Genomic DNA, 57,671 nt, shown 5'->3' with positions numbered 1-57,671 from the left:
TACCAGAAGTAATGAAGACTGGAGATAAGTTTTCTTTCAAGATTAAGTGGTGGTACAATATTAATAATCATGTTACCGAAGGTGGCCGATCTGGCTTTGAGTATTTCGCGGAGAATGATAACCGTATTTATGTTATCGCTCAGTTTTACCCAAGAATGGCAGTCTATAATGATGTAGAAGGATGGCAAAACTCACAGTTCTGGGGACGTGATGAGTTTGCATTACCATTTGGTGATTTTGATGTAAATATTACAGTACCTGCTGACCATATCTTAGATGGGACAGGATATTTGACAAATAGAGAAGAGGTCTTCACAAAGGAAATGATGAAGCGTTACGAACAGGCTAAAAAGTCGTATGACAAGCCTGTATTGATTGTTAATCAAGAAGAGGCTACTAAGACTGAAAAGACAAAAAGTAAGGACAAAAAGACGTGGAAATTATCCGCTCAGATGGTTCGTGATTTTGGTTTTGCAACGTCACGTAAGTTTATCTGGGATATGATGGCTGTTAAGATTGGCGATAAAGATGTTATGGCAGTGTCTATGTATTCTAAAGAAGGAAACCCACTTTGGGAGCAATGGTCAACCAATGCTGTAGCGAGTACTTTAAAGTCTTACTCTCGCATGACGTTCGATTATCCTTACCATAAGGCCATTTCAGTACATGCGCCAATGGGTATGGAGTATCCAATGATATGCTTCAACTTTGGGCGTCCAGATGCAGAAGGTAATTATTCGGACAGAACAAAATTCGGAATGATAAGCGTTATTATACACGAAGTGGGTCATAATTTCTTTCCAATGATCGTAAATAGTGATGAGCGTCAATGGACTTGGATGGACGAGGGTCTTAATACGTTTGTACAATATGTTGCTGAGCAAGATTTTGGTGAATGGTACCCTGCAGCCTTGTCAGAAGGGCAAACAGCATATCCGTCCCGTCGTGGGCCAGCAAAAAACATTGTGCGTTACATGGGTGGTAATCAAGATTTCATTGCACCTATTATGACTAAAGGACTAAATACGTATCAGTTTGGTAGCAACGCCTATGCTAAGCCAGCTACAGGACTAAATATTCTTCGAGAAACAATAATGGGACGTGATTTATTTGACTATGCATTTAGAGAATATGCACAGCGTTGGATGTTTAAACACCCGACACCAGAAGATTTTTTCAGAACTATGGAAGATGCATCAGCTGTTGATTTAGATTGGTTTTGGAGAGGTTGGTTCTACACTACGGATTATACTGATATAGGTATAGAATCGGTTAAGAAATTTGCTGTTACGACGAAACCAAACGAAAGAGGTAAGCAATTGGCAGACCGTTTTAATATTGATCCAGAGACATTAGTGTATTTTGTTGAAGAAGATTCAGATGAGTATGATGCCTCTAGTTCGGTAGAAAATTTAGAAGATTTGCCTACTGTTAAAGAATACATTATGGATAACTTTACGCCAGAAGAGCGTCAGAAGTTAAAATCACCTAAGTATTTTTATGAGGTAACTTTTAATAAACCAGGTGGGCTGGTAATGCCTTTAATTGTAAAATACACCTATTCTGATGGCACTTCAGAAAAAATCACTTATCCGGCTCAGGTTTGGAGGTTAAATGATGAGCAAGTCAGTAAGGCAATTGCAAGTGACAAGGAAATCGTAAGTATTGTTGTTGATCCAGATCTTGAAACAGCAGACGTGGACACAACAAATAACTCTTGGCCAAAAGAAGTTCAAGAGAGTGATTTTGATAAGTTTAAGAATCAAGTTAAAAACTAAGAATTAAATTATTTAAAAAAAGCCGACTTTAACGAGTCGGCTTTTTTTATTCCTAAAACTCAAGTTATATTTGTAGCGTGATACAACTAGCAACATTTTTATTTATTGGTGGACCCGAGATTATTTTCATACTATTTATAGTGGTGATGGTTTTTGGTGCTGATAAAATTCCTGAAATAGCTAGAGGCCTTGGTAAAGGTATGCGTCAACTTAAGGATGCCACTAATGATATAAAGCACGAAGTCACTAAAAGTGCAAAAGAGCATAGTGATGTCGGTTCTGACGTGACTAAAAACATCAATGAAGAACTCAATAAAGTAAAGGACGATATAGAAGACTTTACAGGTTCTATTAAACGCAAATTGTAATTCTGCATATTTTATCGGTAAAGTGTAAAGCGCTTTACGGTTTATCCTAAATTATTTTATATACGTCGAAAAGTGCCTGTTTTTTGTCGATAATAGATTAAAAAACAAGGCTTTATAAAAAAGGATTTTTACTTTAGTCTTCCCAAATCTAAATAAACTATGAAAAAAACTCTACTATATGTATGCGTTTTTGTCGTTACTTTTTTATCCTTTTCGCAAGACGAAAGACGCATTATTCAAACCATCGATGAGTTAAATATTCAGTCACAGAAAGATTACTGTGATGATAAAATCGATCTGGCTTTTCAGAACTTAAGCAAAGCCTTAATACTTTCGGATTCTATTGCTGACACTTATGGTAAAATTTCAGCCTATACCACTTTAGAAGATATCTATTTAGAGGTAGGCGATTATGAAAATGCTATAACTATAGCCGAGCAAAAATTAGAAGCTTCTGTATCTTTAAAAGATAATCACATTATGGCTCAAGCTTATGCCGATTTGGGCACTGCTATTAAGTTAAGTAGAGGTGATTCTCAAAAAGCTATAGGATTATATAATAAAGCATTAACCTATGCTGAATCCATAAAAATTTCAGATCACGAGGGATATAAGGAAAAACCTGCTTTATTGAATACAATTTTGGTATCGCTAGGAGAGTTGCATATTAATGAAAAGAATAAGGATAAAGCTCTAGCGTATCTTTTTAGAGCTAAAACCAATTCTGATAACATTACTTTAAAGCCTGAAGAGAAAGCAAAAATTTATTACGCTTTAGGACAATACCATGATTTTTCAGATAACACTTTTAATGCTATTGAGAATTATAATTTAGCATTAGAACTTATTCTTAATGACACTGTCGATTCATTCACTAAAAATAATTTAGCTCATAATATATACAAGGATTATGCAAGCATTTTGTCATCAATGGATGAAAAAGACGAAGCTTTTAATATGTTAGCTGTTGCAGGTGAATATGGGGATTTGGTTTTTAATGAAAAGAAAATTAGGCAGGTTAATTATGCCAAGTCCAAGTTTAATATTGAAGAATATAAGCGCAATGCCGAGTATGCCAACCAACAAAAACGATTACAATCTCAAATCACAGAAAAAACACAACGCGTTAATCAATTAATGATAATCGTTGCGATTATTTTAAGTATAACTTTAGTCGTAGTAATTGTCAGTCAACTCAAGTACAGAAAACTAGCTAAAAAGCTAAAATTACAAAATGATGAGTTGGAGATGGCGAAGGATATTGCAGAACATTCTTCTAAGCAAAAATCCCAGTTTATTTCTAATATAAGTCACGAACTAAGAACTCCATTATATGGAGTTGTAGGGTTGACAAGCCTTTTAATGGACAGCAAAAACCTAGATAGTGATGAAAAGAGCTTTATTAAATCATTAAAATTTTCTGGAGATTATCTGTTGCACCTTATAAATGACGTATTACAATTCGGAAAAATTGAGTCTAACAAAATAGAACTTAACAGCTCCTCTTTTAAACCTGAAAAATTGGCAAAGAATATCATGAATTCTTTTGCATATCAGTTAGAAGGAAGTAAAAATAAGTTGCATTTAGATTTTGATGAGACTATTCCTCAGTTTTTAATGGGAGATACTATTCGTGTGTCTCAAGTCCTAATTAACCTAATAGGAAATGGCTTAAAGTTTACTAAGGAAGGTAATGTTTGGTTAAGACTAAAACAGACCAAAAGTTCGGAAAGTACTTCAACAATTAGATTTGTTATTGAAGATGACGGACCTGGTATACCGAAGGACAAGCAGCAACAAATTTTTGAAAAGTTCTCGCAATTAGACCGCAATTATAATCACGAATATCAGGGGACTGGTCTTGGATTATCAATTACGAAAAACCTCCTCAACATTTTTGGAAGTGAAATTGAATTAGAAAGTGAGGAAGATAAAGGATCTAAATTCTCATTCGAAATTACTTTCGACATAGATACTGAGAAGCAAGAAGAATTTGATGTCACAAACATTAACCAGATTGTTGATTTGCAAGAAGGAAGACGAATTTTAATTGCAGAGGATAATAAAATTAATCAGATTGTAACTAAGAATATTTTAACCAAAGAAGGCTATCAATGCCATATTGTTGAAAATGGTCAGATGGCTATTGATGCGGTTAAAACAGAGAAATTCGACTTGGTCTTGATGGACTTAAACATGCCTGTAATGAATGGTGATGAGGCTACGGTTGAAATCCGAAAGTTTGATACTGAAATTCCTATTGTTGCACTAACGGCTTCGGTAATGGAAGAGGTTGAAGAAAAATTAATAGCTTCGGGTATGTCCGATATCATTATTAAGCCTTATGATAACTATGATTTCTTTCAAATTATCTCAAAGCATTTATACCAGCGGTATTGCCCAGAAGCAGTATAGCAGCCTATACTTTTCTACTGATGGTTAGACCATCACGGATTGGTAAAACGACACTCTCAACTCGTGAGTCATCTTTAAGAAGTGCATTATAATCGAGGACTGCTTTTGTGGAAACGTCTTTTTCTTTTAAGGGCTCAACGACCTTACCGTGCCACAATACGTTATCTGATAATATAATACCTCCAGTGTTTAATTTATCAATTATTAAATGAAAATAATTGACATAGTTGGTCTTATCTGCATCAATAAAGACCAAGTCAAAATTTGAGTTTAAAGTTGGGATAATATCTAATGCATTACCAACATGCTGTTGTATTTGCTTCTGGTATTTCGATTTATTAAAATACTTGGATTGTATAGGTTCTAACTCTTCATTGATATCAATAGTATGAATAATACCATTTTCGGTTAACCCTTCAGCCAAGCACAACGTAGAATATCCTGTAAACGTTCCCAGTTCTAAAATATAGGTAGGATTAACCAATTTTGAAATCATGCTCAGCACACGACCCTGATAAGGCCCGCTAAGCATAATTGGTTGTAATACTTTTTGATACGTTTCTCTTGTAAGCTTCTTTAGTAACTGGGGCTCTTCTTGTGAGTGAGAAACGATATACTTATCTAGTTTTTCTGGTAGAAAATGCATTAGCCTAAAATTCTGTTCACAAGCTTTTCTTTCGCCTTATCGTCATCACCACATAACCATTGGATGACATTATCTTCCCAAATGGCATCACGTTCATTTTCATTAATAATTTGTTGGTCTATTGCTAGATCTAAAATCTTACCAGGGTAAGAGGATTGTTTTTCACTTTCCATTTCACCAAGTGGATATGGATCATCAAGCCCCATCAAAACTTGTTTGTAGCCCTGATTTTTAATCAGAAGATGTAAGCCACCAGTATCATGTACTAAGGTGTCGAAGAAAATATTTTTATGGCCAACGGCTTTCCGTGGATGACTTTTGCCTTCAAATAAATCTGGTCTGCCATCAAACCCTTGTATTCTTCGTCCAATATTGATCTGAGCTAATTGTCCTCCATGAGCAAAACAAGTACGCATATTTGGATATTTATCCTGATAACCGTTCAATGTCAAAAAATGATAGGCATCAGCACACTGTGCCAACATCCAAATAAGGTGAAACCGCCAAGAGGTATTTTCGAGCTTAATAAATTTTTCACCATCATAAGGGTGAATCTCTATAGCGAGATTGTATTTGTTGGCCAACTCAAAAATAGGCTCGTTCTCTTCATCAAAAATACAGCGCCAAGTACCAATGGTGTCCATATAATGCGTTGGTAAACATAATAATTGCATGCCCAATTCCTCAACACAGCGTTCAATTTCCCAGCACGCGCCCCTTACAAATCCAGGATGCACCACAAATCCACAAGTGAATTTGCTAGGGTTTTCTTTTTGAATCTTTGCATTAAAATCATTTTGAAATCGTAAAGCTTGCTTCATCTCCTCAACACGTAATCCATTACCATACAATTGAGAAAGGTTAAGAACAACGGCATGGTCAATTTTATACCGTTCCATCCATGCCAATTTTTCGTTTAAAAAGAAGCTAGAGTCTGTAATAGGTCGGTTCCAATCTTTTTGAAGCATAAATTTTCGGTCCTTATCTACCCAAAAAATACCTTTATCCTTCATAAATTGAGGAATTTCTTCTGGATAGGGAAGGAGATGCGAATGACCGTTTATTCTGAGTTTTCTTTTTTGTTTCATGCTGTCATTCCTGCGAAGGCAGGAATCTTTTTAATGTTAATATTCTTTCTGAGATTCCTGCCTTCGCAGGAATGACAAATTAATTTTCTATCTGTACCTTTTTGGGTGGCTCCATAACCTCACCACAATTTGGACATTTACGCTTATCGTTATCGGTATAATAATTATCGAAAATCTTTGGCATGTCCGTTTCTATATTATCCAAGGTGAAATCTTCTTCATAAAGCTTGGTCGTGCAGTTTTCACAAAACCATAATAAGGCATCTTTAACACCTTCTTCTCTCGGATATTCAATAACTAAACCAACGGTATTGGCACCGCGCTGTGGTGAATGTGGGATTTTAGGCGGCAGTAGAAAGATATCCCCTTCTTTAATATGAATGTCTTTTGGTTCACCATCATCAATAACCTTTAAGACGATATCGCCTTCAACCTGATAGAAAAACTCTGGTGTTTCATTATAATGATAATCTTTTCTACTGTTAGGTCCACCAACGACCATAACGATGAAGTCCCCATCTTTCCATACCACTTTGTTGCCTACAGGGGGTTTTAATAAATGTCTATTGTCTTCAATCCATTGCTTGAAGTTTACAGGTGGATGTAATTTGCTCATGATAAAAGCCCTTCCTAGCCTTCCTACTTCGACTGCGCTCAGCACAGGCTCGGGAAGGAACTCTTACTCGGGTGGATAAGAGTATTTCGTTATAAAACAATTTAAGCTTAAAGATAATAATATTAGAGTAACTTTTCCTTTCCTTTGGAAGGGATGGGCTTTAAAGACTTTTTGTCCGCCCGCCATCGACCGGAAGATTAATTCCATTGATGTAGGAAGCTCTTGCACTTGCTAAAAATGTGATGGCATCAGCAAGCTCCTCTGGTTTAGCAAAACGTTTGGCTGGTACGGCATTTTTCATAGCGTCGGCAGATTCTTCCTCTGTTTTGCCAGTTTTAGCTGATTTATTTTTAATGATTTCTGCTAAGCGTTCCGTGCCTGTGGCTCCTGGTAAAACGTTGTTGACTGTAATATTGAATTGCCCTAATTCATTAGCTAAAGTCTTACTCCAACTGGCCACAGCACCTCTAATGGTATTGCTAACACCAAGCCCATCAAGTGGTTGCTTTACTGATGTCGAAATCACATTGATAATACGTCCAAACCCTTCTTGTTTCATAAAAGGTACAAGTGTTTGAGCTAGAATATGGTTACATTTTAAATGCTGAGTAAAGGCATTTTCAAACTCTTCGAGCTTAGCTGAAAAAACAGGCCCTCCAGCTGGTCCACCCGTATTATTCACTAAAATATGAAAACCATGATTTTTAGAAATGTATTCTGAAACTTTAGTTTTTAGTGCATCAGGGTTAGAAAAATCAGCTACAATATAATCGTGTTGCCGTTGCTGAGGTAATTCTGATAGAACAGCTTTTAACTTTTCTTCATTTCTGGCAATTAGTGTGACAATTGTTCCCTCGGCAGCTAAAGCCATTGCAGTGGCTTTTCCAATGCCTGCGGTACTTCCGCATACCAGTGCGTATTTGTTGTTTAGTTCTAGATTCATAAGCCCATCCCAACCTTCCCAAAGGGAAGGAGTTTTATTATTAGTTCTATTTTGATATTTTTTTCAATTATAAATTCTAATCCCTAGCTAGTTTCTTCCCCTTGGGAAGACGGAAGAAGGGCTTTAATATTTTATACATACATTCTTAGCCTCTGTAAAAAAGCGTAAGGCTTCAAAACCACCTTCACGACCGACACCGCTTTCTTTCACCCCTCCAAAAGGTGTTCTAAGGTCGCGTAACATCCAGGTGTTTACCCAAACGATACCGGCTTCTAGCTCATTCGTCATGCGCATTGTGCGTTTTAAATCGTTGGTCCAAAGTGTTGCCGATAGTCCGTATTTTACTTCGTTTGCCATTTTTAAGACATCTTCCTCAGATTTAAAAGGCATTATGGTAACTACTGGTCCAAAGATTTCTTCCTGATTTACTCTGCAGTCGTCATTCTGCACCTCAATAACCGTTGGCTCTAAATAATAGCCATTTTCATAGCCTTCAACCTTGACTTCATTACCACCGCATAATATTTTTCCTCCTTCTTGTTTACCAATATTGATGTACTCCATTACTTTTTCAAAATGTGATTTTGATACTAATGCACCAATATTTGTATCTAAGTCTGAAGGATGGCCAACTTTAAGCTGCTTTACTTTTGCTACAAAGTCAGTTTTAAACGTATTATACATAGTTTCTTCAACAAAAATGCGACTACCACACAAACAAATCTGCCCTTGATTAGCAAAAGACGATCTTACTGTTGTATTGAGCATGTCTTCATAATCACAGTCTGCAAAAATGATGTTAGGGTTTTTTCCGCCGAGTTCTAGAGATAATTTTTTAAACATAGGTGCGGCTACTTTTGCAATGTGAGCACCTGTGGCTGTACCTCCTGTAAAACTAATAGCTTTAATATCTGGATGCTCAATAATAGATTGTCCTGTTGTAGTCCCTAAACCATGGACAATATTCAAAACCCCTTTTGGTAAGCCTGCTTCATTGCAAATTTCACCAAGTAAATAAGCTGTCATCGGTGTGACTTCACTTGGTTTAGCGACGACACAATTCCCTGCAGCGATGGCAGGTGCAATTTTCCAGGTAAATAAGTAGAGTGGTAAATTCCAAGGGCTGATACAGCCTACAACTCCAATAGGTTGACGTAAGGTGTAATTGATGGCATTTTGCCCAATACTTTCATGACTTTCACTCGCAAATTGGGTGATGGCATTGCCGAAAAATCTAAAGTTGCTTGCTGCTCTTGGAATATCAATAGCTTTTGCTAAGCTAATTGGTTTGCCGTTGTCTTTACTTTCTGCTTCGGTAAAACGGTCTAAATTTTTTTCTAATAATTCTGAAATCTTGATGAGAATACGACTGCGATCTTCTAATGTGGTTTTTGACCACTGTTTAAAAGCAGACTTTGCAGAAAGGTATCCATCCTCTACATCTTCTTTTGAAGAGTTTGGAATTTGCCCATAAATCTCTCCGTTTGAAGGATTGTAGTTGTCTATCCAACCATTGTTTTTCGGGTTTTGGAAGTTACCGTTTATGTAGTTTTTGATATTCACCTTAATTTTTTTTCTAAAGTTAATTCAATATTTTGTTTTAGTGTTTTAGCACTTTCTATTGATTCTACAGTCATAGTATCAAAGCCATTATAAACAGTTGCATAGATTTTTATGGACTCTATAAATCCACGATTATCTTTTAATTTTTCGAAATCAATCGGAATCATAATATTTCGATTGTATGTCTTATTGTAATGGCCTCCCTTGAACAAAAAGCGTGAATAATCTAAAATATAATGGTAAAAATCGTCCCGAAGTTCATTATATGCGCGATCTAAGTCTGGCAATTTAGATGTATAATACATACCTATTTCTGAACGTAGTTGGTTCTCAGAAATTAGATCCATTCCAATAGATGTTAAAGATTCATAACCACTAGTTTTTATATCAGGGTCTGGATAACCAAGTATTGATGTAAAGTGAATAATTAAAGAGTCGTGATATTGTTTGTTATTTTCTAGAACGTCAATTATAACTTTCAGTGATTTTTTTGATGAATTTAAGCCATTTATCTCGCGTGTTTTTATATCTGTCAGGTTTTTTATGTTGTTCTCTAAATCAGAAATTATTTCGTTTAGAGCATGTTCTTCCTTTTCTTTTGTTTTTTTGACTTCATTCCAATTATTAATCTGTAAAGCTATGAGAATACCAATAACCACAAGAACAATTTCGCCTATAGCGTATTTAAAGTACCTACCTGTTTTGTTTCTCATGAGTAATGATTTACGGATATGACGAAAGAATTTAATCACTTTGCGTTTATATAATTTTGGATGTTTATCAACACCTATTTTATTCAGTTTCCTTTAATATTGAATCTATTAATTTTTCAATTTCATTCACTCTACCTAAAGCTGAATTGACCCTATATAAATAATCATCTGTAATATTTTCAAATTCAATATCGTTAAAAATCTTGTATTTATCTATTGCCAATGATGAGCTTTCTTTCCAATTTAATGACCCATATTGATCAATATCCTTTAAGGCATAGTTTTTAGAGATATAGGGTATTAATCCATCATCAATCTTTAACTCTACCCTTTTAAAACTTACATCTAAACTTTTGAGTTCAGTTTGCCATTGGTATAGAAGAACTTTAAGGTTTTTGTTCTGAAGTAATTTTAATCGTCCTGATTGAATGAGATCATTTATAGTATTCTCACTTGGCCTAAATTCACCAGCTTCTAGCATCATAAATAAGAGGCTGTCAACATTACGTTGTCTAATAATGATTTCCGATTTATCAAAAAGATCCATTATAAGAAAACCTGCTTCTTTAGCTCCAATTGTTTCAAATCGTGTCACTTTGAGTAATTTCTTATTTTCAGAGAACTCATCATGTAGATTTTGAATGATGGAACCTTCTTCTAATTTGTCTTTTCGACTTTCATTCCAAGTATTGATTTGAAGCGCAATAAGAATACCAATCACTACAAGGATTATTTCTCCAATAGCATATTTAAAGTACCTGCCCGCCTTCGCTGAAGCTTCAGCGGACGAGCCTGTTTTGTTTTTCATGAGTAATGATTTACGGATATGGCGAAAGAATTTAATCATTCTATAAAGGCTTATAGGCCATCACCTTTATCTCAACAACCAAATCGGGATGCGGCAACTGGTGCACAGCGACAGTTGTTCTCGTTGGTCCAGTTTCCTTATCAAAAAATTCTGCATAGGCTCTGTTGTAATCTGCAAAGTCATTCATGTTTACCAAAAAGGAAGTGACATCTACGACGTCTTTTAAGGTAGCTCCTTCTTTAGCAAGGTTACGCTCAATGTTTTTTAGAACCTCTTGAGTTTGAGTATAGGCATTTAGCTTTTTTGTTCCCATTTCGTCAATAATGTCAACTCCAGCAATGGTATTATCTGTGCGTCTAGAACTTGTACCAGACACAAAAATAAAATCTCCTACACGTTTTGTGTGTGGGTATGCTCCTCTTGGTGTTACGTCCATAATAAAAAGCCCCTTTTAATTTCCCCAGAGGGGAAAAACTCAAAGCGGGAATTTGAGTTAAAATTATTAGTTTTATTTATTCCTTCCCTCAGGGAAGGTTAGGATGGGCTCTTTTATTTCATTCTAGCAACCCTATCATCTTCCAAAATCGCTTCAGTTTCTGTTTTAACTTTTTCTAAAATGTCTTTTATGTCATCTGATGTTGAAATAAGTCCATCTGCCAGCATATTCAAAATGGCCTTGTCCTGCGCTCTTCCTCTTAACATGGCTTCACGATATCCAATATGCTCATTAAAGGTAACCAAACTGTATTTGGATGAATATGCATCAGGAAAGTTTTTTTCTAAAGCCATTTCTATCTTTCGTTTCTCTTGGAAAATAGCCTGCCCTACATGGTCTTTCATTTCATGAAAGTTATCAATCGCTAGATCTGCAATAGCGTCTGTATCTTTTTTTCGTCGTTGTTCATAGGTTTTGAAAATGGTTTCCCAATCATTAAAGCCTTCATCTAAAACTTCATCAAATACCACTACGTCTTCAAAGGATGCATTCATTCCTTGTCCGTAGAAGGGTACAATGGCGTGGGCGGAATCACCCATTAATAAGGTGTTTCCTTTGTAATGCCAAGGGGAACATTTTACAGTTCCTAAAGGCGCAGTAGGATTTTCAAAAAAGTCATCAATGAGATTAGGCATCAGTTCCAAAGCATCTGGAAATTCTTTTTTAAAGAATTCCGTCACTCTTTCTGGAGTGGTTAGATTATTGAAATTATACTCACCTTCGTCATAACTTAAAAATAGTGTTACCGTAAAACTACCGTCTAAGTTTGGCAATGCAATAATCATAAAGTCACCACGAGGCCAAATGTGCAAAGCGTTTTTAAAGGTTTTATAGCCGCCATCTTTAGCTGGTAGAATACTCAGTTCTTTGTAACCATGGGTGAGGTAGTCTTGAGAAAAACTGAATAAAAATTTGCGCTCTAGATAGTAACTTCGTCTTAATGCGGATCCTGCGCCATCTGTAGCTATAATAGTATCTGCATCTTCTACAAATTCAGTTTTAGTGTCGTAATCCTTAAATAGGGCAGTGGTCTTTTCAAAATCGACACTCTGGCACGATTTGTTAAAATGTATTTTAACATTAGGGTGTTTTTCTGCCTCAGTAAGCAATAATGCATTAAGGTCTCCTCGAGAAATAGAATTGATAAATTCATGTTCTCGTCCACTGTAGTTAGACAGGACAGTATTGCCCTTTTTGTCGTGTAACATTCTACCATGCATTGGTATGCAGAGTGCTTTAACTTTATCTTCTATGCCCACCAATTTCATGCCCTTATTACCACGATCTGAAAAAGCTAAATTAATAGAGCGACCTGCTGAAATATCTGTTTTACGAAGGTCTGGTCGCATTTCGTAAACATTAACGTTATAGCCTCTTTGTCCTAGCCTGAGTGCGAGTAAGCTTCCGCAGAGTCCAGCTCCGATGATTAGTATGTTTTGTTTTTGTTCTTTCATTTATTTGTCATCCTGAACTTGATTCAGGATCTCACTTTTAATTGAGATTTAGCATCTTCCCTCTGAGAAGGCTAGGATGGGCTTTTAAGTATTGCTTTCAACTTTTCTACTATGTTATAAACATCTTGAAATGAATTATACAATGGTACTGGTGCACAGCGTATAACATCTGGTTCCCGCCAATCACTAATCACACCTACTTCCGTTAATTTTTCATGCAATCGTCTATCTGCATTTTTTACTTGGATAGATAATTGACAACCTCGCTCATTTGGATTTGTTGGGGTGATAATATGTATGCTATCATTATTCAATTCATTGATTAAAAACTCAAAATAGCCTGTGAGCTTTTTGGATTTTGCAATTAGAGTATCCATACCAGCTTCAGCAAACATATCTAAAGATGCTTTAATCGCGGCCATTGATAATATAGGAGGATTACTTAATTGCCATCCTTCAGCTCCTGGTAACATGTCAAAATCATCACGCATTTTAAAACGTGTTTCTTTATTGTGACTCCACCACCCAGTAAATCGGTTAAGCTCTTTATTGTAGGCATGTCTTTCGTGTACAAAAACACCACTTAAACTGCCTGGACCTGAATTCAAATATTTATAACTACACCATAAGGCAAAATCCGCACCTGAGTTATGGAGGTCTAAGTTGACATTCCCTGCACCATGGGCGCAATCAAAGCCAACGACACATCCGTGTTTATGACCTAATTCTGTAATGCGTTTTAAATCGAAAAATTGCCCGGTGTAATAATTGACACCACCAATCATTATTAGTGCAATCTCATCGCCATGCGCTTTTAAAATCGCTTCTAAATCTTCGTATCGTGCCAATTCTTCCTCTTCTCTAGAATTCCAGAGAATTAAACCTTCATTTTCATCGTAGCCATGATGCCGTAATTGTGATTCCACGGCATATTTGTCCGAAGGAAAAGCATCTCCTTCAATGACAATTTTATATCGTGAAGATGTTGGTTTGTAAAACGAAACCATCATCAGATGCAGATTAGTCGTGAGGGTATTCATTACCACAACTTCAATGGGTTTTGCACCAACAATATTGGCCATGTTTTCGGTCAACAATTCATGATAAGACAACCACGGATTTTTACCATGAACATGACCTTCGACACCCAATTCTGCCCAATCCTTTAGTTCTTGAGCTATATAAGCACTGGTTGATTTTGGTTGTAGGCCCAATGAATTGCCACATAAATAGACCACATCACTGCCGTCGGTATGCTTTGGAATATGAAATCGCTCTCTAAAGTGCGCTAAAGGGTCGTTTTGATCTTGTTCTTTGGCAAAATCGAGATCTGTTCTAAAGGTGGTCAATGAGTGAATGTGTTTCGGTTGCTAACAAAAATAAGAATTAAAGGTGAGGGGTTAAAGTTGTTTTTGCTGAAAGTGGATTCGTTTAATTTTATTTATCTTTAAAGAAAAGCATTTAAAAATGGGAAAAGCAAAAGAGTATAGTAATGGTGAAGTCACTGTGGTTTGGGAAGCTGAAAAGTGTATTCATTCCGGAATTTGTGTAAAGGGTTTGCCAGATGTTTTTCAGCCTAAAGAACGTCCTTGGATAAATATTGATGCTGCGTCAACTGATACTTTGGTTGGTCAAGTAAAGGAATGCCCAAGTGGCGCGCTAAGTTATTATATGAATTCTGAAAAAGACAAATCTCAACAATCTATGGAAACAAAAGTTGAAGTGACCGAAAATGGTCCATTATTGGTTTATGGGACTTTAAAGGTCGTAGATAAAGACGGAAACGAAGAAAAGAAGAATAGAACAACAGCCTTTTGTCGTTGTGGTTCATCACAAAACAAACCCTACTGTGACGGTGCGCATGTTAAAGAAGAGTTTAGAGGATAAAAAAAGCGCCTTTTAATAAAGACGCTCTAGGATATATATAGACGCAAATGCGGAAATTTTATAGATATACGCATTGAGTCGTTTATTTGGATGTTACCCTTACAATTTTCCTATTTAAATGTCACATTAACGTTAGTAAAATTTAAGTTCCAACCAGCAGCTTCAGCCATTTTATGTTCTAATGCAAGTATCACCCCATTATAATCTCTGTAGCTTTCAAAAGTTGTACTCATGGTAGGTTCTTTTGAATTTCCTCGTCTAAACGTCCATTCTCTTATCACAAAACTGTCATCATAAAAAACATCATAGGCATCACCAGGTGTATAGCCACCACTGTCACTTGGATAGGTTAAGGTGATTTTATTCATAGAATTTTTGCTAACTGGAGCTTCCGCCTTAGACGGTTCAGAAATTGTAGCTGAGGAGTCCCAAACCAATTGAAAAGGAACCATTAACCAGTATTTATCGTTGATAAACGCTCTGTCAATAGTCATCGTTGTGCTGTCCACATCACTTCTTAAATAACTTATGGTTTCGTCTTCTTTAAAACGGGTAACTTCATTTGTGTTGGGATTCCATTTCCATATACGCTCGTTACCTTCTTTACTTTCCGTGTCAACTTGAAAGGTAAAATCAATAGATTTTACGTTTTCCCAGTGTTCAAAACCGTGTGCATTGGCAATTTTTTGGGCTATTGATACTTCTTCGGTGTCTTGTTCAATATCTTGAATCTCAACTTCCTCTTTAGTTGTGTCATCTTTACAAGAGGTTATAAGAAAAAGTGCTAGTAATACAATTGGTAAGGCTTTCATGATTAAAAGTTGATTATTTTAGTAACAAATTTAAGGAACAATGAGTGATTTGAATCAATATTTTAAGGTTAATAAAGAGACTTGGAATAAGAAGGTGGCTATACATGCTAAAAGTGATATGTATAATATGGATGCTTTTACATCGGGTCAGTCCTCATTAATGCCTTATGAATTGAAGGCCCTTAATGATGTTATAGAAAAATCACTACTGCATTTACAATGTCATTTTGGGCAAGATACCTTAAGTTGGAGTAGGATGGGAGCCAAATGCACAGGTGTAGATATTAGCGATGAAGCGATTACTCTTGCAAGACAGTTAAATGATGACTTAAAGGAAGATGCCACATTTGTGTGTTGTAATGTTTTGGATACCTCTAAACATGTTTCGGAAACATTTGATATTGTTTTTACAAGCTACGGAACTATTGGATGGTTGCCAGATTTAAAGCCTTGGGCGAAAATGATTTTTGAACGTTTAAAACCCGGTGGTATATTTTACATTGTCGAATTTCATCCTATTTTGTGGATGTTCGATTATACCGATAATAAAGCAGAATTAAAATACCATTATAACCAGAGCGAAGTCATTTATGAAGAATATGAAGGGACTTATGCCGACACGTCTTCAAAGATGATTAGTAAAGAATATGGTTGGAACCATGGGTTGGCAGATGTCATCAATGCTTTAATTGAAGCGGGATTAAAAATTGAATATATTAATGAATATGATGAAAGTCCTTATGATGTGTTTCCAGATTTAATAAAATCTGATACTGGCATGTATGTAATGAAAGATCAATTGTTTCCTATGATTTTTGAAATTAAGGCTACTAAATAAAAGTAAAGACCTACAAGGTTTTTAAAACCTTGTAGGTCAATATAATTTAATGTTTTTCTCCTTCTTTTAAGAGTTCCGGAAACTTAGCCTTAAACCGATTTAATCTTGGTACGGACACATTCCTTATATAACCTTGATTAGGATTACGTTTTTCATAATTTTGATGATAACCTTCGGCAACCCAGAATTTTTGGAATGGATAAACTTCAGCAGCAATGTCCTCATTCAGTTTTTTGGTTAAGTCAGATTTCTTTTGCTCAATAATCTTCTTTTGCTCATCATTCTGATAAAAAATAATGGATCTATACTGTGGACCTCTATCTGGGCCTTGACCATTGACTTGCGTGGGATTTTGCGATCCAAAATAGACGTCCACTAATTCAGAAAAACTAATCATATTAGGGTTGTAAATAACTTCTACTGCCTCCGCGTGTCCGGTTCTACCTGTGTTACTAGATTCATAAGTTGGGCTTTTGGTAAAGCCTCCGGAATAGCCGCTGATAACTTCGTCAACTCCTTTGACGCTCTCATAAATAGCTTCAACACACCAAAAACAACCAGACGCAAAATACGCTTTTGCTAAGCCATTTTCCATTGGTACTTCAATCGGATCGGCATTTATAACAGCCTGTTGTTTAGGGTTTATATTTTGTGCGGTGTTATTGCAACTGAAGAGTAGTGCAATAGTTAGTAGTGTCAATATTTTTTTCATCTTATCTTGATTTTTCTTTTTTCTATAGTCGTATAAAACTACAATTCCTTAACACCAATTATTTTAAAGTTTTACTAAATAAAAAAGCCCTTACAACTTGTAAGGGCTTTAAAAATCTATATTTTCAGTGTTATTGCAACTTTGCAAATAACTTATCCATTTTAGCTTTTTCTTCTTCGGCTAATTGGGCATCGACTAAGATACGTCCACTATGTTCATCGGTAATTACTTTTTTGCGTGATGCAATTTCTACCTGTACTTGTGGTGGAATGGTGAAGAAAGATCCTCCAGATGCACCTCTTTCAATCGGCACAACAGCTAAACCGTTTTTCACGTTATTTCTAATACGCATATAGGCTTTTACCAAACGCTCTTCAATTTTCTTTTGAAATTCTTCTGACTTATCAATTAAGGCTTTTTCTTCCTTTTCAGTCTCTTTTAAGATTTCGTTCAGTTCGCCTTTTTTATGCTTTAGATGTGCGTTTTTGTCTTTTAAACGCTCTTTAGTTTCAGAAATAACTTCTTTCTTTTGCTCAATTTGAGCCTTAAATTCCTTAATGTGCTTTTCAGCCAATTGAATCTCTAATTCCTGAAACTCAACCTCTTTAGTTAAAGAGTTATATTCTCTGTTATTTCTAACATTTTTTTGTTGTTCAGAATATTTTCCGATCAGTGCTTTAGACTCTTCGATTAAGTTCTTTTTAGACTTAATTTCTTCATCAATCATATCGAGACTATCATTCAGCTTTTCTAAACGCTTAGTTAAGCCTTCAACTTCGTCTTCTAAATCTCTTACTTCTAGTGGAAGCTCACCTCTGACATTTCTTATTTCGTCTACTCTTGAGTCAATTAATTGTAAATCGTATAATGCTCTTAACCGCTCTTCAACAGAAACTTCAGCTTTTTTTGCCATAATTATAAATACTTTACCGGATTTGTATTTGTGTTTGATAAAATGACTGCAAAATTAGTAATTTTTTTTGAGAGATAGTCTACTAAAAACGATTTTGTGAACTGTTCACTTTCATAATGTCCAATGTCCGCTACAATGATATCATTTTCGGCTGAAAAAAACTCGTGGTATTTTAGGTCTGCCGTGATGAGAATATCTGCCCCAGCTGCTTTTGCAGCTCCGATAGCAAATGCTCCAGAACCACCAAGAACAGCCACCTTTTTAATAGAATCTTTTACTAAAGTTGAATGTCTTATAATTGAAGCATTCATTTTAGACTTCGCACCTTCGAGAAAAGTTTTAGTATCTATGGACTCTGGTAATTCTCCATACATGCCCAAGCCAATATGTTGATTTTTGTTGTTTAATGTCGTTATTTCATAAGCAACCTCTTCGTAGGGATGATTTTCGAACAAGGTTTTCAGCAATTTTGACTCGAGATGTTTTTGAAACGTAATGCCTATTTTAATTTCGTTTTCTTCTTGGAGTTCACCCTTATTGCCAATGACAGGATTTGAATCCTCGTTTCCTTTGAATGTACCGATACCCTCGACATTAAAGCTACAGTTACTGTAGTTGCCAATATTGCCACCACCAGCTTCAAATAATACAATTCTTAATTTTTCAGCATGAGTTTTGGGTACAAAAGTGGTCAGTTTTTTTATGGTGCTTTCCTGAGGTATAAGAATACGCTTATTTTTTAGCCCAAGCTTATCACAAATGATAGAGTTTACACCAGTGAAGGCGTTATCCAAAGCGGTATGAATTGCATAAATACTGATATCATTCTGAATGGCTTTAATTACAACACGTTCAACATAGGTTTTGCCAGTCAATTTTTTTAAACCCTTAAAAATAATTGGATGAAAGCTGACAATGAGATTGCAATTTTTTTCAATAGCTTCATCCACAACTGCTTCGATAGTATCTAAGGTTATCAATATACCTGAAACCTCCTGATTTTTATTGCCAACCAAAAGCCCCACATTGTCAAAATCCTCAGCATAGCTTAATGGAGCTAGATCTTGTAAATGCTCAATAACGTCTTGTACAACCATAAATTCTGTGTTTGTTCCAAAGATATATATTACTTTCGTTATTGTGAAAGTTGTAAGAATCCTTTTGTTTCCTATCGTGCCAATCTACTTTGTGGTAACATGGTTGCGTAATAAGTTGTATGACTATGGGCTTAAATCTTCTAAGTCCTACGATTTCCCTGTGGTATGTGTTGGTAATTTAAGTACCGGAGGTACAGGAAAAACCCCGATGATAGAATATTTAATAGGTTTATTAAAATCAGAATGTAAGATGGCAACCTTAAGTAGGGGCTATAAAAGAAGTACTACTGGTTTTGTATTGGCGGATGAAAATGCATCAGCCCAAAGTATTGGAGATGAACCTTTTCAGTTTTATAAAAAATTTCCTCAAGTTACTGTAGCTGTTGATGAAAACCGGCAACATGGTATTCAATGCCTGATTGATAACACACCAAAGCCTGATGTCATTTTGTTGGACGATGCTTTTCAACATAGAAAAGTAAAAGCAGGATTAAACATTTTACTAACGGCATATAATAACTTATATACAAGTGATTTTGTATTGCCAACGGGTAATTTAAGGGAACCAAGATCTGGCGCTAAACGTGCGGATATCATTGTTGTAACAAAATGTCCTGGTAACCTTAAAGATGATGAAAAAAACCGTTTAAAAAATAGTATTAAACCAAAGGGATACCAATCTTTATTTTTTAGCAGTATAGTGTATTCGGATATTATATTTTCTAACTCTTCTCAATTAGAATTAAGGTTGGTGGGATATTTTACGTTAGTTACAGGGGTTGCTAATCCAAAACCATTAGTAGAGTATCTTAAATCCATGAATTTAGATTTTGAACATATTAAGTACGATGACCATTATCAGTTTGAGGATTCGGATATAGAAGAATTAGAATCGAAGGAGTTGATTATAACAACAGAAAAGGACTATGTCCGTTTGGAAAACAAAGAGGGGCTTAAAAACAAGCTGTATTATTTGCCAATTAAATTTTCAATAGACAGGGAAGAAGAATTTAGAAAATTAATTTTTTCAAGAATTAATAGGTAATACGGTTGCTGAATTCTCACCAGACAGAGCTTCATATAATTTTTTCTCAAAGTCTTCTTGTTTAAAAGGTTTTGAGATTATATCATCAAAGCCAGCTTCGTCGAATTCGTGCATCTTATCTTCAAGTGTCACAGCAGTCAAAGCAAAAATGGTTATTTCCTTGTCAAAAGCTCTAATACGTTTAGTTGCCTCTAATCCACTAATACCAGGCATGTGAATATCCATTAAAATAACACTGTATTCTGTGTTTTTAACTTTTTCAACGGCATCTTCACCATTATCTACAACATCACAGTGTAATCCCATTTTGTTGAGAATCTTTTTGGTAATCATCTGATTGATTTTGTTGTCCTCTACAACTAAAATCTTAATACTACTTAAATCCAATTTCTTAAAGTTTTTAGTGTGTTCGCTAACTACTGGTTTTTCAACCTTTGGTTCTGAGTAGGTCAGTGGTAACTCAAAATAGAACGTGGTTCCTTGTCCAAGTTCACTTTTAAGTCCAACTTCTCCTTTTAGTATCTGAATTAGCCCTTTAACAATTGAAAGACCTAACCCTGTACCACCGTATTTACGATTTATTTGAACAGAGCCTTGAGAAAAACTGTCGAACATGTTCTCTTGCTTTTCTTTTGAAATTCCGATTCCGTTATCTTCAATTTCAAATTTAATACGGTATTTATCTCCTTTTTGTGAGATTTTAAATACGCGTATCCAGATGTCTCCGTCTTTAGTAAATTTAATAGCATTACCTAAAAGGTTAATTAAGATTTGGGAAATTTTTAATTGATCCCCAAGGTAGGTTTCGGGGATTGATTTATCATAATCTGTATGAATTTTTGTATTGTTATCTGCGGCTGAGTTGCTAAGAGCAGCAACAACATTATCTATTTTATTCTTTAAATTGAATTGCTCTGGGTCTAGCTCTACTTTATTTGCTTCAATTTTATTGATTTGAAGGATGTCATTTATAAATGTCAACAAATAATCACCCGAAAACTTTAAAGATTTTAAATGTGGAATTTGATTCTCCTTTGGCTTTTCCTCTAAAAGCATATTCGTTAACCCAGTAACTGCATATAGCGGTGTTCTTAGCTCATGGGTAACTGTAGACAAGAAATTTGCTTTTGTTTTTGAAGCTAATTCTGCTTTTTCCTTTGCTACAATAAGTTCATCGTTCTTTTTTTGAAGCATATTATTAGTGCGCAGACGAATGTTATTGTTCTTGTACAATGAAAGTGTCAGTAAAGACAGAATTGTAATTAACGAAATACTTAATATCGTAGTAATCCTTGCTAAATTACTATCAGCATCAGCTTCATCAATTTGTTGTTTCAAATCTTTATTTTCTGCATTTTTGTAGGCGTATAAATGCTGATTTTGTGCCCGCATTTCGGGTGTTAAATTTTCTCTCTGAATGTTAAGTAAAGAATCTGATAGTTGAATGTGCTTGTTCAAATATAAATTGGCTTCTTTGAAATTTTCCTGTTTTTGATAGATGGAGCTAAGTGTTAGATACGCATCATTTACAGCTTCTTGATTATCTATGGAAATTGCTATGCCTAAACCTTCTTGGGCCTGAGTTAACCCTAAGTCCGTGTTGTTCAGTTCAGCAGAAACTCTTGCATTTAAGATCAGAGCATTACTCAAAATTCGTTTTTGATCATATTTTTTTGATATGACTATTGCTCTTTCTAATTTCTCCTTAGAAGCGGTGTAGTTATTCTGTTTACAATAGACGCGAGCTTCATTTAGAGCCACTTCAGAGATGTATTGTTCCAAGTCATTTTCTTCAAAATGCGTTGTTGCAGATTTAAAATAATCTAAAGCTGTAACATATTCACCACGACTGCTGTGTAAATACCCTTGAATATTATGAGTAAGAGCTAAATTTGCATAATCTTTAATATCTCTTTGTATCTGTGCAGCTCTAGTTAATGATAACAGTGCATTATCTGGTTCATCAATAAAAAAATGGAGTTTGGCTAATTTGGTATAAATTAAGCCTTCATTTTTACGGTCATCAATGGATTTAGCTATATCTTTTGCTGTTTCGAGATGATCCTTTGCATTGTAGTAATCACCGCGATCACTTTCAATCTTAGCAAGTTCCATAAGATTTGAAAGCTCAAAAGCAAGCTCCTCTTTATCCTGATTGGTACTGTTTTGTGCCATGGATAAAGAGCTAAGAAGTATTAAAACAGCATATATGCAGCGTTTGATTGGGGACATCTAAGCGTAATTTATAAAAACAAATATAATTATTTATTCGATAAAAAGCTGTTTTTATCCGATAAATTGCAAATTAAATCTAAAATTCTACTGGAATAGCCCGTTTCATTATCGTACCAACCAATGATTTTCACCATGTTTCCAATAACGGATGTCATTTGTGAATCAAAGATGCAAGAATGTGGATTTCCTACAATATCAATAGAAACGATCGGGTCTTCGGTATATTGAAGTATACCTTTTAAATAGGTTTCTGAAGCTTTTCTGAAAATTGAATTGACTTCCTCAATAGTAGTGGTTTTCTTAACATTAAAGGTAATATCTGTTAAAGATCCATTGGCTACAGGTACTCTAATGCCACAACCGCCAATTACGTTAGATAAATGAGGGAAAATTTTAGTCAGCGCCTTTGCGGCTCCAGTAGTTGTTGGCACAATCGATTGCCCAGCAGCTCTAGCCCTTCTAAGATCCCGATGTGGTTGATCGTGAAGGCTTTGATCAGAAGTGTAGGAATGTACCGTGGTAATATAAGCTTGTTCAACCCCAAAATGTTTGTCCATAATGGCAATCATTGGAGCAGCGTTATTTGTGGTGCAAGAGGCATTGGAAATTATAGTTTCTGTACCACTTAAAGTTAATTCGTTTACTCCTAGTACAACTGTTTCTATATCATCTTCTATTGGTGGAACGGACAGAACAACACGCTTAGCCCCATTTTTGATATGATATTCTATTTCTCCATGAGTTTTGAATTTCCCTGTCGCTTCAACCACAAAGTCTGGTTGATATTGTTCCCAGTCAATTTTAGTAATATCCTTTTCGTTAAGAAGTGGAAAAGTATCAGAATTAATGATAATTGCACTTTCAGAGTGACTTACATCCTGGGAAAGAACACCATGAATACTATCGTATTTTAAGAGATGACTCAGGGTTTTTGCATCTGCAGTGTCATTTATAGCTACAATCTTAATATTAGGATGTTTAAGAGCTAGTCTAAATACTCGTCTACCAATACGGCCAAACCCATTGATGGCAACCCTAATCATTAGTTAATGTGCTTTTGAGCTTTGTAAGAAGATCTTACTAGGGCACTACTTTCTACATGTCTAAACCCAAGGTCCAAACCAATTTCTTTATACTCTTCAAATTGATCTGGAGTGATAAACTGTTTTACCGGAAGGTGTTTTTTACTTGGTTGAAGATACTGGCCAATAGTTACAACATCCACATCCTGAGCTCTTAAATCATGTAAGGTTTCAATAACTTCTTCCCGTTGTTCACCCAAACCAAGCATAATTCCTGATTTTGTTCGTCTTTGCCCTTGATCCTTTAGATATTTTAAAACGCCCATACTTCTATCGTATTTAGCCTGTATGCGTACCTCTCTAGTTAATCGTCTAACTGTTTCGATGTTATGAGATACAACTTCTGGAGCTACATCTATAACGCGGTCAATGTGCTTTTCGACACCTTGAAAATCTGGAATCAAGGTTTCAAGGGTTGTAGTCGGGTTCATACGACGTACGGCTTTAACCGTCTCAGCCCACATAATGCTTCCCATATCCTTTAGGTCATCTCTATCAACACTCGTTAAAACGGCATGCTTAATCTGCATTATTTTAATGGATCGCGCTACTTTTTCAGGTTCATCCCAATCTACAGTTTCTGGTCTTCCAGTTTTTACCCCACAGAATCCACAAGATCTGGTACAGATGTTTCCTAGAATCATAAAAGTAGCAGTACCTTCTCCCCAACATTCACCCATATTAGGGCAGCTTCCTGACGTACATATAGTATTAAGATTGTACTTATCAACAAGCCCTCTAAGTTCTGTGTACTTCTTGCCGGTAGGCAGTTTTACACGTAGCCATTTTGGTTTGCGTTCTGGTAAAGTATTTGAAGCTGTTGCTGTTTCCATTAATTAGAAATTTCGGCTACAAAGATAGGAACTTAATAATTAATAGGGTGTTAAAGAATGGTAAGATACCATAGGCTAAAACCTATAAGAAATATAATGCCTAACCAGCATAAAAGGTGTAAAAATTGACTTGGCTGCCACTCTTTAGGGATTCTTTTTGAAGACATTAGTCTATAATTTATAATGGCATAGAACGGAGCTGTTAAGAATGATAGAACGGTTGCAAACTTTACTAAGCTTCCTAATTCTGCACTTAAAAAGAAAAAGATTAGCATAGATCCAAAAAACAGAGTAAATAGCCAGAATAAATAGCTCTTTTTCTTTTTCGTCTTAAAAAGTAATGTTGTGGTGCGTTCCATAACTCTTGGTGAGCCGTCAAGAGTTGTAAGGGTAGTGCTGAACATGGTCGTAAAAGCTGCTGCGCCTATGACAACATAAGACCATTCACCCAAACTATTAGTGTACATGCTAATGAGCTGCGCTGAAAATTCACTCGCATTAGTGCTTAATGTTTCGCCAGAATTATACATAACAAGTGCTCCAAGGGATAAAAAACCGATACCTAAAAAAATGGTTGTTATGTATCCGATATTAAAATCGAACAATGAGGATTTTGTTTTAAACTCTTTTTTGTTCTTGCTTTTTTCCAAAGCCCAAAGAGAATGCCATATCGATATATCCAAGGGAGCTGGCATCCAGCCCATAAAAGCAATTAAAAACACCCAACTATTTTCTTCAGGAAAAATTTGAAGCATTGATATGGGATTCTGATTCTCGCTGAAAGAGGTGATAACTGCAACAATAGTGCTTATGGTTAGCGTTATAATGATGATTTTCATTAAAACGTCCAATACCTTATATTTTCCGATGATAAGAATCGTTGAGCAAATCGCTAGAATGAGGAGTGTCCATAATTGAATACTAGAAACTGTTAAACCCCCAATTGTAAGAGGACTAATTTCTCCGATAAGGTTATTGGCTAAACTTGCTGTAACAATAGTCACAGCAGTCTGAATGGTAAACATTGTGGCAAATGTTAGGATAAAATAGGCAATCAATACCCATTTACCCATTCTTTGGTAACCATCTACCAAGCTTTCTCCAGTAGCCATCGCATATCGTGGGCCAAACTGAAAAAAAGGATACTTAAAGAGATTAACTAACAGCAGTGCCCAAAGCAATCCAAACCCGAACCCAGCACCAGCTCTAGTTGATTGTACAAGATGAGATACACCAATCGCAGCACCTGCAAAAATCAACCCAGGGCCTATTTTTTTAAGCATTGTGATCATTGCTTTTTAGAATAATACCAGATAATAGTTTTTTTGCTCGTAACAGTTTCACTTTTACATTGTTTATTGGCTCCTTAAGTTTTTCGGATATTTCCTTATAACTCATTTCTTGAAAATACCTTAACTGAATAACTTCTTGATAATGAGGTTTCAGTTTTTTAATATCCTTTAAGAGCTTAGCAAGGTTTTGTTCAGTGATGATATTGTCTTCTGGAGAAGGGGATTCATCGGCTATGTCATAAATTTCCTCATCGACATCCCAGGTTTTACTTTGAATGGAGGATTTATGCTTCCTGATTAAATCAACATGTAAGTTTTTTGAAATGGTAATCAGCCAAGTTTTGAATGTGTATTTTTCATCATAGGTTTCTATTTTATCAAAAGCCCTAGAAAATGTTTGAATGGTAATATCCTCAGCATCATTTTCATTTTCTGTGCGTTTTAATTGAAAGCCATAAACATCGTTCCAAAAGGTATCTAATAGAAAATTAAATGCTATTTGATTATTTTGTTTGGCAAGGCGTATAGCTTCTATTACTTCCAATGTTTGGGTTTTGAAATCTGATTAGCTATAAATATATACAATTGCGTAAGAATTAGAAAGATTTCTAAGAAGGGTGATAAAAAAATGAGCCCTTTTTCTTTAAAAGTCTTTGTAGCGGAATGGATTGTAGTAAAATAGATTGAAAACCTAATTAAAATAAGCCCTAAGACTATTTGCCACATAAAGAGTTGTGATAATAAATAGGCTGAAAATACCCAAAACCCTATCTGGGTAAAATAAAATGTAGCTAATAGAGCTTTGTGTTTTAGTTTATAGAATTTAGATGTACTGATGTGTCTTCTCTTTTGAAGAATCCAATCCTTAAGTGTCTCTTTTGGGTCTGATACTGTAAAACTCTCTGAATTGAAACAAACGGATGTGTTTTTGCCATTAGCAACTTCGTTAATAAAAAGATCGTCATCACCAGACATAATGTCTAAGTGGTTCATAAATCCAGAGTTGTTTAAAAAAAGAGATTTTCTATAGGCCAAGTTACGGCCAACTCCCATATACGGATTGCCTAGTTTAGCATAAGAGAGGTATTGTACTGCCGTTAGAAGTGTTTCATAACGGATAAGTTTATTGAGAAAAGACGGTTTTTCTTCATAACCACTATAACCAAGAACAATAGATTTTTGGGTTGAGAAATGGTTAGTCATCTCAGTTATCCAATTTAAGGAGTTGGGTTTACAGTCCGCATCGGTAAAAAGAAGAATGTTATTCTTGGCAGCTTTTATGCCAAGGGTCAATGCATACTTCTTATTTCCCCAAAACTTTTCTATCGGCTTCACATCTACGATTGTTACATTTTTATGTTTTAATTTAATAGATTTAATGACATCCAAAGTAGTGTCGGAAGAGTTGTCATTGATTAGAACAACTTCGAAATTAGGATGATTTTGATTGAGGATGTAGCTTATGTTCTTTTTTAAATTCTCTGCTTCATTTTTGGCACAGATAATTACAGAAACGGAAGTATTTTTTTTAGGCTTGGCAGTATTTGTTCGGTTATTAAAGGCCACAAAAAAAGTCACATAATAAGCGACTTGTAGGGCTACTATGACTATAAAGCCATAGAAAATAAATGTTAACAATAACATTTAGAATTATGAGTGTTGAGGTTCTGCACAGTCTTCAAATTGGTCAGGAGTTTTTCCGCAAAACCCACAAGCTTCACCCTCCTTATTGAGCATAGGATTTTGACTGGCGCAAGTGCCCGCGAATTCACCATCTTTTTTTGCCCATATTTTAATTGCAATACCCGCAAAGGCTAATACTAAAAGTCCGAGTGTGAGTAATAAAAGTTTCATTTATATGTTTTGAAATTTTATACAAAGATAATAGTTTTAATAGACTTAAATGAATTATGTCCAAGCACAAAAAAAGCCACTTTCTAAGTGGCTTTTCAATTATAGTATAAGTGTTGTAATTATTTATTCTTAAGTAATATTTCTGCAACTTCATTATCCATACCAGGTACATTTCCATTTCTATTCTCAATTGTAATACTGAGGGCTAATGCATCTTCCATGTATGGTATTGGTCTTAGCCTTCGCTCAGTTTCATCTAAAATACCAAGGTTAATCATTTTGTCCTGAAATTCAGCCCATATTTGGTAATATTGCTCTTCTGGCAACTTAGGTAGTGTCACAACATCTATCATAGACGTTTTTTCAACAGGATTAATGTATGCTACAGTTTTTAGATCTTTAGCACGCTCATTACCCTTAAAAACATATTTTTGGGCATCAGGGTTGTTAAGTTTTTGTAGCTGTAGAGCCAAATCGTTTAATTGTGAGTTGTTCTTCTCAATATCACTTCTCAAATCGAACAATTCATCAACAACAACATCATTTTCAGAATGTAATTCTTTATTTTCTTGATAGAGTGTAAAGCTGTAAAATCCAAAGGCAAAAGCAGCGACACTAGCCGCAATGCTATACCAAGGAGTCTTATTTGGCTTCTTTAATGCAACGACTTTGGTTTCTTCCTCTGTGGCTTTAAGTATTTTATCCAATGAACCATAAGGGGCTTCAACAGCATTCACCTTAGCTACTATCTCTAAATTATTTTGCAATTTCTCATAAGCGGCATTGACCTCAGGGTAGCTGTCAATGTAATGTTCAACTTCTACAGACTCTGTAATAGAAGTGTCGCCCACAAGATACTTTTCCAGTAGACCGGATTGTAAAAATGTATGTAATTTTTCTTCCATAACTATGCGTTTAAAGGATCGTAGACTTTTTTAAGTTCTCGTAATCCAATTTTTAATCTTGATTTAATTGTTCCTAAAGGAATCTCCAGTTCATCACTTGCTTCTTGTTGTGTCATACCTTCAAAAAATAATGCCTTTAACACAATCTGGTATTTTTCCTCTAGCCGTCCTAAGTGCTCCTTAATGTCTAAGACATCTTGGTTTAAACTTTTGACTGGTAATATATATACGTTGGATTTGTCGATTTGGACTTCCTTATGGAAACGATTATTGAAACTTCTTAATTTATCTATTGCAGTGTTACGTGCTATACGGTATAACCACGTAAATAGTTTAGCCTTTTTTGAATCATATTTTTTGGCGTTTTTCCAAACCTTTATGAACGTTTCCTGTAGCGCATCCTCAGCAACCTCTTCGTTTCTGGTAACTTTTAGGATTACACCGTAAAGACTGTGACTGTAATTTTCATACAGAAGATTTAGAGCGCGCTTGTCGCTCTTCTGTAATAAGTTTATTATTTGTTGTTCTGTCGTAAGGCTCAAAATTTAGTAGGGATTTTGTACGGCTTTATTACGCGGTTGTTATTTTTAGTTGCTAAAAATACGAATTAAGTGTATGATTTGGATGTTTCAGAGGATATTAACTTCAGTTTCAATCTCAATATTAAAAAGTCGAAAAACCGTTTTTTTAATCAATTTCGCTAAATTATAAATATCCTGACCATCAGCACCGCCATAATTAACCAATACAAGCGCTTGCTTTTTATGTACCCCGTAATTACCAAAAGTTTTTCCTTTAAAACCTGCTGTTTCAATAAGCCAACCTGCAGGAACCTTAACTTCTTGGTCAGAGATTTTATAACTTGGTATGTTAGGAAAATTGGACTTTAATTGATTAAATTTCTCAACCGATACAACAGGGTTTTTGAAAAAGCTTCCACTATTTCCAATCTCTTTCGGATCGGGTAGTTTACTTTGTCTAATAGCAATAACTGCGTTAGATATATCCTTAATAGTAGGGTTATTTACATTCATTTTTGAGAGTTCATCTCTTATAGCACCATAATCAACATTAAGTTTGTGGTCTTTTTTTGTTAACCTAAACCGAACACTTGTTAGAATGTATTTTGATTTTAGTTGCCGCTTAAAAACAGACTCACGGTACCCGAAATTACAATCCTCTTTATTGAATGTTTTTTCCTCAAGAGAGGCAATATCTAATGCTTTGCAACTCTCAAAGACATCCTTTAGCTCAACACCATAGGCGCCAATATTTTGCATTGGTGCAGTGCCAACATTTCCTGGTATTAAGGAAAGATTTTCAACTCCACCATAATTATTGTCTATGCAAAACAAAACAAACTCATGCCAATTTTCTCCTGCACTTACTTCTACAGTGATGGTATTTTCAGTTTCTGAAATAATTGTAATGCCTTTGATATTAATGTGAAGCACCAAGGCATTAACATCTCTAGTCAGTAAAATGTTGCTTCCACCGCCTAGTATAAAAAGCTCATCTTTCGGATGTGTAGAAATGACTTCCTTAAGTTCCTCAACAGTGGAAATACTACAAAATTGTTTTGAGGATACATCAATACCAAAGGTATTATAGGGTTTTAGCGAAACATTTTTGGTAGCATTCATTAATCTTGATAGACTTTAAGAGCTTCTTCAAGAATTTTGACTGCTCTGAGTAAGCTTTCTTCCTTTAGAACATAGGCTATTCGTATCTGGTTTAATCCAACACCAGGAGTTGAATAAAAGCCTGCTGCTGGTGCAACCATTACTGTTTGATTGTTGTAATCAAAGCTTTCTAATAGCCACTTAGCAAAATCATCCGAATTTTTTATCGGTAACTCTGCTATACAATAAAATGCTCCGTTAGGTTTGGCCACTTTTACACCCTCAATTTTTTCAAGTGCTTTAATCAAAGCATCTCTACGTTGCACATATTCGGTATTAACCTCTTCAAAATAACTTTTAGGGGTAGCTAAGGCGGCTTCACTTGCTATTTGAGCTAAAGTTGGTGGGCTTAATCGTGCCTGCGCAAATTTTAGTGCTGTTGCTATGACGGTTTTGTTTTTTGAAACGAGGTAGCCTATCCGAGCTCCACACATACTGTATCTTTTCGAAACTGAATCGATAACTATGGCATAGTCGTCTAATCGAGGTTCTTGAAGAATTGAATAGTGCTGTATGCCATCATAAACAAACTCCCTATATACTTCATCAGCAATTAAAAATAAATCGTGCTTAATGACGAGATCAGCCAATTTTTGAATTTCTTCCTTTGAATATAAATAACCAGTCGGGTTTCCTGGGTTACAGATAAGAATCGCTTTTGTCTTATCGGTAATCAACTTTTCAAATTCTTCTATTGGAGGTAGCGCAAAATTATCATCTATTTTTGAAATAACAGGCACTATATTTACTCCAGATGCTCTAGAAAATCCGTTATAGTTGGCGTAAAAAGGTTCAGGGATAATAATTTCGTCATCATCATCCATAATACTACCAAAGGCAAAAAGTAATGCTTCACTACCGCCTGTTGTAACAATAATATTATCATGAGAAACATTAATGTCATTTTCGGAATAATAATCAGCAATTTTAATTCTGTAATTTTCAGAACCTTCTGAACGTGTATATGCCAAGATGTCTAAGGAATGAACTTTAACAGCATCCATGGCTATAGTTGGGGTTTTTATGTCTGGCTGCCCTATGTTTAAATAAAACACATCCTTTCCATCTTTATGGGCCTGCTCTGCATATGGCACCAATTTACGAATCGGGGATTCGGGCATTAATCGTCCTTTCTCAGATATTTTGGGCATTTTGTTTTTTGTTTAGGGGGCTAAGTTCTAAAAATTCTTAAAGTTTATTTAAAAAATTGACTTAAAATTATAGTGTCACTTAAAGATTTGTACATTACTTTGTTGATGTTATAGAATGAAAATACACCTAAACTGTATAATACTACTAAGTTTTCTCATATTTGCTCAAAGTTCCTTTGGTCAAAACTCCTTTAATTTATCTGACAAAAAAACCAGAAGAATTAAATTTAAGCTCGTTAATAATTTAATGATAATCCCATTAGAACTCAATGGAGTTCAACTTTCGTTTGTTCTAGATACCGGGGTAAGTAAACCAATTCTTTTTAATATTGTTAATACGGACTCATTAAAGATTAAGAATGTACAGACCATTTATCTTCAAGGGTTAGGCGGTGATGGAACAATAGAAGCTCTCCGTTCAAGAAAGAACACACTAAAAGTAGGTAGAGCAATAACTGTTAATCAAGACGTGTATGTGGTTTTCGATAGTTCAATAAATTTCACACCAAGATTGGGAGTGCCAGTTCATGGAATTATAGGTTACGACATTTTTAAAGATTTTATTGTAGAGGTTAATTATCAAGCTAAGTTTATAAGGTTGCATAAACCACAATATTTTAAACCAAAGAAATCCAAAAAATGGGTGACAATGCCTATTAACCTTTATAAAAGCAAACCATATTTAGATGCTCAAGTTCAAATACGTGATTCGTTACGTCCAGTGAAATTATTAATAGACACAGGTGGTAGTGATTCTGTTTGGTTGTTTGAAGATAAAGCTCAAGGCATAATTTATGAACAAAATCAATATTTTGAGGATTTTCTTGGAAAAGGGCTCAGTGGGGCAGTTTATGGGAAACGTTCTAAACTCAAGGAGTTTAAAATCGGTGATTTTTCAATAGAAAATGTTAATGTAGCATATCCGGATTCATCTGCTTTAAGTATAGCGAGAAACTATAGGGAAAGGAATGGAAGCGTTGCAGGTAATATCCTTAAACGATTTAATTACTTTTTTGATTATGGTAATAAGGAAATCCACATAAAAAAGAATGGTAACTTCAAACTTCCATTTTATTATAATAATGCAGGGATTGTTCTCGAGCAAAGTGGTAAAAGGTTGGTTAGAGAAAGATATAGCAGCAAGGGGTTTGATGCATATAATAGTTCAGAAAATGATGGTGCAACTAAAATTGACGTTTCTATAAACTACAGATATGTCCTTATGCCAGCATATCAGATTGTTGAGTTAAGAGAGTCCTCTAATGCAAAAGAAATAGGGTTAGAAATTGGTGATGTACTCGTATCTATTAACAATAAAGAGACACATACACTTTCGCTTCAAGAAGTCAATAAATATTTTTATGACAAAGAAGGCAAATCTATTTCCATTAAGGTCGATAGGGACGGGGCAATCTACACTTACCGTTTTAAGCTAGACAACGTATTCAAAAAAAAGAGCCCTCAAAAAGAAGGCTCTGATTAAATTATTATGGTAAATATATTACTGCTCTACACTGCTTTTAGGTTTTTTCTCTAAAACACTTTGCTTATCAGGATCTACAACAAGACCTTTAATTTTTAATGCCACTGTTGGAGTTTCAGCGTTTGATACAACTGTAATGGTCTTTCTAATTGGGTTAACACGATTTGTATCATATTTTACCTCAATCTCTCCTTTTTCACCAGGCATAATAGGTCCCTCAGGCTTTTTCGGCACCGTACAACCGCAAGTAGATTTTACACTTGAAATTATTAGTGGAGCATTTCCCGTATTTGTAAATTCAAATACGCGTACACCATTGGCACCCTTTTCAATAGTACCGTAATCTATAACATCTGTTTTAAATTCTATTTTTGCTACTTTCTCCTGAGCATTAAGTCCTAAACTCAATAGGCCTAAAAATAGAATTGCAACTAAATTTTTCATGATATTCATTTTAAATTTATAAATCAAAGCTACTTACTTTTTCAATTTTAGCAAAATTTATCGGTTGTATTGCATCTTATTTAACAGTAAACACACATTTTATACATAATACAATGGCCTAACTATTCCTAAAAAAAAGAAATATAAGTACTTTTGCCAATTACTAAGCAAAAAGGATACCAAACATGGAAATACCATCAAAATATAAGGCTTCAACCGTTGAAAGTAAATGGTATGATTACTGGCTGAAACATAATTATTTCCATTCAGAACCAGACCAAAGAGAGCCTTATACTATTGTTATTCCCCCACCAAATGTAACCGGGGTACTTCATATGGGGCACATGTTGAACAATACCATTCAGGATGTATTGATTCGTCGTGCACGTTTACAGGGCAAAAATGCATGTTGGGTTCCAGGCACAGACCATGCCTCCATTGCAACAGAAGCTAAGGTGGTCGCTAAATTGAGAGAGCAGGGTATTGACAAAAATGACTTGTCGAGAGAAGAATTTTTAAAGCATGCTTGGGATTGGACGGATGAATACGGTGGTGTTATTTTAGAGCAGCTTAAAAAATTAGGCTGTTCTTGCGACTGGGACAGAACCAAGTTTACGATGGATGACGACATGTCTGAGTCCGTTATCAAAGTTTTTGTGGATTTGTACAATAAGGGTCAGATTTACAGGGGGTATCGTATGGTAAACTGGGATCCTGAAGCACAAACCACACTATCTGATGAAGAGGTTATTCATGAAGAACGTACCGATAAGCTCTACTATGTAAAGTACCAAATTGAAGGAGAGAATGAATTTGTGACGATTGCAACCACAAGACCAGAAACCATTTTAGGAGATACAGCGGTTTGTATAAACCCTAACGATGAACGTTTTAAACATTTAAAAGGCAAAAAGGTTATTGTTCCAATTTGCAATAGGATAGTGCCTATTATTGAGGATGATTACGTAGATGTAGAATTCGGAACTGGATGTTTAAAGGTAACACCTGCACATGATGTTAATGATAAAGACATCGGGGATAGACACAATCTTGAAATTGTAGATGTATTAAACCCTGATGGAACATTAAATAGCTACGGATTGCATCACGAAGGAAAAGATAGGGTAGCTGCCAGAATGGATGTCGCTAAAGAATTAGACGAGCAAGGCATTTTGGTTAAAACTGAAAATATAACCCATAATGTTGGGACATCAGAACGTACTAAGGCCGTCATTGAACCGCGCTTAAGTGATCAGTGGTTCTTAAAGATGGAAGAACTAGCAAAGCCAGCTATTAAAGCTGTCCTTGAGGATGAAGAGGTGAAACTATTCCCAAAGCGTTTCAATAATACGTATCGCCACTGGATGGAGAATATTCGTGATTGGAACATCTCTCGTCAATTGCGTTGGGGTCAGCAAATCCCAGCGTATTTCTATGGTGACGGTAAAGAGGACTTTGTGGTTGCCGAAACTTCAGAAAAGGCTCTAGACTTAGCCATTCAAAAAACAGGTAGGGCTGATTTAAAAATTTCCGATTTAACTCAAGAAAGCGATGTTTTAGATACATGGTTTTCATCATGGCTCTGGCCAATGAGTGTTTTTGACGGTATTAGAAACCCCGAAAATGAGGATATTAAATATTACTACCCAACTAATGATCTGGTAACAGGGCCCGATATTTTGTTCTTTTGGGTGGCACGTATGATTGTTTCTGGTTATGAATACAAAGGAGAACGACCATTCGAAAATGTTTACTTAACAGGTTTGGTAAGGGATAAACAACGCCGAAAAATGTCTAAATCCTTGGGTAATTCACCCGATGCGTTAAAATTAATAGATACTTATGGTGCAGATGGTGTAAGAGTTGGTTTGCTCTTGAGTTCAGCTGCGGGAAATGATTTAATGTTCGATGAGGAGTTATGTAACCAGGGAAAATCCTTTGCAAATAAAATTTGGAATGCGTTTAGATTGGTTAAAGGATGGGAGGTCAAGGACATCCCTCAACCCCAGTCTTCACAATTATCTATTGAGTGGTTTGAATCTAAGTTTCAAAAGGCACTTTCAGAAATAGAAGATCATTACAGTAAATACCGTTTGTCTGATGTTTTAATGACTACCTATAAGCTAATATGGGACGATTTCTGTTCGTGGTTATTAGAGATGATAAAACCAGGATATCAAGAGCCTATAGATTCTAAAACTCATAAGAGTGTTGTTGAAATATTTGAAAACAACCTCAAAGTTCTTCATCCGTTTATGCCATTTTTAACCGAAGAAATATGGCAGCTTATGACCGAAAGAACGCCAGAAGAAGCATTGATTATCTCAAAATACCCTGAAAAAGAAGCTTTCAATAAGCAATTGATTTCTGACTTTGAAATGGTTAAAGAAGTTATTTCAGGAATTAGAACGATTCGCAAAGAAAAGAATATTTCATTTAAAGATAGTGTTGAGTTATCTGTTTTAAATAAAGAAGGCCTTGATGAAAAATATAATTCAGTAATTTCTAAAATGGGTAACATTTCTGAATTAAAAATAGTTGATGAGCCAATTGAAGGGGCATTGACTTTTAGGGTAAAATCCAATGAATATTTTATTCCTATTTCTGGAGCTATTAATGTCGAAGAAGAAATAAAAAAGCTAACAGAAGAATTAAATTATACAGAAGGTTTTTTAAAATCGGTAAGAGGTAAATTGTCTAATGAGCGCTTTGTAAATAATGCTCCAGATGCAGTCGTAGCTTCAGAACGAAAGAAGGAAGCTGATGCACTTGCTAAAATTGAGACTATTAAAGCAAGCTTGAAAAGTCTTAAATAGACAAAATCTTTTAGATTATAACATTAAAAGGCGATTGGGTAATATTATCTAATTGCTTTTTTTCTGTCATTTTACCATTCATTTATTTTATTGGAATCCAATTTTATAAAAATAAAAAGTAAAATAGTAAAGCCCATCAATCCCGACCCTCCATAACTAAAGAAAGGCAAAGGTATACCTACAGTTGGGATAAGTCCCATAACCATACCGGTATTGATTAAAAAATGGATAAATAGAATAGAAGCCACAGAATATCCGTAAACCCGACTAAATTGGGATTTCTGTGCCTCAGCTAAAATCAAAACCCTAACGATAAGTAAAACAAAGCATATAACGACCAGAGAAGACCCAATGAAGCCCCATTCTTCTCCAACAGTACTAAAAATGTAATCCGTATGTTGTTCAGGCACAAATTTCCCTGTGGTTCGAGTGCCCTCCAAAAATCCTTTTCCGGTAGCCCCACCAGAACTAATGGCCTTTTCAGACTCGTTGAGGTTATATAGAATGGTTTGTTTCATTTGCTGAAGCTTAACCGGGTCTTTTTCGAGTCTCAGCCATAAGCTGATTCTATCTTGCTGGTGTGGCTTTAAAATCGAGGTATAAAAAAATTTGACACCAACAGCAAGTAGGATGCCAATGACGATTATAGCTATTGATTTTAAGACAGGTGGTTTTCGTTTGCGTCTTGCTAGATTATACAAAGCTGCAATTAGTATTAGAACCATCGTTGTGATTACTATACCAAACTTTAAGGATAAAACCGAAACTAAGATAAGACCAGTTAATGCAGCTAAGTAGATTTGCTGTAGGCCCTCGCGATAAAAAACAAAGAAAAACGCACTGTAAACGATGGTACTACCTGCATCATTTTGGAGCAATATTAAAAATGCCGGTACAAGTATAATCAAAACTGTGCGTAGCTGATCCTTAAAGGTTTTCATGTCCGTTTGAAGGTCACTGATGTACTTTGCTACAGCCAGTGCAGTAGCAAATTTTGCAAACTCACTAGGCTGAAGTGTCATACCACCAATGCCATACCATGATGTTGCACCATTAACGTTTTTACCAAAAATAAATAGACCTACAAGAGAGAGCATAGAAACTAAATAAATAATACTGGAAAATCGTTCGTAAAATTTAGCTTCAATGGATAAAATAATAATGATTAAAACAATAGAAACCCCAATAAAAAATGTTTGTTTTCCATAGGGTTGGGAAAAATCGAGATAATTGGTGATTTCTCCAACATGGGATGCGGATATAATGTTGACCCAGCCAAAAAGAACTAAAAATAGATATAGAAAAATGGTAAGCCAATCGAAATTAAATTTGCCTTTATTTTCTCTCGTCATAACTTAAGGCTTGTTGATTTAATCTCGGCTTTCATTTTCAAAAGTTTTTGAAAATCTTCATCTTCGATGGGGTTGAGCATACTTTGTCTGTTAATGCCAAAAGGTTCTCCAGAATAAGGTTTTTCATACTCATGTTCTAAGGAATGACGAAGTACAAAATTCTCCATATCAGTCCGTGTGATTTCACCTTTAAGGTAGTTTTCAATCATTAAACTCGCCATTCTACCAGCAAATCGACTTCCAAAATATCCATTTTCAATAAATACAGCAATAGCTATTTTCGGGTTATCTTTTGGTGCAAAGGCAACAAAAATTGAGTGATCCGTAAGCTGTGTTTTCTTACCATCAATTATGGCAAAGTTTTCTGCAGTTCCAGTTTTTCCACAAATCTCAATATTAGGGATTTGGAGATGTGCTGCAGTACCTTTATTATAAACATCAAACATGCCTTGCACTATGGGCTCAAAATGTTGTTTGTTTATGGTTGTGTAATTAGGTGTTGTATATTTTTCGTCTAGGGTTTCACCCTCTATGTCTTTTACAATATGCGGTGTGTAATAGTAGCCTCTATTGCCGATGGCTGCAGCCATATTAGCTAATTGAATCGGTGTTGCCAATACTTCACCTTGACCTATGGCATTAGATATAGTAAAGGTTGTGTACCATTTATTTTTGCCGTAGGCATTATCATAAGTACTAGCAGAAGGGACTTTACCTGGTTGCCCAACAGCCAAATCATTATTTAAATAATTACCAAGTCCAAAACTTTTTATATGATTGCTCCAGGTGTCCATGCCCTTTGCTGGCGAATCGTATTTGTCTATTATCCTGCGATACACATTGGCAAAATAGGCATTGCAAGATTCGTATATGCCTAAATTCATATTTGCTGGACTTGCATGAGCATGACATCCCATACGCCGATTACCGTAGCGATAACCCATAGAACAGCTAAAGCGGTCTTGCGTAGTAACAACCCCTTCTTGAAGAGCAATCAGTGCATTAAGTGTCTTAAAGGGTGATCCTGGAGGGTACATAGCTTGTAAACCTCTGTCAAATAAAGGCTTTGCTATACTATCTCGATAAAGCTTGTTAAAATTTTCAGATCTATTTCTTCCTACTAAAATGCCAGGATCGTAGTTTGGCCCAGAAACCATTGCTAAAATTTCACCACTGTTTGGTTCAATTGCGACAATTCCGCCGCGTTTGTTCTCCATTAGGAGCTCACCATATTTTTGAAGATTAGCATCGATAGTTATTGTAATGTCTTTTCCAGGCTGTGGAAGTGTATCGTGTATGCCTTCTTTATAGGGCCCAATATCTCTATTGAAACGGTCTTTTTGGATAAACTTTATGCCTTTAACCCCCCTTAAAGTTTTCTCGTAAGACAATTCTACTCCTTGCTTGCCAATAAGGTCACCCATTTTATAGTAAGAATCTCTATTAATAATGGCATTGTTCACTTCCCCAATATCCCCAAGTACATTAGCACCAATATCCGTTTGGTAAGCTCTCAACGACCTTTTTTGAATATAAAAGCCTTCAAACTTCCTCATTTTTTCCTGTAGGACAGCATAGTCCTCCTTTGATAATTGGGATACAAAAGGAGAGGGTAATCTCGGAGAATAATTATAGGCCTTGTTATAGGTTCTTAAAAAATCTTCCTTAGTGATTTTTAGAAGGTTGCAAAATTCGAGAGTGTCCAAAGGCTCTACCTCTCTCGGGATGACCATAACGTCATACGAGGGTTGATTGGCAACTAAGAGCTTACCATTTCTATCATAAACATAGCCACGTTTAGGGTAGTTATAAACTTTCCTAATGGCATTGTCTTCATAAAGGTCATACTCTACATCCGAATATATTTGTAGGTAAAACAGTCGGGCAATAAAAATTATCCCGACCAAAATGACCATCATAAAAAGTAATAGTTTTCTCATTTACGCCTTCCAAATAAAACAATTAATAATACACAAATAATTAGAGTGAATATTCCCGAGAATAACGTTTGTTGAAGAATTTGAAGTATGTTACTTATGTTAAAAATTTCAAGAGAAAATAAGACGAGATGATGCAAAAGTGTCATTGTTGCCACATATATTGTTAAATTCCCTAAATCCGTATGGCTGAATTTTATGGTTTGATATTCATATAACGTTCCAAACGAAAATTTTAAAAACAAAGGCCTTGCATAAGCGATAACTACTGAGGCTGCTGCATGTACACCACCAGAATCCGAAAACATATCAATTGTAGTTCCGATTAAAAAACTTAAAAAAATAACTTGTAAGCGACTATCTTTTACAGGAAATAAAAGAATAAAAAGGATGTAAATATATGGATTAATATAACCCATAAAATTAATGTTATTACATATCAGAACCTGGGCAAGTACTAAAAGAATAAACCGTATAACATTATTGGTAACCTTACTATTCATTAATGGTGTTTTCTAAGGTTCTGATTTCTTCTATGTCGAGATTCTCTACAATATAAACGTGGCCAATATTCGTCATGTCATTAAAGAGCTTCACATTGATGGTATATGTATCACCACCTATGTCTGTCGTAAAATTTGCTATGGTACCAATTCCTATTCCTGGTGGAAATATGGATGATTGACCTCCTGTAACAATAGTATCCCCCTCTTTTACTGGAGCAAATTTGGAGACATCAATAAGTTGTGCAAATTCTGGAGAGTCACCATTCCATGTAAGTGAACCAATATGGTTTGATGATTTTAATTGTGCATTGATTTTACTTTTTGTATTCAAGATAGAAAGGGTTGTAGCATACCCGTTAGAGGTGTTTTCAATAATCCCAACAATACCGTTTGAAGTAATTACACCAAAATCTTGTTTAACTCCATCTCGTTTCCCTTTGTTTAATAATAGGTAGTTGTTTGTAGAAGAGTAACTGTTCTTGTAAACATCTGCTGATATAAACCTAAAGCTTTTATCTGTATAACTGGTATCTATAAAAGTGCTGTCTAAATTTTGTTCTAGATTGAAAAGTTGATTTCGAAGCCTTTTATTTTCCTCTAATAAGAGCTCATTGTCTTCTTTAAGACCAAAATAGTCACCTATAGATCCAAAGGTGCCATAAATGCCTCCTGATATTCCATTAGCAGAGTTAATAAATTGACTTTTGTGGTATGAATGAGATTGAATGGTTAGGGAAACAGCAAAGCCAAAGAGTAATAGGAACAATAAAAATGTCTTGTTTCTAATTACAAAATTGAATATTTGTTGCATTACCTAAGCTTATTTAATCAATACGCTTTTGTATTTAGCTAAATTTTTAAGAACGATTCCTGTACCTCTAACAACGGCACGTAAAGGATCTTCCGCGATATAAACAGGTAAATCTGTTTTCTGGGACAAACGTTTATCCAGACCACGAAGCATAGACCCTCCACCAGCTAAATAAATACCTGTATTATAAATGTCGGCAGCTAATTCAGGTGGGGTTTGTGATAAGGTTTCCATAACAGAATCCTCAATTCTTAATATAGACTTGTCTAGAGCTTTTGCAATTTCGCGATATGAAATCTGAACTTGTTTTGGTTTTCCGGTTAATAAGTCACGTCCTTGAACACTCATATCTTCTGGTGGTAACTCTAATTCTTCCGTAGCAGCACCTATTTGTATTTTAATTTTTTCTGCCGTGCGGTCACCAACATATAAGTTATGTTGGGTTCTCATGTAATAGATAATGTCATTTGTAAAGACATCACCGGCAACTTTTACAGATTTGTCACATACAATACCACCAAGGGCAATAACAGCAATCTCTGTGGTACCGCCACCGATATCTACAATCATATTTCCTTTAGGCTGCATAATGTCAACACCAATACCAATAGCAGCTGCCATAGGCTCGTGGATAAGATAGACCTCTTTACCATTAACCCGTTCACAGGATTCCTTTACAGCTCGCATTTCAACCTCAGTAATACCAGAGGGAATACAAACCACCATTCTCAATGCAGGATTGAAAAACTTCTTTTTTAATGCAGGGATGTTTTTGATAAACATGCTAATCATTTGCTCTGAAGCATCAAAATCTGCAATAACACCATCTTTCAACGGTCTTATGGTTTTAATGTTTTCGTGCGTTTTTCCTTGCATCATGTTGGCCTCTTTACCAACAGCTATTATTTTACCTGAAATACGGTCTCTGGCGACAATCGATGGATTATCGACAACGACCTTATCATTATGAATTATTAATGTATTTGCGGTTCCTAGGTCAATGGCTATTTCTTCCGTTAGGAAATCAAAAAATCCCATATGCTGTTATCAATTATTTGGGTTGTATAGGTGTTTATTCAGTATAGTTGTAAATGTAACACATTATACGAAATTATTTTGTTCTTAGACGTTGTTAATCTTACAATTTAAGGATTAATTTTTTTAGTGCTTAAAATGACGTGTACCTGTAAATACCATAGCAACATTATTTTCGTTACAATAATCAATACTCAATTGGTCTTTTATAGAACCTCCTGGTTGAATCACTGCCAATATTCCTGCGTTTTTTGCTATCTCCACACAATCTGGAAATGGGAAAAAAGCATCACTCGCCATTACGGCTCCTTCTAAATCAAAATCAAAAGACTTTGCTTTATGGATGGCTTGATTTAAAGCATCAACACGACTAGTTTGTCCTGTTCCACTTGCACACAATTGCTTGTTTTTTGCTAAAACAATAGTGTTGGATTTAGTATGCTTGCAGATTTTAGAAGCGAAAATAAGGTCTTCGAGCTCCGATGAGGTTGGAGTTGTTTTTGTTTCGTTTGTAAGCCCTTCAATAGCATCTGTTTTGTTGTCTCTATCCTGAACTAAAACCCCGTTAAGACAAGTGCGTACTGTAGTTTCTGGTAAGTCCACATCATTTAAAATCAAAAGAATTCTGTTCTTTTTGCCTTTTAAGATCTCTAAAGCTTCAGTACTAAATGAAGGTGCAATAACGACTTCGCAAAATAAACTGTGAATTTTTTCTGCCGTAGCCTTATCAATTTCAACGTTGCTGATTAAAATACCCCCAAATGCAGAAACAGGGTCGCCTGCTAAAGCATCAACGTAAGCTTGGTGAACGGTATCGCGTTGCGCAAAACCACAAGCGTTATTGTGTTTTAGGATAGCAAACGTAGGCGCTTCACCTTTAAATTCTAAAATTAAATTTACAGCAGCATCCACATCCAATAAGTTGTTGTAACTTAATTCTTTGCCATGAAGTTTTGTAAACATCGCATCAAAATCACCAAAAAAGAATCCTCTTTGATGTGGGTTTTCACCATATCTTAATACTTTACCATTAGTTTCACTAATTTTTAATGCTGCCTCAGAATGATCAGCATTGAAGTAATTGAATATAGCTGTGTCATAATGCGAAGATACGTTGAATGCCTTCATGGCATACGATTTACGATCATCATCTGAAGTAACCCCATCTTTATCATTCAATAGGTCCAAAAACGATTCGTAATCATTTACTGAAGATACACAAAGAACATCCGCATAGTTTTTTGCAGCAGCACGGATTAAAGAAATACCGCCAATATCAATCTTTTCAATGATATCTTGGTGAGATGCGCCTGAGGCAACGGTCTTTTCAAAAGGATATAAATCCACAATGACTAAGTCAATTTGGGGAATTTCAAATTCTTCTAACTCGGCAACATCACCATCATGATTTTGACGATTTAAAATGCCTCCGAAAACTTTTGGATGCAACGTTTTAACGCGCCCACCTAAAATAGAAGGGTAAGACGTAATGTCCTCAACGGCAATCACATCGATTCCGAGATTTTTTATAAAGGTTTCTGTACCTCCAGTTGAATAAATAGTGACTCCCAGATTGTCTAATTTTTTTACAATGGGTTCTAATCCATCTTTGCTGAAAACAGAAATTAGCGCTGATGAGATGGTTTTGTTGCTCATGATGTTGTGTTGTGAAAATTAAAAGCGTAAAAATACATATTAGTTAAAAAAAAGTAAGGCAGAATGAGACTTTGTTTAAAAAATTTGTAACAATTAATTGTTGAAAACGTCCTATCTTTAATCCTTAAAGAAATATTGCATCAATGCTGGTTTATTTACGAATTTTTAAAGAGAGTTTTGGGTTTGCGTTAAACGCATTAAGAAACAACAAACTACGAACATTTTTGTCTCTTCTAGGTGTTACCATTGGTATCTTTTCCATCATTGCGGTATTAGCGGCTGTAGATTCTTTAGATAGAAAAATTAAGGAGAGTCTCTCTGGTATAGACTCTAATACAGTTTATCTCACGCATTTTAGTTTTGGTCCAACAGAGGTTCCTCGATGGGAGAGAGAGAATTTTGAACCGATGACCTATGAAGATTTTGAGTTTGTTAAAAAAAATGTACCCAACATTGAAGCTGCTGCGTATGCTATTTTCGGGTCGAGTGAAGTTGTAAGGTATCAAGGGGAAAGTGTTGGCCCTACAACGATACTTCCAATTACAAGAGGAATTTATGAAATTGATGATTTCAAAGTTGAGAAAGGACGATTTTACAATGAAGTAGAATCTGAAACAGGATCACCTGTGACCGTTTTGGGGAATTCACTAGCTGAAAATTTATTTGGGGACGAAAATCCAATTGGTAAAGAAATAAGAATCTACGGTAGAAAACTAAAGGTCATTGGAGTTTTGGAGAAAATTGGAATAGCTATAGGAGATTCACCAGATGATAGGGCATTCTTACCAGCAAATTTTGTAAGGACATTTAAAAGAACGGGTAAATCTGGATTGCCAGGTGCTGTAATTATGAAACCGGTAAAAGACGCAGATATGGGAGCTTTTGAAGAGGTTTTAAAGCAAAAATTTAGAGCTCATCGCGGATTAAAAGCAAATGAAATTGATGACTTTTTTATATCAAAAATCTCTGGATTCGTTGATGTAATCGACGGAATCATTTCTGGTATGAATTTAATAGGTTGGCTCATTAGCGGTTTTTCGTTACTTGTGGGCGGTTTTGGTATTGCTAATATTATGTTTGTTAGTGTTAAAGAGCGTACCAATCTTATCGGTATACAAAAGTCATTGGGTGCTAAAAATAAATTTATCTTGTTTCAGTTTTTATTTGAAGCAACTATCCTTGCCGTAGTTGGTGGATTGGTTGGTTTAGCCCTGGTTTGGATACTGACCTTAATTGCTAACGGATTCTCAGGTGATTTTGAATTTGTATTATCGTTTGGCAATATGTTTTTAGGGTTTGCCATTTCTACAATTATTGGTTTGGTATCTGGTGTTATACCAGCGATTTCCGCATCTCGACTTGACCCTGTTGAAGCCATTAGAACAGGAATGTAATATTTTAGTTAGAAGTTAGAAGTTAGAAGTTAGAAGTTAGAAGTTAGAAAAGGGAAGCTGGAAGAATTTTAGCAACCTCCTTACAGACAAACTCCAAAAAACGTTCATCAGCTTCCGTAAATGGATTTGAAGTATTAGAGTCGATATCAATCTGACCAATATTTTCTCCATTTACAAAAATAGGGACCACAATTTCAGCTTTTACGGTAATACTACAGGCAATATAATTGTCTTGCGCTTTTACATCTGGTACCACAAAGTTTTGATTGCTGATGGCAACTTGTCCGCAAATGCCTTTACCAAACGGAATAATAGTATGGTCTGTGGGCTCACCGACATAAGGCCCTAACTTTAATTCATCTTTGTCACCATTCTTAAAATAAAAACCTACCCAGTTATAGTAATCTACAGTGTTTTCTAACAGTTTACAGGTTTTATGAAGACGCTCATCAACAGAAAGATCAGTGGTGTTTAAGATAGATTTTACTTCAGGTTTTAAAGATTCAAAGCTCATTTTTATTAATTTTTTGGTAAAAATACTTGAAAAGCCCTACATTCAAATCTTGTTTCAATAAATTTAACACGAATATTTTACGTAATTTTTGAGAGACCTACTAAGTAAATACAAATTGGTAATTCGTTTTATGGCGACCTTTATATTGGTCTATGCTGTATTGACTTTTGCTTACAAAGTATATTTGGATTATTCCGATGGGTCTGTCTATTACCCTGATTATTTCACCAATCTTGTTGCAAAGCAAAGTGAGGCAGTTCTTAATACATTGGGTTACGAGGCTGAAGTGTGGCCACATGCCGATGAGGCTTCAATGAAAGTTCTAATTCATAATAAATATGTAGCTCGTGTTATTGAAGGCTGTAATTCTGTGAGCATCATCATACTATTTTTATCCTTTGTAATGGCATTTGCAGATCGATTTAAATCTACTGTCTTATTTATTTTGGCGGGCTCAGCATTAATATACGCCGTTAATTTAATCAGGATAGTTATTTTGTCTATAGGTCTGTATCACTACCCATGGCGGCGAGAAATTTTGCATACCGTCATTTTTCCATTGATTATTTACGGTATGGTATTTTTACTATGGATGGTTTGGGTAAACCGTTATGCTAAAAAAGTAAAGCACAGCAATGCATAGATATATAACATATTTGGGGATTGCATTGCTTATAGTGCTATTGGCGCTGATTAGGGCATTTGAAAATGACTTGTTCTACGACCCCTATTTATTGTTTTTTCAAAACGATTACCTATATATTGACCACCCAAGACGAGAAGTTGCAAAGCTAGTGGGCTTTACTTCGCTTCGGTACTTTTTAAACTCAGTCATCTCTTTAGGAATTATTTATCTATTTTTTAAGGATAGGGGGATTCTCAAATTTTCAGGATTGGTTTATGTTATAGCATACATTGTAATTTTGATACCATTCTTATATTTTGTCATCAACCCAAAACAAGAAGATTATTACCTGTTTTTTAATGTAAGACGTTTTTTAATTCAACCATTAATTCTCCTTCTCCTTCTTCCGGCACTCTATTATTACAAGCTCAATAAACGTTAAGACTTCATTAAAAGAAGGGCGATTGATTTAAAAATTTTTAATTTTGCAACGTGAAAGCGACGTTTCTACATAAAATCACATCTATGAGTTTAGCATTTTTGGTAATGCTATCTACATTGTCATTTACAGTTGAAAAACATTTCTGTGGTGATACTTTAGTGGATGTGGCCGTTTTTACACAAGCTAAAAAATGTGGAATGGAAATGACCACAAACGAAGCTCCTGTAAAGAAACAATGTTGTAAAGATGAGGTTGAACTCATTAAAGGTCAAGAGGATTTAAAATTGAATTCTTTTGAAGATCTTTCTTTTGAACAAATCCAGGTATTTACTTCGTTTCTCTATAGTTATACGGTTTTTTCAGAATCGCTTCCAAAAGAGATAATTCCGCATAAAAATTATTCTTCACCTAACATTGTCAGGGACATTCAGTTGCTTGATGATGTCTTCTTAATTTGATTCATTTAATTATTGCTAGATAAAACCCTATCTTTTATTTGGGGTTATTGAATAATTAATAATATCAAATCGTTTAAAACATGAAATTTTATAAATGCCTTATGGCTGTTTTATTAGGTCTTACAGCACAATTGTCTGTTTCTCAAGGACCGCCAATAACAGCCGATAAACCTATTATGTTAGGAGGTAAAAGTTCTATCATAAAAACACTGACGGAAATAAGAAACACTAATCAAGGTACATTTGTTAGGGTGCCGCTAATGATTCATTACCTGCCAACATCTAATTCTTTGGTAGCAGTGCATTTACCTTATGTACATTATAATTTTAGTGACGAAAGAGGCTCAGGCAGTACTCTTGGTGACATTAATATTCTTGCTAAGTATCAGTTTTATAGAAAAGATGGTACAGGTAAAACCTTTAGAATGGTTGCAAAGACATTGCAAACCCTACCTACAGGCGAAGAGTTTAATATCGAAGGTATAAGTACTGGAGTTTATCAAAGCTATTTTGGCGTTGTTGCGGGCTATGAATCCCTTAAATATGGTATATCCAATGAAATAGGTTATAATCTCGTTCCAGAAGCTGATTTTGATAGCTTTAGTTATAAACTGGGCTTTGGATTACCTTTGTTAAAACCAACGTATCCTGTAGATCAGATTAATTTATATTTTGAATATATCAATGAGTATAGACCAAAGCTAGAAGAATATGAGTTATTCTATGCTCAGGGTATTCAATATGCAAAAAAACAATGGACTTGGGAGGCTGCGGTACAATGGCCTTTAATTCAAAATAATGTACCAGAAAGTGTTCAAAGAAACTATTCAATATTTCTTGGCACAAGATATGTATTCTAATAAGTAACAATTAAAACATAAAACAATGAAAAATATAATATGTGTAACAATTATAGCATTGATGACGCTGTCTGCGACTGTTAATGCTCAGAAAAAAGATATGGATCAATTTACAGTCCAAGTAGATGGTTTAGGTTGCCCTTTTTGTGCCTTTGGTCTAGAAAAAAAATTCAAGGAATTTAAAGGTATCAAAAATGTAACCATTGATATTGAAACAGGGATTTTTAAGTTTAATTATCCAGCTGAAAAAGCACTTGCATTAGATGCTGTTGAGGCTCAAGTTGAAAAAGCAGGGTATACTCCAATTACAACAAATATTGTCAGAGCTGATGGAACAACAGAGTCCAATGAAAACTCAGGAGATGATTCAGACATTGCAGTTAATGACCTTAAAGAAACCTCCATTTTTGTTGCAGGAAACTGCGGTATGTGTGAGGCGAGAATCGAAAAAGCCGCAAAGGGAGTTAAAGGTGTAACATCTGCCGAATGGGATAAAGACACTAAGCAATTGGTCTTAAGCTATGATGCGAGTAAAGTAAAAGTCAAGGATATTTCTAAGGCTGTCGCAAAAGCGGGTCATGATACCAAAGAGCATCAAGCTAAAGGAGATACCTATGAGGCTTTGCCAGGCTGTTGTCATTACGAAAGAGTTGAACAATAAAACAGAAAAAATGAAAAATATTTTAACCCTTTTTATAGGGACTTTATTGTTAACTTCTTGTGCAAACGAACCAGAGGTTTTAGAATGGGCATCAACAAATCAATTTAAAGTTGAGGGTGTAAACCCTATTGGTTTAGCAGTCACTAAAGATGGTTTATGGCTCAGTGACGGTGACCATAATAGACTAGTAAATATTGATGCTGAAGGAAAAATTATTAAGTCTGTTGATGGCTTTGAACGTCCTATGCATATTGCGTCTCAAAGTGACGTTATTTACGTCCCAGAATATGGTACCGATACTGTAAAACAAGTTAATGCCGAAAAGGTAAGTGCTATATCACTTAATGATTCTTTAGACGCGCCTGCTGGTATCGACATTTATAATAATGAAAAAGCAATAGCCGATTTTTACAATAATCGTATTCTATATTTCAACGGAACGGATTGGATAAGTTTTGGAAAAGAAGGTAAAGCTGAAGGTGATTTTTATTACCCAACGGATGTTCAGATTACAGAAGATGAAATTTGGGTGGCCGATGCTTACAACAATAGAGTTCAGGTGTTTGATAAGTCTGGTAACTTTAAAAAAGTTATTGGAGCTGATCAAAAAATGAACGCGGCTACTGGGATTTATGTGTCAGATGATGAACTTTTTGTTACTGATTTTGAAAACGATCGGGTTTTGATTTTTGATTTAGACGGTCAGTTAAAACAAGAACTTTCTGAAAATATTGAAAAGCCAACAGATATGTTGATTTACAATAACGAGCTTTATATCATCAACTATCGAAATAGTATAGTCAATGTCTTTCAGCAAAAAGCTGTTAAGGTTGAAAAAGAATAATCATGACACATACTTATAATGTTAGTGGAATGACCTGTGGAAGTTGTAAGGCTTCGGTTGAAAAATCACTTGCTGAATTAGCAAATGTTGATGATGTTATGGTGAATTTAGACAAAAATGAAGTTGCCATTTCAATGTCCTCTCATTTAGATTTGGAGACGTTACAGAGTGCTCTTTCAGATAAATATACAATTACAGAAAAAGAGCAGAGAAATGTATTTAGTTCTTCTGTTGAGCAAATAGAAACTAAAAGTGATTTTAAAGCACTGTTTCCGTTGTTTCTTATTCTAGGGTATATTTCTACTGCATCGATTTTGCTAAATTTTCAACCTTGGGATGGAGTCAATTTTATGCTCGATTTTATGGGACTGTTTTATATTGTCTTTAGCTTTTTTAAGATTCTAGATCTTAAAGGATTTCCAGAAAGTTTTAAAATGTATGACCCATTGGCAAAAGTGTTTCCCACTTATGGTTGGATATATCCATTTATTGAATTGGCGTTAGGATTAGCGTTTTTGATGCGATTTCAAATAGATGCCGCCTTAATAATTACATTGATTATTTTAGGGACAACAACTATTGGCGTTGCAAAAACCTTATTGGATAAAAAGACAATTCAATGCGCGTGTTTAGGTACTGCACTAAAATTGCCAATGACAAAAGCGACACTTATAGAAAATTCATTGATGATTATCATGGCAATTATCATGCTCATTAAATAATTGTTATATCACATAGAAATTACAAAGCCAGAATTTAAATTCTGGCTTTTTTTATGTGCTGGTTGGTATTTTACTATCTTAGACGTTATAGTGTGGATATACGTAACTTGCTCGACTTAATTTTTGGACGGGTGCGTATATCTAATTGTTGTAGATAATTATCAGAAAACCTCATTAAATTAAAAATTAGACAATTTACCTTTATGAATATCAGAATATCAGTCTTCATCCTCGTAAGCTTTATTTGCTCAAATCTATGGTCACAAACTGGAGAATTTAAATCATATGTACAAAAAGAACACGAAGTAGAAATAGAAACAACCACTAAAGTTAAACTAAGAGTTCAACTCTATAATGCTCAAACCATCCGTTTTCAATGGGCGAACAAAAACGAAGATTTCTTTCCAGATGATCACTACGAGATGGTTGAACATCACAAAAAATCTGGTAAATATAGCTTGGAAGAGGATAATAATTTCTTAACCATATCCATTAACAATGAACAAAACACTAAAATTAAAATACAGAAATCGCCTTTAAAATATACAGTGATTTCAGGCAGTGAGAATGAAGTTCTCTTGGGTCAGAAAGAAGGGATTAAGTGGATTGACAATTTAATAATAAACGATTTACAACTAAACACAAATGAGCATTTTTGTGGTGTAGGACACCAAACTTACGGTTGGGTGGAATCTATTGATTTAAAAGGTAAAAAAGTAAATAGCAATTATGGTGAAGGAATAAAGTCCCATTACCAAAAACAGGCTGTACTAACTGTTCCTTTTTTCATGTCAAATAAAGGGTATGGCATTTTTTTAAACAGCACGTTTGAACACGATTTTGATTTTGGAAGCCAAGGACAATATCAATTTAGTATTGATACTAAAGGATTTGAGGGCAGAATGGATTACTTTGTTATCATTGGGCCAGACTTTAAAGACATTTTATACAGATATACGCAGTTGACAGGTAGACCAAGATTTTTACCAAAATCAATATTTGGTCTTCAACTTTCTGACAAAGAAGCACCAGATAACAATGGTGCAGAATGGTGGAAAGAAAAAATTACAGCACACCGAAAAGCTGGATATGCCTTTGATCACATTGTTAACGACAACAGATGGAGAGCTGGCAGTGGAGCATGGTCAGGTTCATGGTTTGAGTGGGATTCAATTCGTTATCCCGATCCTTCTGCATATCTCAAATGGTGCAAGGAAAACAATTTAACAGTAACCCTAGATTTAAACCGAAATATTGGTGCAGATAGTTATGGCTGGAAACCAGAATACAATCTGCCTTATGCAGAACAATTTGTCAAAGAAGGTCATAGCGCACCAGACTATTCCAATCCCGAAACCCGAAAATGGGTTTGGAAACTATTTTGGGAAAAATCACTAAATCCAAAATTGAATTATGGTGGTGATGCCTTGTGGATAGATGAAACGGATGAAATGTACACCTTACCGGATACTGTTATTTGCGCCAATGGCAGAAGTTGGGCTGAAAACAAAAATTATTATCCTTTTCTAATTGCAAAAGCTATTGTTCAAGAAGGTTGGGATAGTACAGATCCTAAACACCCTGGAATTGGGGAAGCTAAAAGACCTTTCGTTTGGGTTAGAAGCATGACAGCTGGTGCACAACGCTATGCTTCACATTGGAATGGAGACATTTATAGCGACTGTGAATGGATGAAAACCAGTATACGAGCAATGCAAGCTTCAGGTTTGTCTGGCTTTCCTTATTTCAATCATGATGCTGGTGGTTTTATTGAACCAGGTCCCGAAGACTTCTTATATAATCAATGGGCAATGGCATTTGGAAGTTTTTCACCTATATGGCGACCGCACGGAATGGGTAAACACAAACGTTGGCCTCTAGACAGATCTGAAGCCAGTCAAAAAGTTGCAATGCAATATATAAAAGAACGGTATGAGCTTATGCCATACATTTACACTTACGCTTTTAAAGCGCATGAGACAGGAATACCAATGGCAAAAGCAATGGTCATTGATTATCAGGATGAACCAAACGCTTGGAAATATGATTTACAATATATGTGGGGAAATGAAATGTTGATTGCACCAGTTTGTTCTAAAGATGAAAAGACCATTGATATTTGGCTACCTAAGGGACAAAAATGGTACAACTACTGGACAAATGAATTAGTAAATGGAAATCAAATACTAAAACATCGATTTACAAACCAAAATATGCCGATTTTTGTCAAAGAGGGTTCCATTATACCAAAGCAAGATTATGCTTTAAGTACATTTTCATTAAATCCTAAAAAAATCAATCTTCATATTTATACTGGAAAAGATGCCCAATTTGAATTACATGAAGATGATGGTGTAACAGAAAAGTTTAATACTAAAAATGAAAAAAGGAGTACGAAATTAAATTACATTGAAAATGGCAAAAAATTGATCATTCATGCTTCTGAAGGAAATTATGAAGGAGCAGTTTCAAAAAGAAGTTATAAAATATATTTCTATGGTTTCACGACATTTCATAACTTAAAATTAAACGGTAAAGAAATCAATTCTTTAAAACCAGATTCGGACAAATTAAATCAAGAACCAATAACATACTGGGATGACAAGACAAAAACTCAAGTTGTAGAATTAAGTGAGCTAAGTGTTAATAAAGATATCGTCCTGATGAAATAACTATCTACAACAACGTATATAAAAAATAGCGGTTTAATCGCTTATCCCAAAGAAAATGAATGAATTAAAGATCAGTAATAAACTGAAAAATTAGTGCGTAAAATCCACTACTTTTCATATACAAGACCGTTGTGCTTCATTATAACTAACCGCTAACCAATGATAAAGTTCTTTCGAAAAATCCGCCAAAACTTGCTTATGGAAAACAAAACTGGAAAGTATTTTAAATACGCCATTGGCGAAATTGTGCTTGTTGTTATTGGGATATTAATTGCACTTCAGATTAATAATTGGAATGAAAAAAGAAAATCTAATGAACAAATCCATGCTCTTTTAGACAATTTAAAGATGTCTATTGATGAAGACAGGGAATATCTGAATACAACTGCAATTATTCACGAATTTCGGTCAAATTCATTATCACGCTTATATCAAAATGCATTAAATAAAAAAGAACCTTATTCACCTGTAAAATCAATTTCTAAACTTGAAAACAATACAATCTGGAAAGGTTCTTATCCTGATACTGTAAACGGGGACTTTGCTAACCTCACAATAATATATTCTGGTATTCATGATGATGTTGTTATCAATAAAAATGTTTTAGATGAGTTGAAGAATACAGGGTTATTCTCGGAACTGAAAAATGACTCGCTTAAGGAATCTATTAACACTTACTACAGTTTTGTGAATAGTAATTTTTTGATAGATGATTGGAACAAAGATTTAAGTGTTTCCTGGAGACATTTTTTAAGAGACGAATATGACGTTTTGACCATGGAATTATATAACATTAATAATCCCTATGAATTGGTTAAAAAGAATGAATCAATTCAAACAAGAATACAGGAAATGATTGGGCCGGCAAGATTTCGCTCTAGTAATGCATCAAAGGCAATCAAACTTGCCGAAAACTTATTAATTGAAATTGATAAATATAAAAAATAACGAAAGCCTGCCTACCGCAGGCAGGCACAACAATGTGTATAGCAAATTGCAATGATAAAATTCTTTAGAAAAATTCGACAAAACATGCTTATGGAAAACAAGACTGGTAAGTATTTTAAATATGCAATTGGAGAAATTGTGTTAGTAATGATAGGAATACTATTGGCACTTCAAGTTAATAATTGGAATGAAAGTCGAAAAGGTTCAAAAATGGGTGATCAATTCCTAGAAGGAATTAGTGATGACATAAAAAAAGACATTATTCTTATTGATATTGTTATGGACTTGAACAGAGAATCATTGAGTATTATTAGTAGTATTGATTCTGTTTTTCATAATAACCCTATTTATGAGGCCGAAAAATTCCCATATTATTTCGGTCGGCCAGATACATTAGGTTTTGTGCAAGTATTTTATAGGCCAGATTCGTTTAGGCCCACTAATGGGACTTACAATTCTCTAATTGCAGACGGTAAAACGACATTGATTAAAAACAAGGATTTATTTGAGAAAATTCAACGTATTTATAACGAAGACCATCAACGTGTTGATAGTAATTATGATGTGATAAAAAGTTTAGAAACAAGTATAGGATTGGCATACCCTTACGAAAAACAAAAATGGTCCTATATAGATTTAATTCTTGCTAAAAACAAAAAAATATTTTATGACCTTGTAAATTTTACTGAAGAAAAATACTGGTATTCTAATAATTTACAAAGATTAAAAGAGAATAGCATTGAAGTCATAGCTCTAATCGAAAAAGAAATATCCAATGATTAAATTCTTTAGAAAAATTAGACAAAATTTACTTTCAGAAGGCAAAACTGGAAAGTACTTTAAATATGCTATTGGAGAAATTATACTTGTGGTTATTGGAATTTTAATTGCTCTGTCTATTAATAACTGGAATGAAAATAGAAAATCAAAAAGAGTAGCTGACGAAATCTATCGAAATTTACAAAACTCACTGGTGCAAGATTCAACTGAAGTTCAGCGAATAATTAAATCACATAATAAAAGTTTAGAAGTACAAAAGGCGTTGATTTTAAATGAAGCAAATCACGAACCATTTGAGTTTTATGAAAATAATTTGAATGAATTGATTGAAGGCATCTCTTTGGGAGTATTTAGTTTTTTTCCTAAAACTGGAATTTATAATTCAATTGTTTCAAATAACGGAATGGACCTTTTAAAATCAAAACAAATTAAGACTTCATTAATTAATCTTTATGATCATCAATATGAAAGATATGCAAATATGGATGCCACAATTGAAAATAAATATCATTACCAACTACTACCTGTGATTACTAAAAAAATAGGTTATGTAGATAATATAAATGAAAGTCCTGACCCATTATTATTCAAAGAACATCATAAAGAATTAATTTCTGAATGTAGAAACGTACATGGCATTTTAACTTCAAATAGAGATTTGCTTATACAAATTAGTAAAGAAATAAATGAGTTATTAGAATTGATTAGAACTGAATTAGAAAAATAACGAAAGCCTGCCTACCGCAGGCAGGCACAACAACGTTTGTGCTTCATTACCACTAACCGCTAACCAATGATAAAATTCTTTAGAAAAATTAGACAAAATTTATTGAATGAAAATAAATTCAGTAAGTATCTGCTTTATGCCGCTGGGGAAATTATACTTGTTGTAGTTGGTATCCTTTTAGCATTAGCTATTAATAATCAAAATGAACTTAGAAAAGATAAGAATGCTGAACAGAAACTTCTCAAACAGTTATTAATAGACTATGAATCGAACTATAGCCAATTGCAGAATAAAATAGATCAAAGAACTACTATTATGACGCGTTGCAACGAATTACTTGATGTAATAGATAAGGAAACTCGAATTCATCCAGATTCACTGCCAAACATATTTGCTACTTTCTTATTAGACCCGACTTTCGATCCAATTGACAATGACGTTATTGCATCAGGTAGTATTAGACTTCTTAAGAATGACACTTTGAAAGAAATGATATCAAAATGGCATTCTGATGCCAAGGCATATCAAGAAACTGAGCAGGTTCAGCATGATCATATGATTTCATCAACAGTACCTTTTTTAAAAAGAGTTGGTTTAATGAGAAATGCGAGTTTTGAATTTTGGAGTAATATTGAATTCCAAATAGGATTAATTGAACAAGGAAGAAATGCCAATAGTTTAAAATTGAAAAACAATAAGGGAAAAATTGATGTAGACTATATTTTAAATGATCAAGAACTGGAAGGCCTTTTGAGCTATATATTTCATATTTCCCTTGCAAATAATTTAGAAGCGGAATCGCTCAAAACAAAAATGCTCAAAACGATTAAAATTCTGAAAATAGAAATTGAACAAAAATAACGAAAAGCTAACAAGCGATTATGATGTTAGATTAGCTATCACCAAATTCGCCACATATCGCAAATCCGTTAGGCTCAATAAAAAACAATAGAATATGTCATTAAACAACAAACTGTCACTAAAGGTACTTATCATTCTCTGTTTGCTTCTATTCGTTGGATGCAAAGAACAAGTCAAAGAGCTTACATTAGAAGAAAAAATTGCATTAGCTGTAGAATCAAGAAAAATTCCCACATCAAAAGACCAAAAAGTAAGCTTTACGGTTCCTGAATCAATCATTGGAAGAGGACCTCAGATAACAGAGGTATTTAGCCATATGGAAAACTATATTCCTACTGTTCTGATAGAAAAAGGAAACACAAAAACAACGAAGCTTCCAGAAAATATCAGTCCTACCCTCGGTCAAGAGATTCTCACCAGTCCATACTTTCAAAAGGAAACGTCACTTGACCAAATTTACGATAAAAAACAAATTAATGGAGTGATTGTTCTGCACAAAGGCAAAATAGTTTATGAAAGGTATCCCGAAATGGAACCCACTGACCGACATTTTCTAGGTTCGGTGAGTAAAACATTTTTAGGAACTGTAATCGCACATTTGGCAGACGAAGGAAAACTTACCGAACAGGATTCAATCGGGAAGTATCTTACAGAGTTTAAAGGCAAGCCATTAGCACATGTAACTATTGAAAATCTACTAAATATGACCTCAGGAATTAACTGCCGTGAGAATGACGAGGGATCCTTTACGGACCCCAATCATTGTTTTTACAAAATGCTTCAGCATTCTGCGGTTTATACCGAGCCAAATCCAGGATTTGAAGAAAGTTTAATGGAATTATTGGCCAGTTCGGGAAAAGTTGAACCCGCTGGGCAAACCTACGATTATACTTCCGCCAATACTGCTATTCTCACTGCCATCGCTGAAAGAGTGTCTTCCAAACCTTTTCACGAGTTGGTTAAGGACTATATATGGACAAAAATCGGAGCTGAAGATGATGCAAGGGTAACGCTATCCAGTACTGGAGTTGCTGGAAGTTACGGTTTAATGCTAATGCGCTTAAGAGACTTGGCCAGATATGGATTGGCCTTTACAGATGATGCTACTACAACAATAGCATCGAAACGATACCTAAATCAAATTCATACAGGAGATAGGGCATTATTTAGATCCGAAGGAGGAACTGATCAGCGTTTTAGGAAAAAATATTATGAAGGACAAGGTGCTGATTTTCAAAACTATCATTGGGATGTAATTTTTGAAGATGGTGACTTCTTCAAACCTGGCTTTGGAGGTCAGGGTCTTTACATATCCCCAACAAAAAGATTGGTTATTGCCTTTTTTAGTACAAGTAAGGATGATACCTATGATAACATGAATATGTCATTACTTGTTCGTAGTTTGGCATTACTAGAACAATTTAAAGAATAGATTAGTCAAATACTGAGCCTTACAAAGTACTGTGGTAAAAACCAAGAAAAAAAAAGCTTTAATTTGACCCAAAAAAGGTCAACCTATTTCAGCATAATACAATTGTGGAAACACTATAAAACGAATCGATTTTCAGCCTTACTAATCATAACTGCAGGGTTTTCCAAAAGCATGCAATAAAACCTCACGCAAAGTTTCTACGTAATTAATAGTATATCCATTCGACTATTCAAATAATTCTATCCAATTATAATATATGATCTTGATTGTACTTTTTGTTGCAGCATGTTTTTTGGCCTATAGTAATGGGGCGAACGATAATTTTAAGGGAGTTGCGACTTTGTTCGGTAGTGGTACTCTTAACTATAAAAAAGCAATAACATGGGCAACTGTTACAACATTCTCAGGGTCAGTGGCTGCTATTTTTTTAGCTGGGACGCTAGTAAAAAACTTTTCTGGTAAAGG

General features: G+C 34.9%; 56 protein-coding genes (2 of these 56 running past the window's edge). 23 read left to right on the top strand and 33 right to left on the bottom strand.

Going from position 1 to position 57,671, the window contains the following annotated elements; genetic code table 11:
• From ACFEMA_RS09480 to ACFEMA_RS09470, 3 genes are all read left to right on the top strand, one after another.
• Positions 1-1,778 carry the 3' portion of a M1 family metallopeptidase gene (locus ACFEMA_RS09480; RefSeq protein ID WP_411767906.1) on the top strand. 514 nt of this gene lie to the left of the window's left edge, so only the last 1,778 of its 2,292 coding nucleotides appear in the window; the start codon falls outside the window, past its left edge; the stop codon is at positions 1,776-1,778.
• 77 nt (positions 1,779-1,855) lie between these two features.
• Positions 1,856-2,146 carry a twin-arginine translocase TatA/TatE family subunit gene (locus ACFEMA_RS09475; RefSeq protein ID WP_411767905.1) on the top strand — a complete coding sequence of 97 codons (291 nt, stop codon included), beginning with the start codon at positions 1,856-1,858 and terminating at the stop codon, positions 2,144-2,146.
• 159 nt (positions 2,147-2,305) lie between these two features.
• The gene (locus tag ACFEMA_RS09470; protein WP_411767904.1) at positions 2,306-4,561 is read left to right on the top strand and encodes an ATP-binding protein; all 2,256 of its coding nucleotides are present in this window, start codon (positions 2,306-2,308) and stop codon (positions 4,559-4,561) included.
• 4 nt (positions 4,562-4,565) lie between these two features.
• On the opposite strand, the gene ACFEMA_RS09465 is transcribed toward ACFEMA_RS09470, so the two are convergent.
• The 10 genes from ACFEMA_RS09465 to kynU form a co-directional block, all read right to left on the bottom strand.
• Complete coding sequence (locus tag ACFEMA_RS09465; RefSeq protein WP_411767903.1) at positions 4,566-5,207, bottom strand: O-methyltransferase; 642 nt, start codon at positions 5,205-5,207, stop codon at positions 4,566-4,568.
• Positions 5,207-6,295, bottom strand: coding sequence for an amidohydrolase family protein (locus ACFEMA_RS09460; RefSeq protein WP_411767902.1), 1,089 nt, complete (start codon positions 6,293-6,295; stop codon positions 5,207-5,209). Before ACFEMA_RS09460 ends, ACFEMA_RS09465 begins: the two co-directional genes overlap by 1 nt.
• Before the next feature lie 79 nt (positions 6,296-6,374).
• A complete protein-coding gene (locus ACFEMA_RS09455) occupies positions 6,375-6,911 on the bottom strand; it encodes a 3-hydroxyanthranilate 3,4-dioxygenase (RefSeq protein ID WP_411767901.1) in 537 nt (178 codons plus the stop codon).
• Between the two features lie 160 nt (positions 6,912-7,071).
• Positions 7,072-7,854 carry an SDR family oxidoreductase gene (locus tag ACFEMA_RS09450; RefSeq protein WP_411767900.1) on the bottom strand — a complete coding sequence of 261 codons (783 nt, stop codon included), beginning with the start codon at positions 7,852-7,854 and terminating at the stop codon, positions 7,072-7,074.
• Between the two features lie 123 nt (positions 7,855-7,977).
• The gene (locus tag ACFEMA_RS09445; RefSeq protein ID WP_411767899.1) at positions 7,978-9,417 is read right to left on the bottom strand and encodes an aldehyde dehydrogenase; all 1,440 of its coding nucleotides are present in this window, start codon (positions 9,415-9,417) and stop codon (positions 7,978-7,980) included.
• The gene (locus ACFEMA_RS09440) at positions 9,414-10,130 is read right to left on the bottom strand and encodes a DUF6090 family protein (RefSeq protein ID WP_411767898.1); all 717 of its coding nucleotides are present in this window, start codon (positions 10,128-10,130) and stop codon (positions 9,414-9,416) included. The genes ACFEMA_RS09445 and ACFEMA_RS09440 overlap by 4 nt, the downstream gene beginning before the upstream one ends.
• A gap of 79 nt (positions 10,131-10,209) precedes the next feature.
• Positions 10,210-10,977, bottom strand: a complete 768-nt coding sequence (locus ACFEMA_RS09435) for a DUF6090 family protein (RefSeq protein WP_411767897.1) — start codon at positions 10,975-10,977, stop codon at positions 10,210-10,212.
• Between the two features lies 1 nt (position 10,978).
• On the bottom strand, positions 10,979-11,374 hold the full coding sequence (locus ACFEMA_RS09430; protein WP_411767896.1) for a RidA family protein: 396 nt from the start codon (positions 11,372-11,374) through the stop codon (positions 10,979-10,981).
• Positions 11,375-11,487: 113 nt separating this feature from the next.
• A complete protein-coding gene (locus ACFEMA_RS09425; protein ID WP_411767895.1) occupies positions 11,488-12,888 on the bottom strand; it encodes an FAD-dependent oxidoreductase in 1,401 nt (466 codons plus the stop codon).
• Positions 12,889-12,959: 71 nt separating this feature from the next.
• On the bottom strand, positions 12,960-14,237 hold the full coding sequence (gene kynU / locus ACFEMA_RS09420) for a kynureninase (protein ID WP_411767894.1): 1,278 nt from the start codon (positions 14,235-14,237) through the stop codon (positions 12,960-12,962).
• A gap of 118 nt (positions 14,238-14,355) precedes the next feature.
• Between kynU and ACFEMA_RS09415 the strand changes: the two genes are divergently transcribed.
• A complete protein-coding gene (locus ACFEMA_RS09415) occupies positions 14,356-14,775 on the top strand; it encodes a (4Fe-4S)-binding protein (RefSeq protein WP_411767893.1) in 420 nt (139 codons plus the stop codon).
• Between the two features lie 110 nt (positions 14,776-14,885).
• Here ACFEMA_RS09415 and ACFEMA_RS09410 read toward each other — a convergent pair whose 3' ends face one another.
• Positions 14,886-15,587: a hypothetical protein gene (locus tag ACFEMA_RS09410; protein ID WP_411767892.1), complete on the bottom strand. Its 702-nt coding sequence runs from the start codon at positions 15,585-15,587 to the stop codon at positions 14,886-14,888.
• 40 nt (positions 15,588-15,627) lie between these two features.
• Here ACFEMA_RS09410 and ACFEMA_RS09405 point away from each other — a divergent pair, with 40 nt between their 5' ends.
• On the top strand, positions 15,628-16,425 hold the full coding sequence (locus ACFEMA_RS09405) for a class I SAM-dependent methyltransferase (RefSeq protein WP_411767891.1): 798 nt from the start codon (positions 15,628-15,630) through the stop codon (positions 16,423-16,425).
• Positions 16,426-16,471: 46 nt separating this feature from the next.
• Here ACFEMA_RS09405 and msrA read toward each other — a convergent pair whose 3' ends face one another.
• The 3 genes from msrA to ACFEMA_RS09390 form a co-directional block, all read right to left on the bottom strand.
• Positions 16,472-17,137 carry a peptide-methionine (S)-S-oxide reductase MsrA gene (gene msrA, locus ACFEMA_RS09400; RefSeq protein ID WP_411767890.1) on the bottom strand — a complete coding sequence of 222 codons (666 nt, stop codon included), beginning with the start codon at positions 17,135-17,137 and terminating at the stop codon, positions 16,472-16,474.
• A gap of 130 nt (positions 17,138-17,267) precedes the next feature.
• Positions 17,268-18,050 (bottom strand): zinc ribbon domain-containing protein, encoded by a 783-nt coding sequence (locus tag ACFEMA_RS09395; RefSeq protein WP_411767889.1) that lies wholly within the window; start codon positions 18,048-18,050, stop codon positions 17,268-17,270.
• A gap of 2 nt (positions 18,051-18,052) precedes the next feature.
• Positions 18,053-19,147, bottom strand: coding sequence for a Nif3-like dinuclear metal center hexameric protein (locus ACFEMA_RS09390; protein WP_411767888.1), 1,095 nt, complete (start codon positions 19,145-19,147; stop codon positions 18,053-18,055).
• Positions 19,148-19,190: 43 nt separating this feature from the next.
• Here ACFEMA_RS09390 and lpxK point away from each other — a divergent pair, with 43 nt between their 5' ends.
• The gene (gene lpxK / locus ACFEMA_RS09385) at positions 19,191-20,192 is read left to right on the top strand and encodes a tetraacyldisaccharide 4'-kinase (RefSeq protein WP_411767887.1); all 1,002 of its coding nucleotides are present in this window, start codon (positions 19,191-19,193) and stop codon (positions 20,190-20,192) included.
• On the opposite strand, the gene ACFEMA_RS09380 is transcribed toward lpxK, so the two are convergent.
• The 11 genes from ACFEMA_RS09380 to ACFEMA_RS09330 form a co-directional block, all read right to left on the bottom strand.
• Positions 20,175-22,424, bottom strand: coding sequence for an ATP-binding protein (locus tag ACFEMA_RS09380; protein ID WP_411767886.1), 2,250 nt, complete (start codon positions 22,422-22,424; stop codon positions 20,175-20,177). The genes lpxK and ACFEMA_RS09380 overlap by 18 nt on opposite strands.
• Before the next feature lie 29 nt (positions 22,425-22,453).
• Positions 22,454-23,470: a type I glyceraldehyde-3-phosphate dehydrogenase gene (gene gap, locus ACFEMA_RS09375; protein ID WP_411767885.1), complete on the bottom strand. Its 1,017-nt coding sequence runs from the start codon at positions 23,468-23,470 to the stop codon at positions 22,454-22,456.
• Positions 23,470-24,342, bottom strand: coding sequence for a lipoyl synthase (gene lipA / locus ACFEMA_RS09370; protein WP_411767884.1), 873 nt, complete (start codon positions 24,340-24,342; stop codon positions 23,470-23,472). Before lipA ends, gap begins: the two co-directional genes overlap by 1 nt.
• 50 nt (positions 24,343-24,392) lie before the next feature.
• Positions 24,393-25,634: an NRAMP family divalent metal transporter gene (locus ACFEMA_RS09365; RefSeq protein WP_411767883.1), complete on the bottom strand. Its 1,242-nt coding sequence runs from the start codon at positions 25,632-25,634 to the stop codon at positions 24,393-24,395.
• Positions 25,618-26,178 carry an RNA polymerase sigma factor gene (locus tag ACFEMA_RS09360; RefSeq protein WP_411767882.1) on the bottom strand — a complete coding sequence of 187 codons (561 nt, stop codon included), beginning with the start codon at positions 26,176-26,178 and terminating at the stop codon, positions 25,618-25,620. Before ACFEMA_RS09360 ends, ACFEMA_RS09365 begins: the two co-directional genes overlap by 17 nt.
• Complete coding sequence (locus tag ACFEMA_RS09355) at positions 26,169-27,278, bottom strand: glycosyltransferase (protein WP_411767881.1); 1,110 nt, start codon at positions 27,276-27,278, stop codon at positions 26,169-26,171. The genes ACFEMA_RS09360 and ACFEMA_RS09355 overlap by 10 nt, the downstream gene beginning before the upstream one ends.
• A 6-nt stretch (positions 27,279-27,284) precedes the next feature.
• A complete protein-coding gene (locus tag ACFEMA_RS09350) occupies positions 27,285-27,488 on the bottom strand; it encodes a membrane or secreted protein (RefSeq protein ID WP_411767880.1) in 204 nt (67 codons plus the stop codon).
• A gap of 119 nt (positions 27,489-27,607) precedes the next feature.
• Positions 27,608-28,393 carry an anti-sigma factor domain-containing protein gene (locus tag ACFEMA_RS09345; protein ID WP_411767879.1) on the bottom strand — a complete coding sequence of 262 codons (786 nt, stop codon included), beginning with the start codon at positions 28,391-28,393 and terminating at the stop codon, positions 27,608-27,610.
• A gap of 2 nt (positions 28,394-28,395) precedes the next feature.
• On the bottom strand, positions 28,396-28,935 hold the full coding sequence (locus ACFEMA_RS09340) for an RNA polymerase sigma factor (protein WP_411767878.1): 540 nt from the start codon (positions 28,933-28,935) through the stop codon (positions 28,396-28,398).
• A gap of 87 nt (positions 28,936-29,022) precedes the next feature.
• The gene (gene murB, locus ACFEMA_RS09335) at positions 29,023-30,036 is read right to left on the bottom strand and encodes a UDP-N-acetylmuramate dehydrogenase (RefSeq protein WP_411767877.1); all 1,014 of its coding nucleotides are present in this window, start codon (positions 30,034-30,036) and stop codon (positions 29,023-29,025) included.
• Complete coding sequence (locus ACFEMA_RS09330) at positions 30,036-31,226, bottom strand: pyridoxal phosphate-dependent aminotransferase (protein WP_411767876.1); 1,191 nt, start codon at positions 31,224-31,226, stop codon at positions 30,036-30,038. The genes murB and ACFEMA_RS09330 overlap by 1 nt, the downstream gene beginning before the upstream one ends.
• Before the next feature lie 247 nt (positions 31,227-31,473).
• On the opposite strand from ACFEMA_RS09330, the gene ACFEMA_RS09325 reads away from it, so the two are divergent.
• Entirely contained in the window at positions 31,474-32,709 is a 1,236-nt protein-coding gene (locus ACFEMA_RS09325) for an aspartyl protease family protein (protein WP_411767875.1), read from the top strand.
• An 18-nt stretch (positions 32,710-32,727) separates the two neighbouring features.
• Here the strand turns inward: ACFEMA_RS09325 and ACFEMA_RS09320 are convergent, their stop codons facing one another.
• Positions 32,728-33,153: a DUF1573 domain-containing protein gene (locus tag ACFEMA_RS09320; protein WP_411767874.1), complete on the bottom strand. Its 426-nt coding sequence runs from the start codon at positions 33,151-33,153 to the stop codon at positions 32,728-32,730.
• 185 nt (positions 33,154-33,338) lie between these two features.
• Between ACFEMA_RS09320 and ACFEMA_RS09315 the strand changes: the two genes are divergently transcribed.
• On the top strand, positions 33,339-35,969 hold the full coding sequence (locus tag ACFEMA_RS09315) for a valine--tRNA ligase (protein ID WP_411767873.1): 2,631 nt from the start codon (positions 33,339-33,341) through the stop codon (positions 35,967-35,969).
• Positions 35,970-36,040: 71 nt separating this feature from the next.
• On the opposite strand, the gene rodA is transcribed toward ACFEMA_RS09315, so the two are convergent.
• The 6 genes from rodA to purH all read right to left on the bottom strand — a co-directional run bounded on the left by rodA (position 36,041) and on the right by purH (position 43,266).
• On the bottom strand, positions 36,041-37,321 hold the full coding sequence (rodA, locus tag ACFEMA_RS09310) for a rod shape-determining protein RodA (RefSeq protein WP_411767872.1): 1,281 nt from the start codon (positions 37,319-37,321) through the stop codon (positions 36,041-36,043).
• Positions 37,318-39,261, bottom strand: coding sequence for a penicillin-binding protein 2 (mrdA, locus tag ACFEMA_RS09305; RefSeq protein WP_411767871.1), 1,944 nt, complete (start codon positions 39,259-39,261; stop codon positions 37,318-37,320). The genes rodA and mrdA overlap by 4 nt, the downstream gene beginning before the upstream one ends.
• Entirely contained in the window at positions 39,258-39,761 is a 504-nt protein-coding gene (gene mreD, locus ACFEMA_RS09300; protein WP_411767870.1) for a rod shape-determining protein MreD, read from the bottom strand. The genes mrdA and mreD overlap by 4 nt, the downstream gene beginning before the upstream one ends.
• Positions 39,754-40,575, bottom strand: coding sequence for a rod shape-determining protein MreC (gene mreC, locus ACFEMA_RS09295; RefSeq protein WP_411767869.1), 822 nt, complete (start codon positions 40,573-40,575; stop codon positions 39,754-39,756). Before mreC ends, mreD begins: the two co-directional genes overlap by 8 nt.
• A 9-nt stretch (positions 40,576-40,584) precedes the next feature.
• The gene (locus tag ACFEMA_RS09290) at positions 40,585-41,613 is read right to left on the bottom strand and encodes a rod shape-determining protein (RefSeq protein ID WP_411767868.1); all 1,029 of its coding nucleotides are present in this window, start codon (positions 41,611-41,613) and stop codon (positions 40,585-40,587) included.
• 123 nt (positions 41,614-41,736) lie between these two features.
• Positions 41,737-43,266: a bifunctional phosphoribosylaminoimidazolecarboxamide formyltransferase/IMP cyclohydrolase gene (gene purH / locus ACFEMA_RS09285; RefSeq protein WP_411767867.1), complete on the bottom strand. Its 1,530-nt coding sequence runs from the start codon at positions 43,264-43,266 to the stop codon at positions 41,737-41,739.
• Between the two features lie 143 nt (positions 43,267-43,409).
• On the opposite strand from purH, the gene ACFEMA_RS09280 reads away from it, so the two are divergent.
• Positions 43,410-44,660, top strand: a complete 1,251-nt coding sequence (locus tag ACFEMA_RS09280; RefSeq protein ID WP_411767866.1) for an ABC transporter permease — start codon at positions 43,410-43,412, stop codon at positions 44,658-44,660.
• Between the two features lie 43 nt (positions 44,661-44,703).
• On the opposite strand, the gene ACFEMA_RS09275 is transcribed toward ACFEMA_RS09280, so the two are convergent.
• Complete coding sequence (locus tag ACFEMA_RS09275; RefSeq protein WP_411767865.1) at positions 44,704-45,174, bottom strand: GAF domain-containing protein; 471 nt, start codon at positions 45,172-45,174, stop codon at positions 44,704-44,706.
• 88 nt (positions 45,175-45,262) lie between these two features.
• On the opposite strand from ACFEMA_RS09275, the gene xrtF reads away from it, so the two are divergent.
• The 14 genes from xrtF to ACFEMA_RS09205 form a co-directional block, all read left to right on the top strand.
• Complete coding sequence (gene xrtF / locus ACFEMA_RS09270; RefSeq protein WP_411767864.1) at positions 45,263-45,817, top strand: exosortase family protein XrtF; 555 nt, start codon at positions 45,263-45,265, stop codon at positions 45,815-45,817.
• Positions 45,810-46,241 (top strand): exosortase F system-associated membrane protein, encoded by a 432-nt coding sequence (locus ACFEMA_RS09265; RefSeq protein WP_411767863.1) that lies wholly within the window; start codon positions 45,810-45,812, stop codon positions 46,239-46,241. The genes xrtF and ACFEMA_RS09265 overlap by 8 nt, the downstream gene beginning before the upstream one ends.
• Before the next feature lie 83 nt (positions 46,242-46,324).
• Positions 46,325-46,699: an HYC_CC_PP family protein gene (locus ACFEMA_RS09260; RefSeq protein ID WP_411767862.1), complete on the top strand. Its 375-nt coding sequence runs from the start codon at positions 46,325-46,327 to the stop codon at positions 46,697-46,699.
• Between the two features lie 80 nt (positions 46,700-46,779).
• Positions 46,780-47,559 (top strand): hypothetical protein, encoded by a 780-nt coding sequence (locus ACFEMA_RS09255; protein ID WP_411767861.1) that lies wholly within the window; start codon positions 46,780-46,782, stop codon positions 47,557-47,559.
• A 25-nt stretch (positions 47,560-47,584) separates the two neighbouring features.
• Positions 47,585-48,220: a heavy-metal-associated domain-containing protein gene (locus ACFEMA_RS09250; protein WP_411767860.1), complete on the top strand. Its 636-nt coding sequence runs from the start codon at positions 47,585-47,587 to the stop codon at positions 48,218-48,220.
• Between the two features lie 10 nt (positions 48,221-48,230).
• Positions 48,231-49,064, top strand: coding sequence for an NHL repeat-containing protein (locus ACFEMA_RS09245; protein ID WP_411767859.1), 834 nt, complete (start codon positions 48,231-48,233; stop codon positions 49,062-49,064).
• A 2-nt stretch (positions 49,065-49,066) separates the two neighbouring features.
• A complete protein-coding gene (locus tag ACFEMA_RS09240; protein ID WP_411767857.1) occupies positions 49,067-49,786 on the top strand; it encodes a heavy-metal-associated domain-containing protein in 720 nt (239 codons plus the stop codon).
• A gap of 203 nt (positions 49,787-49,989) precedes the next feature.
• Positions 49,990-52,458 (top strand): TIM-barrel domain-containing protein, encoded by a 2,469-nt coding sequence (locus ACFEMA_RS09235; RefSeq protein WP_411767856.1) that lies wholly within the window; start codon positions 49,990-49,992, stop codon positions 52,456-52,458.
• 198 nt (positions 52,459-52,656) lie between these two features.
• Complete coding sequence (locus ACFEMA_RS09230) at positions 52,657-53,406, top strand: DUF6090 family protein (RefSeq protein WP_411767855.1); 750 nt, start codon at positions 52,657-52,659, stop codon at positions 53,404-53,406.
• A gap of 90 nt (positions 53,407-53,496) precedes the next feature.
• On the top strand, positions 53,497-54,189 hold the full coding sequence (locus tag ACFEMA_RS09225; protein WP_411767854.1) for a DUF6090 family protein: 693 nt from the start codon (positions 53,497-53,499) through the stop codon (positions 54,187-54,189).
• Positions 54,182-54,913: a DUF6090 family protein gene (locus ACFEMA_RS09220; protein WP_411767853.1), complete on the top strand. Its 732-nt coding sequence runs from the start codon at positions 54,182-54,184 to the stop codon at positions 54,911-54,913. Before ACFEMA_RS09225 ends, ACFEMA_RS09220 begins: the two co-directional genes overlap by 8 nt.
• 66 nt (positions 54,914-54,979) lie before the next feature.
• Complete coding sequence (locus tag ACFEMA_RS09215; RefSeq protein WP_411767852.1) at positions 54,980-55,774, top strand: DUF6090 family protein; 795 nt, start codon at positions 54,980-54,982, stop codon at positions 55,772-55,774.
• A gap of 94 nt (positions 55,775-55,868) precedes the next feature.
• Positions 55,869-57,206 carry a serine hydrolase domain-containing protein gene (locus ACFEMA_RS09210; protein WP_411767851.1) on the top strand — a complete coding sequence of 446 codons (1,338 nt, stop codon included), beginning with the start codon at positions 55,869-55,871 and terminating at the stop codon, positions 57,204-57,206.
• Between the two features lie 256 nt (positions 57,207-57,462).
• On the top strand, positions 57,463-57,671 hold the 5' portion of the coding sequence (locus ACFEMA_RS09205) for an anion permease (protein ID WP_411767850.1). It continues 913 nt past the right edge of the window; the window shows 209 of its 1,122 coding nt (coding positions 1-209); the start codon lies at positions 57,463-57,465; the stop codon falls past the right edge of the window.

Source organism: Winogradskyella sp. A3E31, assembly GCF_046720935.1.
GTDB lineage: Bacteria > Bacteroidota > Bacteroidia > Flavobacteriales > Flavobacteriaceae > Winogradskyella.
Note: the sequence above shows the minus strand (reverse complement) of the source record. Positions and strands in the feature narration are given on the sequence as shown.

What these genes read in the sequence shown, in the direction of transcription:
- ACFEMA_RS09470 (WP_411767904.1), top strand. Translation starts at nt 2,306, where the DNA reads ATGAAAAAAACTCTACTATATGTATGCGTTTTTGTCGTTACTTTTTTA.
- ACFEMA_RS09465 (WP_411767903.1), bottom strand. Translation starts at nt 5,207, where the DNA reads ATGCATTTTCTACCAGAAAAACTAGATAAGTATATCGTTTCTCACTCA.
- ACFEMA_RS09460 (WP_411767902.1), bottom strand. Translation starts at nt 6,295, where the DNA reads ATGAAACAAAAAAGAAAACTCAGAATAAACGGTCATTCGCATCTCCTT.
- ACFEMA_RS09455 (WP_411767901.1), bottom strand. Translation starts at nt 6,911, where the DNA reads ATGAGCAAATTACATCCACCTGTAAACTTCAAGCAATGGATTGAAGAC.
- ACFEMA_RS09450 (WP_411767900.1), bottom strand. Translation starts at nt 7,854, where the DNA reads ATGAATCTAGAACTAAACAACAAATACGCACTGGTATGCGGAAGTACC.
- ACFEMA_RS09440 (WP_411767898.1), bottom strand. Translation starts at nt 10,130, where the DNA reads ATGAGAAACAAAACAGGTAGGTACTTTAAATACGCTATAGGCGAAATT.
- ACFEMA_RS09435 (WP_411767897.1), bottom strand. Translation starts at nt 10,977, where the DNA reads ATGATTAAATTCTTTCGCCATATCCGTAAATCATTACTCATGAAAAAC.
- ACFEMA_RS09430 (WP_411767896.1), bottom strand. Translation starts at nt 11,374, where the DNA reads ATGGACGTAACACCAAGAGGAGCATACCCACACACAAAACGTGTAGGA.
- ACFEMA_RS09425 (WP_411767895.1), bottom strand. Translation starts at nt 12,888, where the DNA reads ATGAAAGAACAAAAACAAAACATACTAATCATCGGAGCTGGACTCTGC.
- ACFEMA_RS09415 (WP_411767893.1), top strand. Translation starts at nt 14,356, where the DNA reads ATGGGAAAAGCAAAAGAGTATAGTAATGGTGAAGTCACTGTGGTTTGG.
- ACFEMA_RS09410 (WP_411767892.1), bottom strand. Translation starts at nt 15,587, where the DNA reads ATGAAAGCCTTACCAATTGTATTACTAGCACTTTTTCTTATAACCTCT.
- ACFEMA_RS09405 (WP_411767891.1), top strand. Translation starts at nt 15,628, where the DNA reads ATGAGTGATTTGAATCAATATTTTAAGGTTAATAAAGAGACTTGGAAT.
- msrA (WP_411767890.1), bottom strand. Translation starts at nt 17,137, where the DNA reads ATGAAAAAAATATTGACACTACTAACTATTGCACTACTCTTCAGTTGC.
- ACFEMA_RS09395 (WP_411767889.1), bottom strand. Translation starts at nt 18,050, where the DNA reads ATGGCAAAAAAAGCTGAAGTTTCTGTTGAAGAGCGGTTAAGAGCATTA.
- ACFEMA_RS09390 (WP_411767888.1), bottom strand. Translation starts at nt 19,147, where the DNA reads ATGGTTGTACAAGACGTTATTGAGCATTTACAAGATCTAGCTCCATTA.
- ACFEMA_RS09380 (WP_411767886.1), bottom strand. Translation starts at nt 22,424, where the DNA reads ATGTCCCCAATCAAACGCTGCATATATGCTGTTTTAATACTTCTTAGC.
- gap (WP_411767885.1), bottom strand. Translation starts at nt 23,470, where the DNA reads ATGATTAGGGTTGCCATCAATGGGTTTGGCCGTATTGGTAGACGAGTA.
- lipA (WP_411767884.1), bottom strand. Translation starts at nt 24,342, where the DNA reads ATGGAAACAGCAACAGCTTCAAATACTTTACCAGAACGCAAACCAAAA.
- ACFEMA_RS09365 (WP_411767883.1), bottom strand. Translation starts at nt 25,634, where the DNA reads ATGATCACAATGCTTAAAAAAATAGGCCCTGGGTTGATTTTTGCAGGT.
- ACFEMA_RS09355 (WP_411767881.1), bottom strand. Translation starts at nt 27,278, where the DNA reads ATGTTATTGTTAACATTTATTTTCTATGGCTTTATAGTCATAGTAGCC.
- ACFEMA_RS09350 (WP_411767880.1), bottom strand. Translation starts at nt 27,488, where the DNA reads ATGAAACTTTTATTACTCACACTCGGACTTTTAGTATTAGCCTTTGCG.
- ACFEMA_RS09345 (WP_411767879.1), bottom strand. Translation starts at nt 28,393, where the DNA reads ATGGAAGAAAAATTACATACATTTTTACAATCCGGTCTACTGGAAAAG.
- murB (WP_411767877.1), bottom strand. Translation starts at nt 30,036, where the DNA reads ATGAATGCTACCAAAAATGTTTCGCTAAAACCCTATAATACCTTTGGT.
- ACFEMA_RS09330 (WP_411767876.1), bottom strand. Translation starts at nt 31,226, where the DNA reads ATGCCCAAAATATCTGAGAAAGGACGATTAATGCCCGAATCCCCGATT.
- ACFEMA_RS09325 (WP_411767875.1), top strand. Translation starts at nt 31,474, where the DNA reads ATGATAATCCCATTAGAACTCAATGGAGTTCAACTTTCGTTTGTTCTA.
- ACFEMA_RS09320 (WP_411767874.1), bottom strand. Translation starts at nt 33,153, where the DNA reads ATGAAAAATTTAGTTGCAATTCTATTTTTAGGCCTATTGAGTTTAGGA.
- ACFEMA_RS09315 (WP_411767873.1), top strand. Translation starts at nt 33,339, where the DNA reads ATGGAAATACCATCAAAATATAAGGCTTCAACCGTTGAAAGTAAATGG.
- rodA (WP_411767872.1), bottom strand. Translation starts at nt 37,321, where the DNA reads ATGACGAGAGAAAATAAAGGCAAATTTAATTTCGATTGGCTTACCATT.
- mrdA (WP_411767871.1), bottom strand. Translation starts at nt 39,261, where the DNA reads ATGAGAAAACTATTACTTTTTATGATGGTCATTTTGGTCGGGATAATT.
- mreD (WP_411767870.1), bottom strand. Translation starts at nt 39,761, where the DNA reads ATGAATAGTAAGGTTACCAATAATGTTATACGGTTTATTCTTTTAGTA.
- mreC (WP_411767869.1), bottom strand. Translation starts at nt 40,575, where the DNA reads ATGCAACAAATATTCAATTTTGTAATTAGAAACAAGACATTTTTATTG.
- ACFEMA_RS09290 (WP_411767868.1), bottom strand. Translation starts at nt 41,613, where the DNA reads ATGGGATTTTTTGATTTCCTAACGGAAGAAATAGCCATTGACCTAGGA.
- purH (WP_411767867.1), bottom strand. Translation starts at nt 43,266, where the DNA reads ATGAGCAACAAAACCATCTCATCAGCGCTAATTTCTGTTTTCAGCAAA.
- ACFEMA_RS09280 (WP_411767866.1), top strand. Translation starts at nt 43,410, where the DNA reads ATGCTGGTTTATTTACGAATTTTTAAAGAGAGTTTTGGGTTTGCGTTA.
- ACFEMA_RS09275 (WP_411767865.1), bottom strand. Translation starts at nt 45,174, where the DNA reads ATGAGCTTTGAATCTTTAAAACCTGAAGTAAAATCTATCTTAAACACC.
- ACFEMA_RS09265 (WP_411767863.1), top strand. Translation starts at nt 45,810, where the DNA reads ATGCATAGATATATAACATATTTGGGGATTGCATTGCTTATAGTGCTA.
- ACFEMA_RS09260 (WP_411767862.1), top strand. Translation starts at nt 46,325, where the DNA reads ATGAGTTTAGCATTTTTGGTAATGCTATCTACATTGTCATTTACAGTT.
- ACFEMA_RS09255 (WP_411767861.1), top strand. Translation starts at nt 46,780, where the DNA reads ATGAAATTTTATAAATGCCTTATGGCTGTTTTATTAGGTCTTACAGCA.
- ACFEMA_RS09250 (WP_411767860.1), top strand. Translation starts at nt 47,585, where the DNA reads ATGAAAAATATAATATGTGTAACAATTATAGCATTGATGACGCTGTCT.
- ACFEMA_RS09245 (WP_411767859.1), top strand. Translation starts at nt 48,231, where the DNA reads ATGAAAAATATTTTAACCCTTTTTATAGGGACTTTATTGTTAACTTCT.
- ACFEMA_RS09240 (WP_411767857.1), top strand. Translation starts at nt 49,067, where the DNA reads ATGACACATACTTATAATGTTAGTGGAATGACCTGTGGAAGTTGTAAG.
- ACFEMA_RS09235 (WP_411767856.1), top strand. Translation starts at nt 49,990, where the DNA reads ATGAATATCAGAATATCAGTCTTCATCCTCGTAAGCTTTATTTGCTCA.
- ACFEMA_RS09230 (WP_411767855.1), top strand. Translation starts at nt 52,657, where the DNA reads ATGGAAAACAAAACTGGAAAGTATTTTAAATACGCCATTGGCGAAATT.
- ACFEMA_RS09225 (WP_411767854.1), top strand. Translation starts at nt 53,497, where the DNA reads ATGGAAAACAAGACTGGTAAGTATTTTAAATATGCAATTGGAGAAATT.
- ACFEMA_RS09220 (WP_411767853.1), top strand. Translation starts at nt 54,182, where the DNA reads ATGATTAAATTCTTTAGAAAAATTAGACAAAATTTACTTTCAGAAGGC.
- ACFEMA_RS09215 (WP_411767852.1), top strand. Translation starts at nt 54,980, where the DNA reads ATGATAAAATTCTTTAGAAAAATTAGACAAAATTTATTGAATGAAAAT.
- ACFEMA_RS09210 (WP_411767851.1), top strand. Translation starts at nt 55,869, where the DNA reads ATGTCATTAAACAACAAACTGTCACTAAAGGTACTTATCATTCTCTGT.